The organism is Streptomyces xanthochromogenes (assembly GCF_014650455.1).
Lineage (GTDB): Bacteria > Actinomycetota > Actinomycetes > Streptomycetales > Streptomycetaceae > Streptomyces > Streptomyces xanthochromogenes.
On sequence record NZ_BMUZ01000009.1, the window covers coordinates 56,823 to 112,282 of the forward strand.

Sequence of the window (55,460 nt, forward strand, 5' to 3'; positions counted from 1 at the left end):
CCTTGACGAGGAATCCCGAGGCGCCGGCGCGGATCGCCTCGAAGACGTACTCGTCGAGCTCGAAGGTGGTGAGCATGACCACCTTGACCTCGCGGAGGCCGGGGTCGGAGGTGATGCCGCGGGTCGCGGCGAGACCGTCGGACCGGGGCATCCGGATGTCCATCAGGACGACGTCCGGGCGCAGTTCGCGCACCAGGACCAACGCCTGCTCGCCGTCGGCAGCTTCGCCCACCACCTCGATGTCGTCCTGGGCGTCCAGGAGCGCCCGGAACCCGGCGCGCACCAGGATCTGGTCATCGACGAGCAGTACGCGGATCACGAGGTCTCCTTGGGCGGGACGGTCAGCGGAAGCCGGGCCGTCACACGGAAGCCGCCGGACGGGACCGGCCCCGCGTCGATGGTGCCACCGAGTGCGGCGGCCCGCTCCCGCATGCCGATCAGCCCGTTTCCGCTGCCGCCCGCCGCGCCCGCGGACGGCGGCCCGTCGTCCTCGATCCGCAGCACGAGCGCGCCGGGTTCGTAGCCGACCGCGACCCGCGCGGTGCGCGCAGCGGAGTGGCGTACGACGTTGGTGAGGGCTTCCTGCACGATGCGGAACGCGGCCAGATCCGCGCCGGGCGGCAGCGCCGTGCGACGGCCGGTGGTCGTGGTCGCGACGGTGAGTCCGGCGCTCGCCGCCTGCTCGACGAGTTCCGGCAGCCGGTCGAGGCCGGGCGCCGGGGAGCGCGGCGCCTCACCCGGCGCTCGCAGCGTCTCCAGGACCTGGCGCACCTCGCCGAGCGCCTCCTTGCTCGCGGACTTGATGGTGGTCAGCGCGGTGCGGGCCTGCTCGGGGTCGGAGTCGAGCAGGGCGAGTCCCACGCCGGCCTGGACGTGGATGACGGAGATGCTGTGGGCGAGCACGTCGTGCAGTTCCCGGGCGATGCGCAGGCGCTCCTCGTCGGCCCGGCGTTTGGCCGCCGCGGCCCGCCCGGCCCGTTCCCTGGCCCACTGTTCCCGGCGTACGCGCACGAGTTCCGCGACCGCGACGATGGCCACCGCCCACGCGGCGATGCCCACCTCCTGGCCCCAGGGCGCGGCCGAGTCGCCCGCGGGCGGCAGCCACCGGTAGAGCCAGTGCGCCACGAGGAGGTGCCCGAGCCACAGCATGGCGACGGCGGCCCAGGCCTGGCGGCGGCAGCCCGCGACGACCGCGGTGAAGCAGCCGACCGCCACCGGCAGGAACACCGGGCCGTAGGGGTATCCGGCGCCGAGGTAGACCATGACCGCCGCCGAGGCGCCGAACACCGCGACGACGGGGTGCCGCAGCCGGATCAGCAGGACCGCGCACGCCGCGAACAGCAGCCCGTGGGCGAAGGCGTCGAGCGGGGCGCGGCCCGTCTGGGCGTGCCCGGCGAAGTGGGACCCGGCGAGCACCACCACGGTGAGCGCGGTCGTCGACGCCCACGGCAGCCGGGCGGTCCGCCCCTCCTCGCCGTCCGGGCCCCGCGCCCAGCGCCGCACCAGGGGCGGCGGCCCCGCCCCGCGCCGGGGTGGGCCGCCGCGGCCGGCGTCGCGCGGTGGCTGCTGCTCGTCCATACCGGCCACGCTAGACCGGGGCCGGGTGCCGGGGCGTCAGCCGGGCGAGGTGGGCGCGTGTACTACCCGGGGAGTACGGCGCCGGGCGGCGTGCCACATCGGCGGGTAGCGCGCCGCGCGGGGAGCGCGCCGCCACCCGGGGGCCGATGCCGGGCCGGGCACGGCGTACCGGGCTATGCGGGGAGCACCAGGCCCACCGAGCGGGCGAGCTGTTCGGCGGCCTGCGCGAAGAACGCATCGCGCTCCTCGACCACCCGGTGGAACTGGCCGAACGCCTCGAAGGAGATGAGCCCGAACAGCTGCGCCCAGGCGGCGACCAGGGCCACAACGACGGCCGGGGGCAGATCGGGCGCGAAGTCGGCCGCCATCCGTTCGCCGTCGACGAGCAGCCGCGCGGGGGGCTTCGGTGGTGCGACGCCCTTGCCGAGGTGGGCGTCGCGGGCGATGGAGATCAGGACGAGACCGACCCGGGAGGCGGGCACGTTGGTCGTCTCGGGCGCGGTGTAGCCGGGCACGGGCGAGCCGTAGATCAGGGCGTACTCATGGGGGTGGGCGAGCGCCCAGGCGCGTACCGCACGGCAGACGGCGATCCAGCGGGCCGTGGGCGACGCGGCCGTCCGCTGCTTGGCGAGGGCGTCCTCGGCGGCTTCGCCGACGGCGTCGTACGCATCGACGATCAGGGCGGTCAGCAGCTCGTCCCGGCTGGGGAAGTAGCGGTAGAGCGCCGAGGAGACCATGCCCAGCTCGCGGGCGACGGCACGCAGCGAGAGCTTGGCGGCCCCGTCCGCCGCGAGCTGCCTTCTGGCCTCGTCCTTGATGGCGGCGGTGACTTCGACACGTGCCCGTGCGCGGGCTCCCTGGACGGTGCTCATGGACGTCAGTCTGCCAGTAACGAGAGCAGTGGCCAAGAACGCGACCCCCGCACACAAATCGGAGCAGCGCACATTTAAGAGAGCACTGCTCTTGCTTTGGAGCGCTGGTTCGGTCCACACTTCTACTGAACAGAGAGCACCGCTCTCGCACTTCCAGGGAGACACACCATGTCCGCTTCCGTACACGTCCAGAAGCCCGGCTGGTTCACGGTCAACGTCTTCAACCGGGCCGTCGCCTGGATGACCCGCCGCGGCATCAGCGTCTGGGGCTCGCGCGTCCTCGCGGTCCGCGGCCGCAAGAGCGGTGAGTGGCGCCGGACCCCCGTCAACCTGCTGGCCTTCGAGGGCGAGCAGTACCTGGTCGCCCCACGCGGCCACGTCCAGTGGACGCACAACATGCGGGCGGCCGGCGGCGGTGAGCTGCACCTGGGCAAGAAGGCCGAGGCGTTCACCGCCGTCGAGGTCGCCGACGACGACAAGCCCGCCCTGCTGCGCGCCTACCTCAAGCGCTGGAAGGCGGAGGTCGGCGTCTTCTTCAACGGCGTCGGCCCCGACTCCAGCGATGCGGAACTGCGCCGCATCGCCCCCGACCACCCGGTCTTCCGGATCACCATCAGCCAGTGACCCGGCCCGACCCTCCGAGCAGCACCCTCAACTCCGGCTGGAGCCACGGCTCATGGGCCCGTACGAGGTCGTCGCACAGTTCCCAGATCCGCTCGACGGGCAGCGCCGCCGCAGTCGCGGGGTCGCACATGGCGGCGTGGCGGATGTGGCGCGGCTCCCCGAGCACCGCGGCCCGCACCACGAGGTCGGTGACCGAGAGGTACGCCCGGTTGAGCGCCGCGCACTGCGGCGGCAGGGCGCCGATCCGGGTGGGCTGCACCCCCAACCGGTCGACGAGACAAGGGACTTCGACGACCGAGTCGGCCGGCAGGTTGTCGATCAGGCCGTGGTTGGGGACGTTGCCGTAGACCCTGCGCGGAGTACCCGTCACGACGCTGTGGATGATCTGCGGGGCGTACTCCATGGTCCCCTCCACCGGCAGCGGACGTCCCGCGGCGAGCGCGTCGCGGGTGCGGGCGTAGGCGGCGAGGTTCTCCTCGGTCATGTCGAGGTAGGCGCCGACCGGCAGGCGCAGCCGGTCGACCTCCTCGTCGTGGTGCAGATACCAGGGCACGTACTCCGAGGAGTGCTCGCTGGTCTCGGTCGGATAGTGGCCCAGCCTGCGGTACATGTCGACGCGTACCCGGCGCAGCAGTTCGGGGTCCTTGGCGATGGTCTCGTCCAGGAGCGGATAGAGGTCCTGGCCGGCCCGCTCGAAACGCAGCACCCAGGACTGGTGGTTGACCCCGGCCGCGAGGTAGGAGACCTCCTCGAAGGGCGTGCCGATCAAAGCGGACAGGTCGTGCATCGTCCAGTGGATCGAGTGGCACAGGCCGACGGCGCGCAGCGACGGCGCCACCCGGTGCAGGTAGAGCAGGTTCATCGCCATCGGGTTGGTGTAGTTCAACAGGGTGGCGTCCGGGCAGAGTTGGGCCATGTCGGTGGCGAGCGCGCGCAGCAGGGGGAAGGTGCGCAGGGCGCGGAAGATGCCGCCGATGCCGAGCGTGTCCGCGATGGTCTGGCGCAGCCCGTAGCGGGCGGGAACCGTGAAGTCGGTGCGGGTCGCCCCGCTCATGCCGATCTGGACGGTGTTGATGACGAAGTCGGCGCCCTCCAGGGCCGCGCGCCGCTCGGGATGCGCGCTGAGCCGCGGCTCGGCGCCGCGCTCGGCCGCGATGTGGCGGGCGGCGGCCTCGCTGGTGGCGAGGCGTTCGGGGTCGATGTCGTGGAGCGCGACGCGGGCGCGGGCGAACTCGGGGAAGGCGAACAGGTCGGCGAGCAGGCCCTGGGTGAACTCCACACTGCCCGCGCCGATGAAGGCGATCTTGGTCTCGGTCATGCGTGCCCTTTCGGACGACTCGGAAGACTCGGACGACGGCGACCGCGGGCGCGCGGCCGCCGGACCTGCGGCACCGCGGCCGTCAGCCCTTGAGGCCGCTCCTCGTCAGCGACTGGATGAAGGTCTTCTGCGCGCACAGGAACGCGAGCAGCACCGGAAGGACCGTGATGACATTGCCCGCCATCACCGCCGACCACCTCGTGTGGTGCTGGCCCTGGAACGTGGTCAGGCCCAGTTGCAGGGTGAACCGCGCGTCGTGGTTGATGGCGATGAGCGGCCAGGAGAGGTCGTTCCAGGTGGCGAGGAAGGTGAGGACCGCGACCGTGGCGAGCGCCGGGCGGGCGAGCGGTGCCACGATCGAGACCAGGACCCGCAGCCGCGAACAGCCGTCGATCCAGGCGGCCTCCTCCAGCTCCCTCGGCAGCGAGAGGAAGAACTGCCGGAAGAGGAACACCGCGAACGGGGTGACCAGGGACGGCACGATGAGCGCGCCGAGGGTGTCGATGAGCCCGAGCCACTTCATCACCAGGAACGTGGGGATCATGGTCAGCTGGAACGGCACCGCCATCGTCGCGAGCATCAGGGCGAGCAGCAGGCGCGACCCGGCGAACCGCATCCGCGCGAAGGCATAACCCCCGAGCGCGCCGAGCACGAGGTTCGAGGCGACGGCGACGCCCGCGACGACGCAGGAGTTCAGGAACCAGCGGGGGAACATCGCGTTGCCGAGGACGTAGCGGTAGCCACCGAGGTCGAAGCCGTGCGGCCACAGCGCGGGCGGGAAGCGGTTGATCTCGGCGTCGCTCATCACGGAGCTGACGATCAGCCACACGAGCGGCAGCGCGAAGCCGGCCGAGAGCGGCGCGAGGAGGAGGTGCCACGGGCTGAACGGCAGCCGTCGCCGGCGCCCGGTTCTTCGACCGGACGCGTTCACGGCGTCGGCCGTCGCCGACGTGGCCATGGCGGACGCGCTCATCGGCTCGCTCCCTCAAAGGGCCCAACACCCTTGCCATCGACCGGACTTGGGCCCGTGCGTCGACGATGGCGCTGATAGACGCGCAGTACGACGGCCGCCGCGATCAGCCCGACCGCGAGGACGTAGGCCGCGGCGGCGCCGTATCCGGCGGTGAAGTTCTGGAAGGCCTGCTCCCAGACGAAGTAGACGATGACGGTGGTCGCGCCGAGGGGGCCGCCCTTGGTGGTGACGTAGACGAGGTCGAAGACCTGGAGAGCGGTGATGAACTGCCACAGGACCAGGAAGACGGTGACCGGCGTGAGCGAGGGAAGGGTGACGTGGCGGAGCACCTGGCGCGGGTTCGCCCCGTCGAGCCGGGCCGATTCGACGAGTTCGGCGGGTACGTCCTGGAGCGCGGCGAGGTAGACGATGACGCAGAAGCCGATGCCGCTCCACAGGGAGATGAGCAGCAGGACGGCGAGGGCCTGGCCCGGGTCGTCGAGGAAGCCCTGCGGGGAGATCCCGATGTGGTGCAGGAGCGCGTTCGCGACGCCGAAGTCGGGGTCGAAGATGAAGGCGAACAGCACGCCCTGCGCGGTGGCGGACACCACGAACGGGACGAAGACCAGCGTGCGGTAGAGCCCGACGAGACGGATGCGCCGGTTCAGCGCGAGGGCGAGCCCGAGACCCGCGGCCAGACTCACCGGGACGTAGACGCCCGCGTAGATCAGGGTGTTCCTCACGGCGGTGCGGAACGCCGGGTCCTCGCCGAGGGCGCGGTAGTTGTCGAGCCCGACCCAGCGGCCCGGGGTGACCAGGTCGTCCGCGCGGAACGACAGCAGCAGGGACCACAGCAGCGGTACGACGCCGAGGCCGATGATCACCAGGACGGCCGGGCCGATGAACGCCCAGGCGGTGACGGCCTCGCCGCGCGCCCGGCGCCGCCTGGCGGCGCGGACGGCCCGGTCGCGGTCGAGCGTCCGGTCCGGGTCGAGGGTGAGCGGCCGTGGGGTGCGCGGGCGCGGGGTGCGCGGCCCAGTGGTTCGCATCTCGGGGACCCTTCCGGTCAGGGGGTCGGCTTCAGCGCGGGATCAGCAGGGCGGCGTCGGCCTTCTCCGCGCAGTCGCGCATGACCCGCTCCGGGGTCGAACGCCCGAGCAGTACCGTCACCACGGCCTCGCCGACCGCCTGCGAGATCGCCGGGTAGGCCGGGTGCACCGGGCGGACCCGGGCCGACTCCAGGGCCTTGGTGAACGCCGGGAGGCCCACGGTCCGGGCGGAGTGGTCGAGCCACTCGGGGCGGTGCGCGCTCTGCGCGCTGAGCGGCAGGCTGCCGGCGCCGATGTCCCAAGTGACGTCCTGGTCGGGCGCGTTGAGCCAGCGTACGAATGCGACGGCGGCCGCGGAGCGTGCGGTTCCGTTGTCGAACACCGTCCAGGTGTCGGGGCCCGAGATGGTGACCGGGCGGCCGCTGTAGGAGGGCAGGGGCACGACGGTGTAGTCCGTCTTCGCGGCGATGACGTCCGGCAGTGACCAGGGCCCGCCGAGCACCATGCCCATGCGTCCGGACAGGAAGACCTGGTACATCTGGGCGCTGCCCGGCTTGGGGTCGACATAGACGCTGTCGCCGGTGGCGAGCGACGCCACCGTCTCCAGGGCCCTGGGCCCCTGTTCGGCGAAGCCGATGCTCTTGCCGTCCGGCGCGATGATCTCGCCGCCGAGGTCCCACACCATCGGCCAGAGCCGCCAGGTGGTGTCCTCGTCGCCGACGCCGGGCCAGCCGGTACCGAAGACGCCCTTGGAGGGGTCGGTGAGCCGATGCGCGGTGTCGACGAACTCGGCCCAGGACCAGCCCGGTTGGGGCAGTGCGAGACCGGCGCGCTGGAACAGGCGGGTGTTGCAGATGACCGCGAGGGAATCGACGAGGGCGGGCGCGGCACGCACCCTGCCGTTGATGGTGACGGCCTCGCGCAGCGAGGGCCAGTAGTCGTTCCAGGGCACGGGCCCGGGGGCGCGCAGCGCGCTCGTGAGGTCGAGGACACGGGGGCTGCGGGCGATGCTCGCGATGTCCGAGCCGAAGACGTAGGCGATGTCGGGGTAGGAGCCGGAGGCGAGCGCGGCGGTCACCTTCTGGAGCATCACGTCGGCCGTGGCGCCCCCACCGGCGTCGACGTGGATCGCGGGGTGGGCGCGGTTGAACTCGCCCACCAGGGCCTCGATGGCCTGCTTCAGGGTGTCGGTCTGCCCGTGCCACAGCTCGACGGTCACCTTGCCATCGGGCCCGACGCCCCCGCCGGAGGACCCGCAGGCCGTCAGGCCCGGTAACGCGACCGCGCCCAGCGCACCCCCGGCCCCGGCCCTCAGGAACGCACGGCGGCCGGGGCCCGGGTGGCGGGCCGGGCCGGCGGAGCGATCGATCGCCGGGCGGGGCGAAGCCTGGTCGGCGCAGGCCCGAGCCGGGACCGCGCGGGGTGAAGCGGCGGAGGCGCTCGGCGGGACCGTGCGGGGCGAAGCCGGGTCGGCGGGCATGGTCCGCTCCATCCCTCGCGGGTACGTCCCCGCCTCGGGCCCGGCGTCCGGTCCCTGGCGACTCGGGCCGGCCCGGGACCCCGGTCGGGGCCTTGCCGGCTGGGCGCACCTCTGGCGGCGGAACCGCACCGCGGTCCGGGCCACTGTGGGATGAAAGCGCCCCGCGCGGCCGGACGTCAAGGGTCGCGCACCCGTCCGCGGAACCCCGCGGGCGACGACGCGGGGCGGGACCGGACCGGCTCCGGCCCCGCCCGTGCGGGTCAGCGGTCGACGGCGTCCAGGGCGCGCCGCGCCATCGGGTGGCTGCGCACCAGGCCGGCCAGGGTGGTGGCGCCGCGGGTGATGTCCGCGAAGGCCTTCCACGCCGGGCGGAAGCCGGTGATCGCGGCGTGCAGCAGCAGCGGGCGCTTCTCGAAGAGGGTCAGCATCCGCCGGCCCACCCCCATTTCGACGCCGAGCCCCGCCTTGATGGCGAACGCGTAGTTCAGCGCCTGGCGGCGGGCGTCCACCGCGTCCTGCGACTCGGCGATGCGCACCGCCCACTCGCCGGCGAGGCGCCCCGAGCGCAGCGCGAAGGAGATGCCCTCCCGCGTCCACGGCTCCAGGAGGCCCGCCGCGTCACCGCAGACCAGGACCCGGCCGCGGGACAGCGGCGAGTCGTCGCTGCGGCAGCGCGTCAAGTGGCCGGAGGAGATGGCCGGTTCGAACCCGGCGAGGCCGAGCCGGGCGATGAAGTCCTCCAGGTAGCGCTTGGTGGCGGCGCCCTCGCCGCGCGTCGAGATCACGCCGACGGTCAGGGTGTCGCCCTTGGGGAACACCCAGCCGTAGCTGCCGGGCATGGGGCCCCAGTCGATGAGCACCCGGCCCTTCCAGTCCTCGGCGACGCTCGGCGGTACCGGGATCTCGGCCTCCAGGCCCAGGTCGACCTGCTCGGTCTTCACGCCGACGTGGGCCCCTATGCGGCTGGCGCTGCCGTCGGCACCGACGACGGCCCGCGCGAGGACGGTCTCGCCGTCGTTGAGGACCACGGCGACCGTGCGCCGGTCGGGGACGGCCGAGCCGTGCTGCTCGACCTTGGAGACGGTGGCGCCCGTGCGGATCACCGCGCCCGCCTTCTCGGCGACGGCCACCAGTCCGGCGTCGAACTCCGGCCGGTTGATCAGGCCGAACAGCATCGTCCTGGACCGGCGGGTGCGCGTCAGCTTCCCGTTGAGGGAGAAGGTGACCGCGTGCACCCGGTCCTGGAGCGGCAGTTCGAAGCCGGGCGGCAGGGCGTCGCGCGAGGGGCCGATGATGCCGCCGCCGCACGTCTTGTAGCGGGGCAGCTCGGCCTTCTCCAGGAGCAGCACCGTGCGCCCCGCGACGGCCGCCGCGTACGCGGCCGAGGCTCCGGCGGGTCCGGCGCCGACCACGACGACATCCCAGACGGGCCCCTCACCGGGCCCGGTCACCGATTCGGCGGCGGGCTCGCCCTGGTTCTCCTCCAGCGGTCCGTCCGTCCCGGCGTCTGTGTTCTCGCTGCTCACGATGTGCCTTTGCTCCCCGTCCGACCAGTGGCCCGTATTGACGACCGCATCCTACGGGGCAGTAGCCCCGCCCTCCCGTCCTGGCCCGCTGTGGGAGGATCGGCCTCATCTCCGTCGTACACACACGCACACCAGCGCGTGTCCGTACTTACAACGTCGCACCCACGAGGAGCGTGCCCATGACCGCACATCCGATCGCCGAGTCCGTCGCATCGCTGATGCCCCGTGCCAAGGCGGAGCTGACGGAGCTGGTCGCGTTCCAGTCGGTGGCGGACGAGGCCGTGGCACCCAGGAGCGAGTGCGAGGCCGCCGCGAACTGGGTGGCCGAAGCACTGCGCACCGAGGGCTTCCAGGACGTGGCCCTGCTCGACACCCCCGACGGCTCGCAGTCGGTCTACGGCCTGCTGCCCGGTCCCGAGGGCGCGCCCACCGTGCTCCTGTACGCGCACTACGACGTGCAGCCGAAGCTGGACGAGTCGGCATGGCTGACCCCGCCGTTCGAGCTGACCGAGCGTGACGGCCGCTGGTACGGCCGCGGCGCGGCGGACTGCAAGGGCGGGTTCATCATGCACCTGCTCGCGCTGCGCGCCCTCAAGGCCAACGGCGGTGTCCCGGTCTCCGTCAAGGTGATCGTGGAGGGCTCGGAGGAGCAGGGCACGGGCGGCCTCGAACAGTACGCAGAGGCGCACCCCGAACTGCTCGCGGCGGACGCGATCGTGATCGGCGACACCGGCAACTTCCGGGTCGGCCTGCCCACGGTGACGGCGACGCTGCGCGGCATGACGATGATCCGCGTACGCATCGACACCCTCGCGGGCAACCTCCACTCGGGCCAGTTCGGCGGCGCGGCCCCGGACGCGCTCGCCGCGCTGATCCGCGTCCTGGACTCGCTGCGCGACGAGCACGGCCAGACGGCCGTCGAGGGCCTGCCGTCCGACTCCGCGTGGGACGGGCTCCAGTACCCGCAGGAGGAGTTCCGGCAGGACGCGAAGGTCCTCGACGGGGTGGCGCTGCCCGGCACCGGCACCGTCGCCGACCGCATCTGGGCCCGCCCGGCCGTCACGGTCGTCGGCATCGACTGCCACCCGGTCGCCGGTGCGACGCCGTCCATCCCGGCCACCGCCCGCGCGCAGATCAGCCTGCGGGTACCGCCCGGTCAGGACGCGGCCGAGGCGACCGAGCTGCTGTACGCGCACATCGAGAAGCACGTGCCGTGGAACGCCCGCGTCTCCTTCGAGCAGGTCGGCCAGGGCCAGCCGTTCCGCGCGGACACCAGCAGCCCGGCGTACACCTCGATGGCCGAGGCGATGGCGGTGGCCTACCCGGGCGAGGAGATGCAGACCTCCGGCATGGGCGGCTCGATCCCGCTGTGCAACACGCTGGCCGCGCTCTACCCGCAGGCCGAGATCCTGCTGATCGGGCTCAGCGACCCCGAGGCACAGATCCACGCCGTGAACGAGAGCGTGTCCCCCGAGGAGCTGGAGCGCCTGTCGGTCGCGGAGGCGCACTTCCTGGTCAACTACGCGGATTCCAAGCGGAGTTGATCCCTTCCCGATGACGGGGCCGGGCGATGTCGGGGCGGGCCGAGTGTTCAGCGCTCGGCGGACATCGCCCAGAGCGTAGATCCGTGCGGCCGGCTTCGTCACGGCCGTACGTTCGCCGCATGGATACGGTACAAGTCCTCCCCCGCCTGCACATGTTCCGCTTCCCCGTCGGCCAGGCGTATCTGTGGCGCGACCGGGACGGGCTCACGCTCGTCGACGCGGGTGCCGCGGACGCCGCCGCGCCCATCGAGCAGGCGATCCGCGAGCTCGGGCTCGACCCGGCCGCGATCCGCCGGATCGTGATCACGCACGGACATCGCGACCACTTCGGCGCGGCCGGCGAGCTCGCCGACCGGTACGACGCCGAGGTGATCGCGCACCGCCTCGACGCCCCGGTGATCAGGGGCGAGGCGCCGCTGGCCGAGCCGGTGCTCCTGGACTGGGAAGTGCCGCTGTACGAGCGGGGGTTGACGCTTCCCGAGGCGCCGCCGACCCGGGTGGACCGCGAGGTCGGCGACGGCGACGCGCTGGGCTTCGGTGACGGCGCGGTCGCCGTCCACTGCCCCGGTCACACCGACGGCTCGATCGCGGTCCATCTGCCGCGCCACGGCGTCCTGTTCACGGGCGACAGCGTGGCCGGGGTCGGGCGGGTGATGCTGGGTGTCTTCAACACCGACCGGGAGCGGGCGCTCGCCTCGTTCCGCCGTCTCGCCGCGCTCGGCGCCGACACCGTCTGCTTCGGGCACGGCGAGCCGCTGACCGAGAAGGCCCAGGAGGTGCTGCGGGCCTCAGCCGACCGGGACTCCGGCCTCCAGGTTGAGCACGGTTGACCGCTCCCGGGCCCGCAGCGCCCAGCGCAGCCGCTCGAAGCGGACGGGCGGCAGCAGTTGGGCCGCCTCCTGTTCGCTGACGAAGCGCCAGCCGCGCAGTTCGGCGCCCGGCAGCAGGACCTCTCCGGCCCGTGCGCTCTCCAGGCGTCCGCCGTCGAACAGCAGCCGCAGGCCGCCGTATCCGGGCGGTCTGGGCGGTTCCCAGTCGACCACGAGGAGCCGTGGCACATGGCCGAGCCGGACGCCGAGTTCCTCCTCGACCTCGCGCACTCCGGCCCGGGCGGGCGCCTCACCGCGCTCGACGACGCCGCCCGGGAACTCCCAGCCCGGCTTGTAGGTGGGGTCGACGAGGAGCACCCGGTCCTCCTCGTCGAAGAGCAGCACCCCGGCGGCCAGCGTCTCGGCGGTCGGCTCGGGGGTCTGCACGATGTCGCAGGCGCGGGCCGCACCGGAGCGGACCGCGTCGGCTATGCGCTCGGCGGTCGCGCGCGGGGTGAGCGTGCCGTTGTCGACGGCGTAGGCGTCGGTGGCGAGCCACCCGAGCGCTTCCTTGAAGGGTTCGATGTGTTCGTAGGCCCAGGTGCGGACGCGCTGCTCGTCGGCCTCGGGATCGTCGGGACATTCCACGCGCGCCGCGATCCGCCCGCGCAGGATCGTTTCCTCCTGGGTGAGGAGCACATGCCGCACCGGAATCCGGCGGGCCGCGAGCCCCCCGAAGATCTCGTCCCGGTACTCCTGCCGCATCAGGGTCATCGGCACCACGAGTACGCCGCCGACCTCGGCGTGCAGGGCGGCCGCGCCGTCGACCACGAGCCGCCGCCAGATCGTCAGGTCCTGGTAGTCGCCGACCTGGTCGAGCAACTTCTGCGGCAGCAGATGCCGCAGCGCCCCGCCGATCACCTCGGGGTCGTAGAACGTGCTGTTCGGGATCAGGTCGATCAGCTCGCGCGCGGTGCTCGTCTTGCCCGCGCCGAACGCACCGTTGACCCAGACGATCACGGTTCCCCCTCTTCGTAGCCCCCAGTGGACTGCCCGCAACACCCTGCCACGGAAACCCCCCGAGAGGCTCCGGCCGTCCTTGATCGCGCATACAACTGTGGCCGGGCTGTTGCTTGCCGGGTGCCACCGTCGGGCCCCCAAAAGCGTCCTGATGTACGAGCACCGGCCACGGGGGGCCGTAACGCCGACGGTGGAAACGTCGTTGTGCGAGTGCCAAAAGAGACACAAGGGGGCGCGAAAAATGCGTCGGACAGTACTGGAACGTTTTCCCGCGGGCGGCCCGCGCGGCCACTGGCCTGCCGAGGAGTTCGCGCGGGACCGCAGGAACGAGGGGCTCGCGGCGGAGGTCGTGATGGACCTGGAGAGCGACGCCTTCCTGGTGGTCGTTCCGCGCCCCGCACCGGAGCCGGCCGTCTGACGCACGGGCGGCCGGTCCCCCCGGCCGCCGCAGGGCGACGTCCGATTTCCGCCGGTCGCGGCGGACGGCGGGCGCGACCCTCGATGTGCAGCACCACTCGGGCCCCGGGCCGTACGCCCGCCGCCCCGCACATCGGAGGGTCCCCATGTCCAGCACCCGCACGGCCGACCGCGTGAGCGCGGGCGACTGGCCGAGGATCGTCGAGGAACTCGACGCCCACGGCTGCGCGCCCACCCGGCGTCTCCTCACCCCGGCCCAGTGCCGGTCCCTGGCCGACACCTACGACCGCACCGAACGGTTCCGCTCGACCGTCGACATGGCCCGGCACCACTTCGGGTCCGGGCAGTACCGCTACTTCGCCGAGCCGCTGCCCGACCTGGTCCAGGAGCTGCGGGCCGCCTTCTACCCGTTGCTGCTTCCCGTCGCCCGCGACTGGGCCGCGCGCCTCGGACGGCCCGCTCCCTGGCCCGACACCCTGGAGGAGTGGCTGGCCCGCTGTCACGAGGCCGGGCAGGGCAAGGGCGCCCAGATCCTGCTGCGTTACGGGACCGGCGACTGGAACGCCCTGCACCGCGACCTGTTCGGCGAGGCGGTCTTCCCGCTCCAGGTCGTCATCGGCCTGGACGCGCCCGGCACCGACTACACGGGCGGCGAGTTCCTCCTCGTGGAGCAGCGGCCGCGCGCGCAGTCCCGGGGCACCGCGACCCTGGTGCCACAGGGCCACGGGCTGATCTTCACCACCCGGGACCGGCCGGTACCCTCCCGGCGCGGCTGGTCGGCCGCGCCGGTGCGGCACGGAGTCAGCGCCGTGCGCTCGGGCCGGCGGCACACCCTCGGCCTCGTCTTCCACGACGCGGCGTAGGACTGGCCCCTCGGGTCCGAACTCCCTCAGAAATCACCGTAGTTGACCTGCCAGGTGGGCAGGCCCAGGCGGCGCCACACGGCGACGACACGGTCACGGTCGTCGAGGCTGACGCGCACGGCGAACCGGTGGCGCACATGGGCGTCGAAGAGCTCCGCCTTCACCACGTCGTCGCGCCGCCCGTCACCGGCCGGCCGCATCCACAGCTCGTCGTACGGCACGTCGTGCGCGGCGAGCCACGCCCGGGTCTGCGGCCGGTACTCCTCGCCCCGCCCCGAGAGCAGCACGATCGTGTCCCCGTGCGCCTGCCGGAAGCCGATCAGGGCGTCCCGGACGGAGCCGTTGAGGCCGTCCTGCTCGCAGCGCGTGAAGTCGTACGGGTTCCGGTTGAGGTTGACCGCGAGCGTGCCGTCGATGTCGCACATCACCGCGCTGGGCAGGGACGTGTCCGGCACGTAGGGCACCAGCTCGGCGAGGACGACGGTGTCGTTCATCCAGGCGTCCGTCAGGCGCCAGCCGCCCCGCACCGCCTTGGCGTGCCGGTCCGCGAGCAGCCGGATGATCTCCTCGCCGACGGGGTTGGCACGGGCCGCGTCGCGGCGCAGGCACTCCTCGACGGGCACGTTGGTGAAGTCGTGCACGACGAACCGGGCCCGCCCGACCACGGCCGCCTTGAGGCGCTTGGGGATGTGCGAGGTGAGATGGGTGTTGTCGACGACGACGTCGAACCCGGCCGCGATCGTCTCGCGCACCGCGGCGTCCTGGACCGCAAGGACGCTCTGCTCGGCGGTGTGCGACCGCTCCCGCCGGTTGCCCGCGTCGTCGAACATGCCCCGCAGGTCGTCGAGGTTGACGCGCCGGCACCGGCCCTCGGACTCCGCGACGAGCTTGCGGGCGGCGGTGGTCTTGCCGGAGGCGGGCAGTCCGGTCATGACGTGCACGGTGGGCATGGCAGGAGTCAGCTTTCTTCGTCGTTCGTGAAAGGGTCGGCGGCCGTCGGCTTGACGGACCGCCAGATCATCAGGTCGATGTCCCGGCCGTCGAGCAGCTGGAACACGGCCGCCCGTACGGTACTGTCCGGGATCCGCTGGGCGGCGCGGGCGAACGCGCCCCGGTCCTGGGCGAGATGGGCGATCTCGCCGAACCGCTCGGCGGCCAGCCGGGCCGGCTCGGCGGCCTGCGCGTCCAGACGGGCCGCGACGCCCTTCACCCAGGTGTCGAACTCGTCCGGGACCTGCTGAAGCATAGCTTCCAGCGGGTCGGCGCCGTCCGCGGCGAGTTCGGCGATCTCGCCGGGGCCGCAGCCGAGCGTCTGCGCCACCCGCTTGGGGTCGCGTCCGGCGAACCGGCGGATGCCGAGGAAGCGCCAGATGTCGCGCTCGGTGATGCCGGTCAGCACCTTGTGCAGCCGCACGTACTCGCTGATCTTCGCCTTGACCCGGAGCCCGGACGCGTACCGGACGACGTAGCCCTCGGCGTCGGTGCCGGTGGCCTCGCGGCCGTCGGCGTGCGCGTTGGAGCCGGTGCGTTCGATGAGTTCCGCGAGCGCCATCGGGGGCCAGGCCCGGGCGACGGAGCCGACCGGCGCCCAGTCCTGCGCGGCCCGGGACAGCTCGATCTCCTCGCCCGTCGCCTCGTACGCGGCGAGCAGCACGAGGTCGCGCCGGCCCCCGTAGTCGACGACTATCCGGTTCTCCGGGTAGAGGATCTCCGCGAGGTACGTCACCCCCGGACGCAGCTTGCCCGTGTCCCGCGCGTCCAGCCAGGCGCTCGCCCAGGTGGCCTGCTCGGACGCGAAGGACCCCCGGGAGGCGGCGCGCCAGCGCCCGTCGTAGTGGAAGACGATCCCGAGCGAACCGTCGACCTTGTCGAACACCTCGAAGGGCTCGTCGGGCAGCGGGGGCGCGTAGGGCCGGCCGACGCCGTGCTCGCCCACGTTGAAGAACTTGGGCAGGCAGTGCGCGACGACCAATCCGCGCAGATCGTCCACGACGAGGCCGCGGCAGCGCGTGGTGACCTCGTCCCACGCCTGCTCGTACTGGCACGCCCTGCTGTACGAGTAGATGGAGAGCGGCAGTTCGGGATGCGCCTTGCGCACCACGTGCCCCGCGGCGACGGCGGAGGCCAGTCCCGCGGACGGAATGAGACGGTCGAGGTCGATCACTGCTGCTCCAGAATGGGTGGGCTGTCGACAGCAGCTTGACCGCGGGGCGGCGCATGGGCCACGCATTTTCGATCTGCGTCGCGCACCGCCCGCAACCCGGGCGATATCCCGTGGCCGAAGCGCCTGACCTGCGGCTACGGTCGACTCCCAGGACGGTCGGCACAGACCGTCGGCACAGGCCGTCGGCCGACCGAGAGAGGTCCCCATGACCAGCCCGCGAGCGACGACGACCCTGTGGCGCCCCACCGGCCCCCGGGAACTGGAGCTGGTCCGGGACCTCGATTTCCGCGCCTGGCCGCGCCGGCTGCCCGAGCAGCCGATCTTCTACCCCGTCCTCAACGAGGACTACGCCGTCACGATCGCGCGGGACTGGAACGTCCGCTTCGACGGGGCGGGCTTCGTCACCCGTTTCGAGGTCGACTCGGAGTTCGTGCGCCGCTACCCCGTCCGCCGGGCCGGCGGCCGGGACATCCTCGAACTGTGGGTGCCCGCCGAGGAGTTGGATGACTTCAACGCCCACATCGTCGGCCGGATCGAGGTCGTGCACGAGTTCCGCTGAGCCGGGTTTCCCCGGCGGCCGCGGGACTCACGCCGCGAGCGGGACGCAGGGCGCGAGCTGAACGCCGGGTGCGGGCGGGGTGCCGGGGACGAGCGGGATGCCGGGGGCGAGTTGGATGCTGGGCGCGATGAAGTAGCCGTCGCGGTCGTACCAGCGGATCTCGGTGATGCGGATGTCGCGGAACCCCTCGCGCCGGAAGATGGGGTCCACGAGTGCGGCACCCTCGGGCGCGTCGGGGGCCTCCAGGTCCACGATGGTGACCCTGGGGTCCAACGGGCTCGGCCTGCGGGCCACTTCACGGCCGGGCAGCGGGCTGCGCGCCGGGTCGAGGTCGTGCAGGAGAGCCGTGGCGACGTGCAGTTCGACGGTCATGGCGACCTCCGAGGTCGGGCTGCGACCGGCGCGGCCCGGCCTTGATCGAACCTCAAGTCCGGGCTGCCGCGGTCGAGCGTCTGCTTGAGACCGCAGACCATGTGGCGCCCACCTCGACTTTTGGTCGACGCCCGCTTGAGGCTGCCTGGACGCCTGCTCGCGGGGGCGCCGAGCGCGGCTCGTCTCCTCAACGAACCACGCCGGTGGGGAGGTTGAGGCACACCGGAAGCCTGTCCGCTTCATCCCCACCGGCGCGATCATGGTTGCGTCGTCGAGGACCAGGCGGAGCTTCGAGGATGCGCGGGGCCGTCAGCGGCCGATCATCGCGAAGACTCCCCAGCCGAGGTGCTCGCGCTGGTACCGCGCGCAGCGGGCGGGCTCTGCGGCGAGTTCGGCGCGTACGTCCTCGGCCGGCTCGTCGCCGGGGTTGCCGTCACCGAACCGCTCCATCAGCTCCGGCAGGGACCAGGTAATCGTCCGTGCGGTCGGCGCAGCAGCACTGAGGCGACCCGGTCCTCGACACCGAGTTCGGCGGCACGGGCGCGGGCGTTGCGGGTGAACACCGTGCTGATGTCCACCCCGGCCCCGCGACGCGGTGGCCGCGGGCCCAGGTGCACAGCAACTCGCCCGATCCGCCGGCGAGGTCGAGCACGCGCGTCCCCGGAGCCAGACGCAGCGCCCGGCCCAGGACGGCGAGCTTCTCGGGGGTGAACGGGGTTGTGGAGGCGGTGGCTACTTTCGCGCATGGTGAAGATGCGGGGCAGAGCCACGAGAGGGGTTCCTTCGGTGTGATGCGGTCAGGGCGTGTGCGCGGGACTCCCGGCCGGGGGCGGCAGTCGTTGCTCGGACCGTCATCAAAAACACCTCGTTCATACGGATGGATCTTCGACGCCGCACGGTAGGCCGTCCCGGACGGAGGCCTCCACCGAATTTCACGTTGCCCGGTACTGGTCCCGAAGCCGTCGCTTTTGTGGTTGCGTGCTGTGCGTAGTCGTTCCAGAGGGACGTGTGTGATGTCTTCCGATCCATATCCGGGTACTGCTGAGCGCGTCTGTGAGGTGGTGGCGGGAGGCCGCTTGCCGCCCGGCTCGTCGGTGGCGCAGCTGACGGTCCGCGGTGTGCCGGCGGTTCTGGCCTACCGGTTGAACGTCGCGGAGGCCGAGCGCCGCGCGCGGAAGGGCGTGGGACCGGTGCTGGACCCCGCCGAGTTGGAGGGACTGTCGCACATGCCTGTCGGCCTGCCCGTCGCCGCGGAGTCGTTGACGCCGAGGGAGCGGAGACTGATCCGCCGCTGCCCCCCTGACGTCGTGGAACGGCGAGGCAGCGAGTTCGTCCGCCGCCTGGCGGCCCCGCTAGAGGTCGACCTGGCGGTGGTGCGCGCCGTGCGGCCAAGTCGTGGAGCGCTGTTGCGGGCGGGCCGTTTCGGCGCGTACACGGTGTCGGCCGTATGGCTGGACGGCCCGGCCGCCGGTTCGGAGCTCCTGGTGATGGAGGCGGGATTGTACGGCCTGGGGGTGGCATGCGGGCACGGCGGTGCGGCGCCGGAGTTGCTGGTGGCGCCCCGGTCGTCATCACATTTCAGGCATACGACCGCCGGATGGCTGTTCGCGGAACAGGTCTACGGGGAGCTGACGGCGGCTAGGCGGATTCCCCGGCCCATGCCGTGAGCCAGCGGGGCGCCTCCAGGGCCCCCGGGTCGGCGAGTTCCTCGCGCAGGTCCTGGGCCGCGACGAGGGCGTCCCGGCACAGTTGTTGCCAGGCGTTACGTCGGGCGGCGCCCGGGGCCGTCCGCTGGAGTTCGTCGGCCCAGGGCCACCATGTGGCGATGTTGTGGCGGTTGGCCTCCTCCCGATCGCTGGCGCAGTGCTCGAAGCGCAAGAGGCTGCGGCCGTGGCAGACAGGGCAGTGGCACAGCGGAGAGGGGAGCCTGCCGTAGTGCTCCCGGAGTCTGTCGGCCTTGAAGTAGTCCATCAACTGCGGATGGAGAACCACCGTGGTGACGTTGCGGCCCTCGGGAAGCCGCGGCGGGACGCTTCCGGGCGGACTGACGTGCCGCATGGAGGTCTGCATGCCGATGGAGACGAAGAGGGCTCCGTGGGCATAGGCATCGAGCCCTGCGAGATCGGTGCGGACGAGCGCGATTCGGTCCACGCTTTTGATCAGGTGACGCAGTGCTGCGACGGCACCTCTGGTCGTCAGAGGATTCATCGCGGCTCCGAGGGCGACAGCCTTGACGTGGGGCAGGCCGGTGAGCGCCGTGATGAGGTGGTCGAGATCATCGGGTGCGCGCAACCACTTGTAGTCGAGTGGCAGGGTAAGGATGTTGCGATCGGGATCGAGATTCCTGGCGCCCTCGACGACCGCCGAAACGGCCTCGCGGTCGCCGCCCTCGATGTATCGCGTGGGCGTCAGACCGGCAACGGTCCCCCGGTGCAGCTGCGCGTTCACCGTCGTTCGGAGCAGGCTGAGCTCGTCCTCCCCGAACAGGGAGTCCTGCCCGAACAGGGGGTCCTGCCCAGGGCCGCGGTCGCGCCCCAACTGGTAGGGCTGTTCGGTTGTGGCGTTGCTGCCATAGGTGTCGGGGTCGACGAGTTGGAGCCGTCCGCCTTGCGTCCGGCGGTGCAGAATGCCGGCCGTCGGGAGCGCGGCTGCCCCGCAGAGCACGACGCCGTCGTGCGCGTCGGCCGCCAGAGCCGTGCCCATGCCCCCTCGGACACTGACCTTCGTGTGGACCAGGATCTTGTCTTCGAGCCTTTCCCATGCGGGCCGTGTTTGGCGTAAATGATCGCCGGGTCGTCCTGTCATCCGCCCCTCCCCCGTCACGGACTGCGAAGTTCCCACTTCACAGAGTGCAAGCGCCACAGAGAGGGGGCAAGAGGGCGTACCCGCCGCGTACCAACGCGACTCCGCCTACCCCTTGCTGGACCCCAGCGTGAGCCCCGCGATGAAGTGGCGTTGCAGGAGCAGGAACACGATCAGGGTGGGCAGGGCGACGATGACCGACCCGGCCGCCAGCAGGTTGTAGTCCGTGAAGAACTGGCCCCGCAGGTTGTTCAGGGCCGAGGTGATGGGGAGTTTGTCGCCGTCGGACATGAAGACCAGGGCCCACAGGAAGTCGTTGTACATCCAGGTGAACTGGAGCGTGGCCAGGGCTGCCAGGGCGGGGCGGCACAGCGGCAGGGTGATGCGCCAGTACTGGGTCCATACGCCGGCGCCGTCGACGATCGCCGCCTCCAGGATCTCCTGCGGCAGAGTCCGCATGAAGTTGGCGAGGACGAAGACGCAGAAGCCGATCTGGAAGCCCACCTGGACGACGATGACGGCCCAGTACGAGTCGAACATCGTCATCGAGTCGGACATCCCGTACGGCAGCGGGATGCGGTTGAACACCACGTACAGCGGAGTCACGATCACCTGCTGCGGGAGCAGGTTGCCGGCCGTGAACAGCATCAACAGGGCCATGGCACCGCGCAGTTTCAGGCGCGAGACGGCGAACGCCACGAACGCGGCGAGGAACAGGACGAGCACCACCCCCGGCACCGCGATGATCAGGGTGTTGACGAAGTACTTCGTCATGCCCGAGTCGCTGAACGCCTGCTTGTAGTAGGCGAAGGACAGATGCTTGGGGAGGGAGAAGTAGCCGTCGCGCGAGGTCTCCTCGTACGGGCGCAAGGACGCGTACACGGCGAGCAGCAGGGGGGCGAGGAAGGCGAGCGAGACCGCCATGAGGAACGCGTGCACGCCCAGGCGCCCCGGCCGCACCCGGCGTCGCGCGGCGCCAACAGGCTTGTTCTGTGCGGCGGTTGGGGTCACGGTGTGGGTGATGGTCATCGGTTCTTCTCCCCTCGGATCTCCTGGACCAGGTACGTGATGACGAACCCGAGGGAGACGGTCAGCAGCACCACCGCGATCGCCGAGCCGAACCCGATGCGGCTGGCCTCGCCGATGATGTTGTCGGTGACGAGCACCGACAGCACTTCGAGGCCGTTGCGCCCGTGGTTGACGGCGTAGACGATGTCGAAGGCGCGCAGCGATTCGATGACCGTGATCACCCCGACGATCACATTGACCGGGCGCAGCGTCGGGAGGACGACCCGGAAGAACGTCTGGCGCTCACTCGCGCCGTCGATGGCCGCGGCCTCCTTGAGCGAGGGGTCGACGGCCTTGAGGCCCGCCAGGTACAGGATCATCACGTACCCGGTGTGCCGCCAGGCCGCGGCCAGCAGGATCATCCAGATGTTGAGGTCCGGGTCGCCGAGCCAGTCGGTCGGGTCGGCCGTATGGCCGAGCAGCGCGTTCAGCGCCCCTTGGTCCCGGGAGAAGACGAGCTGCGCGATGAAGCCGACGACCGCGAGCGAGAGGACGACCGGCATGTACAGCGTCGACTGGTAGAAGCGGCTGAACCGCACGCCCCGGTCGATGAGCACGGCGAGCAGCAGCCCGAACGGCGTTGCCACGAAGCCCAGTACGCCCAGCCACATGAGGTTGTGCCGGACCGCCGGCCAGAACGGCGGGTAGTTGGTGAAGAGGTCGGTGTAGTTCCGCGTGCCGACCCATTTGACGGCGCCGACGCCGTCCCAGCTGGTGAAGGACAGGATGACGGAGGCCAGGGTCGGGCCCCACACGATGGCGATGTCGAGCAGTACGGGCAGGCCAAGCAGCACGCCGAGGACGACGAGATCACGGGCGGTGAACCGCCTGGGACCTCGTCGCCCTCCGCGCCGCGCGGTGATGAGCGCCACGGCTGAGTACTCCAAGTCGCAACGGAATTGGGCTGGTTGGAGGCAGGAGAGTGATGCGTCGAGCGGAAGAGGTGGGGCGCCGAGGGGAAGGGGTGGCGCGTCGGGAGGGCGCGGCGTCGGGCGCGGAGGGCGCTCTCAGCCCTCCGAGGCGAAGATGCTCTTGTTCTGGCGCTCGATGTCGTTCACGAGCCCGTCCACGTCCTTCGGGTTGCCGATGAACTTCTGGATGGCCGGGATCATCACCGTGGACGCGAAGTCGGGCCGGGTGTCGCGGTCCATGAACTGCGAGATCTGCTTGGCCCCGGAGACCAGCTCCACCGCCTTCTTCTGCAACTGGCTGTAAGCGGACGTGTCCGCCCCACTGTTGACCGCGATGTTGTTCGGGTCGCCCGCGAGGTACACGTCCTCCGCCTTGGGCGTGGCGAGCCAGGTGAGCAGGTCCTTGGCGCTCTGCATGGACTGCTTGTCCTTCAGCTCCTTGGCGTTCTTGGCGAGGAGGAACCCGTCGATGGGGGCCTCGACCGCGTCCTGCCCGTACTGCGGGTCTATCTCCGGGAAGGGGAAGAACGCGATGTCGCCCTGTTCGGCCTTCGGGAACTGCTGGCCCACGTGCGGCAGTCCGAACACGGCCATACCGGACTGCTTCTTCTGCAGGCTCTGGGCCGCCTCCTGCCAGGTGCGGCCGTTCGCACCCTGCTGGCAGTAAGGGAGAAGGCGGCGCCAGCTGTCGAAGACGTCCTTGACCCGCTTGTCGGTCCACGCCTCCTTGCCGGCCATCAGACTCTTGTGGAACTCATAGCCGTTGCTGCGCATGTTGAGGTAGTCGAAGGTGCCCATGGCGGGCCAGCCGTCCTTGTCGCAGAACGCGATGGGGTCGAGCTTGTCCTTCTGCATCTGCTTGGCCAGGTCCACGTACTGGTCGAAGGTCTTCGGCGCCGTGTAGCCGTGCTGGGTGAAGAGGCTCGCGCGGTGGAAGACCGCCCACGGGTAGTAGTAGTACGGCACGAAGTACTGCTTGCCGTCCGCGCCGGTCGACTGCGCCTTCAGCGCGTCGGAGAAGCCCTGGAAACCGGTCCAGAGGTCGCTGATGTCGTACAGCAGCCCCTTCTGCGCGAAGAACTGCATGCGGTAGCCCGCGAACCACATGAAGACGTCGTCCGGCTTGCCCTGGAGATAGCGGTTGATGTTCTCCTGGAAGGTGTTGTGGTCAACGGTGTTGACCTTGATCCTGCGGCCTTCCTTGGACTGCTTCTCGTACGCGGCGAACGCGTCGGCGAATGCCTTCTTGGGCACGGCGTCCGACGAATTCGAGCCCAGCCGGATGGTCTTGGCGTCGCCCCCGGGCCCGCTGCCACAGGCCGCGAGCAGCGAGGGCAGCGCGACCGCCCCGGCGCCGATCGCCGCACCCCGCAGGATATTTCGCCGAGACATCCGATGTCCCGGCACGCCATCGGCTGCTGTAGGACCGTTGAACGATGACTGCGCCATGTCCCCCTCCTCCGGGGTGCAACCCAACACAACCAAACGCGAGGCTTGGATAACACCCTCAAGTCGGAGTGCCGTCAAGGGTTTTGACGCAATGCCAGACAACCGTTACCGCTTCTCACCCAACAGACTCCAACAAGCCCCACCGGAAACGCTCGCCGCGGAGAGGCGGTTGGCAGGGGCATGATGTCGTCCTACCTTGTGGGGGCGGAGAGGCAGGTGTGACGGGACGTCAGGTGGCCGGTTCGGTGGTTCACGGCGGTGGCGGATCAGTGGTCGGAGCGCTGGAGCGGGGGTGCCGTGTGAGCACGTCGGCGCGTGAGCACGTCGGCGCGTGAGCACATCGGCGCACGAGCACGTCGGCGCACGAGCACGCCGGCGCGTGAGCACATCGGCGCATGACGATGGACGGATCGCAGCTGACCGACATCAACTTTCAGATTCTGTCCGTCACTTCAGCAGCGCCGCCTCCTCCGACCGCGTCCCCCACGCCGCGGCAGCAGCCCCCACCAGTCCCGCGTCCGTACCCATCAGGGCGGGCGCCACCGTCAGGTTCTGGACGAAGGACAGCGTCGCGTAGTCGCGCAGCGATCGGCGCAGGGGCGCGAAGAGCACGTCGCCCGCGCCGGCCACTCCCCCGCCTATGACCGCGATGTCGATCTCGACGAGGGTGGCGGTCGCCGCGATGCCGGCCGCCAGAGCCTGGGCCGCACGCGCGAAGGAGGCGACGGCCACCGGGTCGCCCGAGCGGGCGGCCGAGGCCACGGCGGCGGCCGAGGTGTCGCCGTCGGGGCCGGGGCGCCAGCCGTTGTCCAGGGCACGGCGGGCGATGTTGGGGCCGCTGGCGATCCGCTCGACGCATCCGCGCGCGCCGCACGGACAGGGGTCGCCGTCGAGGTCGACGCTGATGTGGCCGATGTGGCCCGCATTCCCGGTGGGGCCGGGGTGCAGTTTGCCGCCGAGGACCAGCCCGCCGCCGACGCCGGTCGACACGACCATGCACAGGGCGTTGTCGTGGCCGCGCGCCGCACCGAGCCAGTGTTCTGCCGCGGTCATCGCGACGCCGTCGCCGACGAGTTGGACGTCCAGGCCGCCGGTGGCCGCGCGCACCCGCTCGACCAGCGGGAAGCCGCGCCAGCCGGGGATGTTGACGGGGCTGACCGTGCCCGCCGAGGCGTCGACGGGCCCGGCGCTGCCGATGCCGACGGCTCCCGTACGCTCCCACAGCGGGGACGCGGTCAGCTCGGCGAGGACCGCCTCCGCCGCGCGCATCACCGTGTCGCCGTCCTCGTGGGCGGGAGTCGGCCGCTGGGCCCGCAGCAGAAGCCGGCCGTCGGCGTCCACCAGAGCTCCGGCGATCTTGGTGCCGCCGATGTCGAGCGCGGCCACGAAATCGGTGTGCATCGAGGTCGGATCTCCTGGTGAGGGACGGGTAACAGCAGGTCAAGATGAGAGTCTCCCTGCATGTGACAACGTTGTCCAGGGCCTATGCTCGACGCCACACAGACCGTTATGGCACCGGATCCCGCCGGACGCCTCCCGACGACGACAGGACAGCGCACTGTGGCCGATAACGCCCGCCACCCCGAGTCCCGCTACGGCAACCGCCCGACGATGAAGGATGTCGCCGCGCGCGCCGGTGTCGGCCTCAAGACGGTGTCCCGGGTGGTCAACGGCGAACCGGGGGTGACGCCGGACACCGAGCGGCGGGTGCAGGAGGCCATCGAGGCGCTGGGCTTCCGGCGCAATGACAGTGCCCGGGTGCTGCGCAAGGGCCGTACCGCGTCGATCGGTCTGGTCCTTGAGGACCTCGCCGACCCGTTCTACGGGCCGCTCAGCCGGGCGGTCGAGGAGGTGGCGCGGGAGCACGGGGCGCTGCTCATCAACGGTTCGAGCGCGGAGGACGCCGATCGTGAGCAGGAGCTGGTCCTTGCGTTCTGTGCGCGCCGGGTGGACGGTCTGATCGTGATTCCGGCCGGGTCGGACCACCGGTATCTGGAGCCGGAGATAAAGGCGGGCGTGGCCACGGTGTTCGTGGACCGCCCGGCCGGGCGGATCGACGCGGACGTGGTTCTGTCCGACAGTTTCGGCGGTGCCCGGGCGGGTGTTGCGCATCTGATCGCGCACGGGCACCGGCGGATCGGCTTCATCGGTGACCAGCCCCGCATCCACACGGCCACGGAGCGACTGCGGGGTTATCACGCGGCGATGGCGGACGCGGATCTGCCGGTCGACGAGGCGTGGGTGTCGCTCGGTTCGACGTCCCCGGAGCGGGTGCGGGTGGCGGCCGAGTCGATGCTGGCCGGGCCGGACGGGGTGACGGCGTTGTTCGCGGGCAACAACCGGGTGACGGTCACGGCGGTGCGTGTTCTCGCGGGGCGGGAGCGGCCGGTGGCGCTGGTGGGGTTCGACGACATCGAGCTCGCCGATCTGCTGGGCATCACGGTGATCTCGCAGGATGCGGCCGCCTTGGGCCGTACGGCCGCGGAGCTGCTCTTCCGGCGGCTCGACGGCGCGGACGGGACGCCGGCCCGGGTCGAGCTGCCTACCGCCCTGATCCAGCGCGGTTCGGGTGAGGTCCCGCCGCCCGCCGGCGGGTAGCCGGGGCGGGGCGGCAGGTTCACGGCGGCGGGCGGCCCGGTTCAGCAGGTCTTGAGTCCGGGGACGGGCTGGTTGTTGTCGCCGCCCTTGAGGTAGACGGCGCTGACGTAGACGTTGGTGTTGCCGCTGTCGTCGTCGGTCCTGGCCCACCAGGTGTTGGTCCACTTCCCGTAGGTCTCGCGGCGGCCCAGGTCGGTCTGGCAGTAGAAGTAGTTGGTGCCGCTGTTGAGTACGCCGGCGGCGGAGCCGTTCGGGCGGATGGATTTCGCGGCGCGCCAGACCTGGCAGTTGAACCTGCCGCCGGCGATGGGTGCGCAGCTGCCGGCCGGGGGTGCGCCGGTGCCTCCCGTGCCGCCTGTGCCGCCCGTGCCTGCGCCGGCGGGGGTGCTCGGGGTGTTCTTCTTCGGGTCGGGCGACGCGCCGGGCTTCTCTGCCTTCGCGGGGTCGTCCTTGGCGGGCGCCTTGGTGCTTGAACTGGCCCTGGGGGTGGGCGAGTTGGGGGTGTGCGGCGTGGTGGGGCGTGCCGTGCCGAGGCCGGCGGCGCCGACCTGGTCGTCCGCCGCGCCGGGGGCGGCGCTGTTGGTCGCTCCTGCCGCGTGCGGGCCGGCGGTGGTGTCGTCCTGGCCGAGGAGCGCGTAGGCGGCTCCCCCGCCGATGAGTACGACGGCGGTCACCGCGGCTGCGATCAGGGCCTTGCCGTGTCCGCGTGGGGCCGCTGCCGGCCGGTCGGGCTCCGCCGGGTGTGCGGCGGGGAGGTCGGTCACCAGGGGGCCGAAGCCTTCGGACCGGTGGGGCGCGGGGGGCTGGGGAGCGGGGGTGGCCGGCGGTCCGAATCCTTCGGGGCGGTGGGGTACGACGTCGCGTACGGTCGCGTCGCGCGGGGGCCGGGCGGGTTCGGCCCCGGCCCGTATGGGGGTGGTGCGTACGGCTGTTGGAGCGGTCGGCGGGGTGTCCGTGGCCGGTGCGGTCCTGGCGGCTTCGGCGACCTCGGCGAGGAGCCGGGCCGCGGTCGCGGCGTCGGGGCGGCGGGCCGGGTCCTTGTCCATGAGGCGCAGCAGTACGGGTCCGAGGGGGCCTGCTCGGCGTGCCGGGGGCGGGGGTTCGACGACGATGGCGTTGAGCGTGGACCAGGTGGAGGTGCGGCGGAAGGGGGCGGCGCCTTCTACGGCGGCGTAGAGGGTGGCGCCGAGTGCCCAGACGTCGGAGGCGGGGCCGGGTTGGTGGCCCTGGGCGCGCTCGGGTGCCAGGAAGTCGAGGGAGCCGACCAGTTCGCCGCTGCGGGTGAGGTGGGTGGCGGAGCCGTCGCCGGGGTCGTCCATGGCGGCGATGCCGAAGTCGGTGAGGACGACGCGGCCCGAGGCGTCGAGGAGGATGTTGCCGGGTTTCACGTCGCGGTGCAGGACGCCGGCCTGGTGGGCGGCGGCGAGTGCGCCGAGGACGTGGGCGCCGATGGCGGCGGCTTCGCCGGGTTCCAGGGGGCCGCGTTCGGTGAGGACGTCGTCGAGGGAGGGTCCGTCGACGAGTTCCATGACGATGACGGGGCGGCCGTCGTGTTCGGTGACGTCGTGGACGGCGACGACCGAGGGGTGGCGTACGCGGGCGGCGGCGCGGGCCTCGCGCTGCATGCGCAGCTTCAGGTCGCCCAGTTCGGGTGCGGAGGCGTCGGTGAAGGTGCGCAGTTCCTTGACGGCGACCTCACGGCCGAGGACTTCGTCGTGTGCGCGCCACACCACGCCCATGCCGCCGCGGCCGAGCCGCTCGACGACCCGGTACCGGCCGGCCAGTAGTTGGCTCTCCCCCGTGCTCACCGCTGCCCCGTCCCTGTGTGGCGATTGTGGTCGCGTACAGGGTACGGGGCAGGGGTGGCGGGCCTTGCGGGCGTGGGGTCCCGGTCCTGCTACGGGGCGGTGACGGTGAGGCTGCCGCGGCGGGGCGAGGCGAACGCGTCGAGGTCGGCGCGGGTGAGGCCGGTGAGGCGGGCGACCTCGGCGGTGTCGAGGGCGCCGCAGTCAAGGCCGCGCAGCAGGTAGCCGCTGAGCGCCTTGGCGGTGGCGGGCTCGTCCATGACGTCGCCTTCGGTCTTGGCGACGTAGGCGGCGAGGCGGCCTGCGGCCTGCTCCAGGCCTTCGCGGTAGAAGGCGTAGACGGCCGCGTAGCGGGTCGGCATGTGGCCGGGGTGCATGTCCCAGCCCTGGTAGTAGGCGCGGGCCAGGGCGCGGCGGGTGAGGCCGTAGTGGAGGCGCCAGGCTTCGTGGACGTGTTCGGTGGTGCCGATGGGCAGCACGTTGGTGGAGCCGTCGGAGACGCGTACGCCGGTGCCGGCGGCGGCGACCTGCATGACGGCCTTGGCGTGGTCGGCGGCGGGGTGGTCGCTGGCCTGGTAGGCGGCGGAGACGCCGACGCAGGCGCTGTAGTCGAAGGTGCCGTAGTGCAGTCCGGTGGCGCGGCCCTGGGCGGCGTCGATCATCTTGGCGACGGCGGCGGTGCCGTCGGCGGCCAGGATGGACTGGCTGGTCTCGATCTGGATCTCGAAGCCGAGCCGTCCTGCGGGCAGGCCGTGGGCCTTCTCGAAGGCGCTGAGCAGCCGGACGAAGGCGGTGACCTGCTCGGGGTAGGTGACCTTGGGCAGGGTGAGGACGAGGCCTTCGGGGAGGCCGCCGTTCTGCATGAGGGTGGTGAGGAAGACGTCGGTGGTGCGGATGCCGCGGTCGCGTACGGCTGCTTCCATGCACTTCATGCGGATGCCCATGTAGGGGGCGGCGGTGCCGTTCTTGAAGGCTTCGGCGATGAGGCGCGCGGCGCGGGCGGCGTCGGCGTCCTCCTCGGCGTCGGGGCGCGGGCCGTAGCCGTCCTCGAAGTCGACGCGGAGGTCTTCGATGGGCTCGCGGGTGAGCTTGGCGCGGACCCGGTCGTACACGGGGGCGGCGAGTTCGTCGGGGATGCCGAGGACCCGGGCGAAGGAGGCCGCGTCGGGGGCGTGCTCGTCGAGCGCGGCCAGGGCCTGGTCGCCCCAGGTGCGGATGGTGTCCGCGGTGAAGGCGTCGCCGGGTACGTAGACGGTGTGTACGGGCTGGCGGGTGCCGGGGTCGCCCGGGTATCGGCGGGCGAGTTCCTCGTCCACGGCGACGAGCGAGGCACTGATCTCCTCGCTGACGACGCCGGCGAGGCTCGTTGCCACCTGCTCCTGCTGACCCATCCTGCACCCTCCACACGGTCGAAACTTTTCCGCTTCACGGAATCAACAATCCGTATAGCGAAGTTAATGGGCTGGTCCTTCTGCGTCAATGGTTGTCCGAAACGACCCGGGGCCGCGCGGTGAAGATCACCACGCGGCCCCGGGACCGGATTGAACTCGCAGGTCAGCCCTTGCGCGAGGTGACCTCTTCGGTCAGCTGCGGGACGACCTGGAACAGGTCGCCGACGACGCCGTAGTCGACGAGGTCGAAGATCGGGGCCTCGGCGTCCTTGTTGACGGCCACGATGGTCTTCGAGGTCTGCATGCCGGCCCGGTGCTGGATGGCGCCGGAGATGCCGTTGGCGATGTAGAGCTGCGGCGAGACGGACTTGCCGGTCTGGCCGACCTGGTTGGAGTGCGGGTACCAGCCGGCGTCCACCGCGGCGCGCGAGGCGCCGACGGCCGCACCGAGCGAGTCGGCGAGGGCCTCGATGACCGAGAAGTTCTCGGCGCCGTTGACGCCGCGGCCGCCGGAGACGACGATCGCGGCCTCGGTCAGCTCGGGGCGGCCGGTCGACTCGCGCGGGGTGCGCGAGGTGACCTTGGTGCCGGTGGCGAGGGCGGAGAAGGTGACGGACAGCGCCTCGACGGCGCCCGCGGCCGGGGCGGCCTCCACGGCGGCCGAGTTCGGCTTGACCGTGATGACCGGGGTGCCCTTGGAGACGCGGGACTTGGTGGTGAAGGAGGCGGCGAACGCGGACTGCGTGGCCACCGGGCCCTCGTCGCCGGCTTCGAGGTCGACGGCGTCGGTGATGATGCCGGAGCCGATGCGGACCGCGAGGCGGGCCGCGATCTCCTTGCCCTCGGCGGAGGAGGGGACGAGCACGGCGGCCGGGGAGACGGCCTCGTACGCGGCCTGGAGCGCGTCCACCTTCGGTACGACGAGGTAGTCGGCGAACTCGGGGGCATCCGCCGTGAGGACCTTGACCGCACCGTGCTCGGCGAGGGCCGCGGCGGTGTTCTCGGCACCGGCGCCGAGGGCGACGGCGACGGGGTCGCCGATGCGGCGGGCCAGCGTCAGCAGTTCGAGGGTGGGCTTGCGGACGGCGCCGTCCACGTGGTCGACGTAGACCAGAACTTCAGCCATGGGACTTCAATCTCCTGCAAGTGCGAAGAAAAGGCGGGCAGTTGAGGGGCTCGGCGAGCCCTAAATGCGCGGTCGGCCGGGAAGGTTCCCGGGCCGGCGCCGCACTTAGATGAACTTCTGGCTCGCGAGGAACTCGGCGAGCTGCTTGCCGCCCTCGCCCTCGTCCTTGACGATCGTGCCGGCGGTGCGGGCCGGACGCTGGGCCGCGGAGTCCACCGCGGTCCAGGCGCCCTCCAGGCCGACCTCGTCGGCCTCCAGGTCCAGGTCGCCCAGGTCCAGGGACTCCACCGGCTTCTTCTTGGCGGCCATGATGCCCTTGAAGGACGGGTAGCGGGCCTCGCCCGACTGGTCCGTCACGGACACGACGGCCGGCAGGGACGCCTCAAGCTGCTCGGAGGCGGTGTCGCCGTCGCGGCGGCCCTTGACGACGCCGTCCTCGACCGAGACCTCGGAGAGCAGCGTGACCTGCGGGACGCCGAGGCGCTCCGCGAGCAGCGCCGGAAGGACGCCCATGGTGCCGTCGGTCGAGGCCATGCCGCAGATGACCAGGTCGTAGCCGGTCTTCTCGACGGCCTTGGCCAGGACCAGCGAGGTGCCGATCACGTCGGTGCCGTGCAGATCGTCGTCCTCGACGTGGACGGCCTTGTCGGCACCCATGGAGAGCGCCTTGCGCAGCGCGTCCTTGGCGTCCTCGGGGCCGACGGTCAGCACGGTGATCTCCGCGTCGTCCGCCTCGTCGGCGATCTGCAGTGCCTGCTCGACCGCGTACTCGTCGAGCTCCGAAAGGAGGCCGTCGACGTCGTCGCGGTCGACGGTCAGGTCATCGGCGAAGTGCCGGTCGCCGGTGGCGTCGGGCACGTACTTCACACAGACAACGATCCTCAAGCTCACGCCGGCTCTCCTACTGCATCGTCATTTCTGGGCTGCCTTGTTGCACGCAGCATAGGCGCCTGATGGGGCGGTTTCCGGTCGGGGCGACCGGCGCTCCGAACGAAATATTACTCGTCAGTACACCCAGCTTGTGCCCACTGAGCAAGCGCTTTGAACTGTGACGTTGCCAACGGTGAGTAATCGACGTGATCAGGGAACTTTCAGTCGCGCAGCGCGTTGAAGCGGCCCTGGTGGTAGAGGAGGGGACGGCCGGCTCCGGCCGGGTCTCCGAGGACCGCCTGGCCGAGCACGATGCGGTGGTCACCGGCCGGGATGCGGGCCACGACCTTGCACACCAGCCAAGCCAGCACGCCGTCCAGGACGGGCACGCCCTCGGGGCCTGCGCGCCAGGCGGTGTCGGGGCCGAACCGGTCGGCGCCACTGCGGGCGAAGGTGGCGGCCAGGTCCTGCTGGTGCTCGCCCAGTATGTGCACGCCGATGTGGTCGGCCTCGGCGACCACGGGCCAGCTGGAGGAACCGGTGCCGATCCCGAAGGAGAGCAACGGGGGTTCGGCGGCGACGGAGTTGAGGGAGGTGGCGGTGAAGCCGACGGGCCGGCCGGCGCGCTGGGCGGTGATCACCGCGACACCGGCGGCGTGCTGGCGGAAGACCGACCTGAGCAGTTCGGGAGAGGCGGTCTGGGCGGTACCGAGCTCGGGCGAAGCCGTCATGGAATTGTCCTTCTGCAAGAGGTGCGACAAGGGCTGCGGGTGATCAGCAGCCCGGACAGCGCGCGCTCGCGTTACGGGCGAGGTCCACATGGGCGCGTCCATAGAGAAGGAGGTCTGTCGGCACATCGTCAGACTGACGATTGAGCGCGCTCGCAGTCAAGTGCCTTCCGGGATGTGGGAGATCCCTCACTGCGCCTCCGAGGGCGTGTCCCGCACGGCCCGGCCGAGCGCGGCGATGACGTCCGCCCGGCGCGGCTGTCCGGCGGCGCGGCGCACGATGCGGCCCGCGGCGTCGAGCACGAGCACCGTCGGGGTGCGCTCGATGCCCAGGTCCCGCACGAGAACGAGCCGTTCCTCGGCGTCGATCTCCACATGGGTGACGCCGTCCACCATGGCGGCGACCTCCGCCAGGGTGCGCCGGGTCGCCCGGCAGGGCTGGCAGAAAGCGCTCGAGAACTGCACCAGCGTGGCCCGCCGGCCGAGGCCCGCACCCAACTCGCCCTCGTCGAGCCTGCGCCCGCCGTCATCACCCACGCGCCCTGCCTCCGCCCGCTCGACCGCGTCTTCACACGGCCACTACCTGCGCTCACGTACGGTTGCAGCACGCAGCGGCCCGCAATGATTCCCCCTGGGCTCCGACCTGCGAAGACGTGACGAGAATCTCCCCTGTGCACAGCGCCAGGACTGGCCAGCTCGGCTCGTATCGGGCACCATCTGCCCAAAGCCCGAAACCTACGGGCGCGTAACTTATGACTCCGGGAGCACCCTCCCCGGGCACACGAAGGGTCTCCCCTCTGATGGCAGAACTCGTCTATCGGCCGGTCATCGGCGCCGCACGCACGATGTTCAAGGCGCTCGACCTGAAGATCGACACCCAGGGTTCGGAGAACATCCCGCGCACCGGCGGGGCGGTGCTCGTCAGCAATCACATCAGCTATCTGGACTTCATCTTCACCGGGCTCGCGGCGCTGCCGCAGAAGCGCCTGGTGCGCTTCATGGCCAAGGAGTCGGTGTTCCGGCACAAGATCTCCGGGCCGCTGATGCGCGGCATGAAGCACATCCCGGTCGACCGCAAGCAGGGCGAGGACGCCTATCAGCACGCGCTGGCCTCGCTGCGCTCCGGCGAGGTGATCGGGGTGTTCCCGGAGGCGACGATCTCGCAGTCGTTCACGCTGAAGAGCTTCAAGTCGGGGGCGGCGCGCCTCGCCCAGGAGGCCGGGGTGCCGCTGATCCCGATGGCCCTGTGGGGAACGCAGCGGGTGTGGACCAAGGGGCGGCCGCGCAACTTCAAGCGCAGTCACATCCCGGTCACCATTCGCGTCGGTGAGCCCGTGGAGGCGCCCGCGGACCAGTACGCGGGCGCCATCACCCGGCGGCTGCGCGAGCGCTGCCAGGAGCTCCTGGAGGCCGCGCAGCGCGCCTACCCCGTACGCCCCAAGGACGCGAGCGACACCTGGTGGGTGCCGGCGCACCTGGGCGGCACCGCGCCGACGGCCGAGCAGGTGAAGGCCGCCGAGGCGGCCGGCTGAATCGTCACTCCTGCACGGAGGGCGCGGAGGGCGTGAGGGGTGCAGAGGCGCCGACCGGCGGGTGGACGGTGATCCGCGCCCCCGGGCTGAACTTCTCCAGGAGTTCGGCCAGTTCGGCGCCGGCCGCGACCAGGTCGCAGTGCGGGGCCATGCCCTCCAGGAGGAAGAGCGCGTCGGCCGACTGTTCGGTGAGCCGGGTGCGCACCCCCTGGCGCCAGTTCCAGCGGCGGCACGTGACGCCCTCGTCGTCGCGCCACACCACTTCGCCCGCGTCCGGGTGCTCGACGACGGGCTCGCCGCCCGCGACGGTGTGGAACAGCTCCTCGCCGCTCGCCCGCACCAGGCGCATCGAGCCCACGATGTGCCCGGTGTCCTCGCCGCCGACCGGCACGAGGTGGGCGACGCTGATCGCGTTGTACACGTCGACGAGCCGGTTGACGCGCGGCAGGCCGCCGTCGGCCAGGGCCCGCTTGGCGAGCGCCTCGGCCGAGTTGCGGGTGCGGTTGGGCTTGGAGCCGAAGGCGGTGTAGACCGCGCGCCAGGCCGCCATGTGCGGGTCCTCGTGCGGGGCCCGGCCCGCGAGGTGCTGCGCGAGGCGGCGTGCGGCGTCGTCGAGCAGGGCCGAACTCGCCGCGTCGCTGGGCGCGTTGACGAGTCCGGTGGCCTCGACGGCGACGTGGGTGAAGGCCGGTGCGAGCGTCCGGACCTCGTCGGACACGGTGAGTGCGAGCGTCATGATCGGTGGTGCCTCACAGTTCGGTCGGATAGATCGGCCACAGCGACGGCCGGTCGGGCGCGGCCTTGAGCGCGGCGACCACCGCCGGATGCGGTTCATCAAAGAGTACTGGATAGTCCACTTCGCTGAACTCTGGACGGACGGGCCAGGCGAGCCGCTCCCGATCGAGGGAGAACTGGGCGTCCACGCCGGGCGGCACGTTCCCGCGAGGGTCCTGCCGCGCCCAGGCATCGGCGCCGGGCAGCTTGAGGGCGATGAGGCCGTGCAGGGCGGGGGCGGCGCCGTCCTCGGTCAGGCGCTGGTAGCAGAACGCGGTCGGGATGCGCTCGGCGCGCAGCAGCGCGGCCAGGGCGTGCGCCTTGGCCGAGCAGATCCCGGTGCGCCGCGCGAGCACGTCGGAGGCGCGCCAGGTCACCCGGAGATCGCCCGAGTCGCTGGAGTGCGGGATCTCGTCCCGCACGTACTCGAAGGCCGCCTTGGCGTATGCGTATGCGTCGGCCTTGGCGCCCTTGAGGCGGGCTGCCGCGTTCCGCACCGTGGGGTGTTCATGGTCGACGGTCTCGTCCGCGACGAGATAGGCGGCGAGTTGGGGGTGGCGCTGGATGAGCTGCATGGCTCGCGAGCGTACGAAGGCGACCGGCCACAAGTCAATGACTTTGCGGCCGGTCGCATATGTATTCAGTCGTGGCGGCTATCGTGCCATTTCTTCCTTCAGGGCCACGAGGAAGCCGTCGACGTCGTCCTCGGTGGTGTCGAAGGAGCACATCCAGCGGACGTCGCCGGCGTTCTCGTCCCAGAAGTAGAAGCGGTAGCGCTTCTGGAGCCGCTCGCTGACGTCGTGCGGCAGGCGCGCGAACACCGCGTTGGCCTGGACCTCGTGGAGGATCTCCACGCCGTCGACCTGGCGCACGCCCTCGGCGAGGCGCTGGGCCATCGCGTTGGAGTGGCGGGCGTTGCGCAGCCACAGGTCCTTGGCGAGCAGGGCCTCCAACTGCACCGATACGAAGCGCATCTTGGAGGCGAGCTGCATGGACATCTTGCGGATGTGGTTCATCCGGCGGACCGCGTCCGGGTTGAGGACGACGATCGCCTCGCCGAACAGCATCCCGTTCTTGGTGCCGCCGAACGACAGGACGTCCACACCGGCCACGCTGGTGAACGTGCGCATCGGCACGTCGAGGGAGGCGGCCGCGTTGGATATGCGGGCCCCGTCGAGATGGACCTTCATGCCGCGCTCGTGGGCGTGGTCACAGATCGCCCGGATCTCGTCGGGCGTGTAGACCGTGCCCAGCTCGGTGTTCTGGGTGATCGAGACGACCTGCGGCATCGCACGGTGCTCGTCCTCCCAGCCCCAGGCCTGCCGGTCGATGAGCTCGGGCGTCAGCTTGCCGTCGGGCGTCGCCACGGTGAGCAGCTTGAGCCCGGCCATGCGCTCGGGTGCGCCGCCCTCGTCCACGTTGATGTGCGCGCTCTCGGCGCACACCACCGCGCCCCAGCGGTCCGTCAGCGCCTGGAGCGCGGTGACGTTGGCCCCGGTCCCGTTGAACACGGGGTAGGCCTGCGCGCCGGCGCCGAAGTGGCTGTGGATGACGCGTTGGAGGTGGTCGGTGTAGTCGTCCTCGCCGTAGGCGATCTGGTGACCGCCGTTGGCGAGGGTGAGGGCCGCGAGGATCTCGGGGTGCGCGCCGGCGTAGTTGTCGCTGGCGAAGCCGCGCACCGCCGGGTCGTGGTGCGCTCGCGCGTCCGTCCTCACGGCTTGGGGGTCAGCCACAGGCGCTGTCCGTTCACTTCCTGGGCGGGCTTGTCCCACACTCCGGCGATGGCGTCGGCCAGCTCGGTGACGTCGGTGAAGCCCGCGAACTTCGCATGGGGTCGCTCGGCGCGCATCGCGTCGTGCACCAATGCCTTGATCACCAGGATCGCAGCAGCGGCCTGCGGACCGTCGGCGCCCTCGGTGATCCCTGCCTTGCGGAACGCGTCGCCGAGGGCCAGCGTCCACGCCTCGGCGGCGGCCTTGCCCGCGTTGTAGGCGGCGTTGTTCGCGGTGGGCTTGTGCGCACCGGACTGGCTGACCAGGACGAACCGCCCCCGGTCGCTGCGCAGCAGCCCGTCGTGGAAGGCGAGCGAGGTGTGCTGCACGGTCTTGATCAGGAGCTTCTCCAGAAGGTCCCAGTCGGCGAGGTCGGTCTCGGGGAAGGAGGTGGCGCCGCGCCAGCCGCCGACGAGGTGGACGAGGCCGTCGATCCGCCCGAAGTCCTTCTGGATGCGGTCGGCCCAGTCGCGGGTTGCCTGCAGGTCGAGGAGGTCGACGGTGTCGCCGGTGACGGTGGCCCCGCCGTGCGCGTACCGCGCGGCGTCCACGGCCGAGGCCAGGCGCTCGACGTCGGCGTCGGCGCCCACGACGACCGCGCCCGCCTCGGCGAGCCGGAGCAGGGCGGCCCGGCCGGCGGGTCCCGCCGCGCCGGCCACGGCGACGACGGCGCCGTTGAGAGGTCCGTTGTTCATCTTCCTCGCCCCTTCCGAGCCTTCCGAGCCTTTGGTACGAGGGCTCACGCGGCGGCCCCGGCCGGGGCGGAAGCGGCGGTGATCCCCTTGGTGGAGGCGATCACGTTCTTCAGCTTCTTGGAGAGCGCCTCATAGAACATGCTGAGCGGAAACTCGTCCGGAAGCACGTCGTCGACGAGCTTGCGCGGCGGCTGCGTCAGGTCCAGGGCGTCGGGGCCCTTGGCCCAGCGCGATCCGGGGTGCGGGGCGAGGTAGGTGGAGACCAGCTCGTACGCGGCGAACCAGTGGACCAGCTTGGGGCGGTCGATGCCGTCGCGGTACAGCTTCTCGATCTCGGCGCACAGCTGGTTGGTGACCTGCGGGGCGCGGTCCCAGTCGATGTGCAGCTTGTTGTCGGTCCAGCGCACCACGTCGTGCTTGTGCAGGTAGGCGAAGAGGAGCTGCCCGCCGAGCCCGTCGTAATTGCGCACGCGGTCGCCGGAGACCGGGAAGCGGAACATCCGGTCGAAGAGCACGGCGTACTGGACGTCACGGCCGTGCTGGTTGCCCTCGGCCTCCAGCTTCACCGCCTCCTTGAAGGCGGTGAGGTCGCAGCGCAGCTCTTCGAGGCCGTACATCCAGAACGGCTGACGCTGCTTGATCATGAAGGGGTCGAACGGCAGGTCGCCGTGGCTGTGGGTGCGGTCGTGCACCATGTCCCACAGCACGAAGGCCTTCTCGCAGCGCTCCTGGTCGGACACCAACTCCCGGATGTCGGCGGGGAGTTCGAGACCGAGGATGTCGACGGACGCCTCGGTGACGGCGCGGAAGCGGGCCGCCTCGCGGTCGCAGAAGATGCCGCCCCAGGTGAAGCGCTCGGGGGCCTCGCGCACGGCGATGGTCTCGGGGAAGAGGACCGCGGAGTGGGTGTCGTAGCCCGCGGTGAAGTCCTCGAAGGTGATGCCGCAGAACAGCGGGTTGTCGTAGCGGGTGGCCTCCAGGTCGGCGAGCCACTCGGGCCAGACCATGCGCAGGACGACCGCTTCGAGGTTGCGGTCGGGGTTGCCGTTCTGGGTGTACATGGGGAAGAGGACCAGACGCTGGAGCCCGTCGGCACGGTCGGCCGCCGGGTGGAAGCGCATCAGCGAGTCCAGGAAGTCCGGCACGTCGAAGGCGCTGTCGGACCACTTGCGCAGGTCGTCGACGAGCGCGCGGTGGTACTCGGCGTCGTGCGGGAGCAGCGGGGAGAGCTGCTCCACGGCGGCTATCACCTGGTCGAGGGTCGCGTCGACGACCGCGCGGGACGGGGCACCCTCGGCGTCGAAGTCGATCGAGCCGTCCTTGGACTGCCAGGGCCGGATCTCCTCGACGGCATTCTTGAGCGCGGGCCATGCGGGGTGGTCGACCACCCGCAGGTCGGCTGTTGCGCCCCCCACGGCCGGGTCCTGCACAAGAATTTCCGTCATGTCACTTCCTCCACAGGAGAACCTAGCGTCAAGACACCGTATCCGCGTTCGGTTCTTCCCCTCAAGAGGAAGCACAATAAATTATCCTGCGATCTTTCAGTTGCGCCGCTCTTCTTCCTGTGTCAGGGCAATGGCACGGATATGGCTGCGGCGAGCCGGGTGAGTGCGGCCCGGCCCTCGGGGAGCACGTCGGCCAGGCCGACGAAGCCGTGGAACATCCCCGGGCAGTGGTCGTCGACGGCGGCGACCCCCGCGGCGCGCAGGGCCCGTACGTAGGCCCGCCCTTCGTCGCACAGCGGGTCGCAGCCCGCCGTGACGACGTAGGCAGGCGCCAGGCCCGCGAGGCCGGCCCGCAGCGGGGAGGCGAGCGGATGGCCGCCGTCGCCGCCCGGGCCGAGGTACTGCGCCCAGAACCAGCGCAGGTGCGCGGCGGTCAGGTAGTAGCCGTGCGCGTTGTCGTGGTACGAGGCGGTGTCACGGGAGGCGTCGAGCGCCGGGTAGAGCAGCGCCTGGAGGGCGAGCGGCGGCCCGTGGCGGTCGCGGGCGAGCAGGGCTGCCGCCGCGGCCAGGTTGCCGCCGGCGCTGTCGCCCGCCACGACGAGCGGGCCCGCCGCGCCGCCGAGGTCCCTAAGGTGCCGCCCGGCCCAGACGAGCGCCGCGTACGCGTCCTCGACGGGGGCCGGGAAGCGGGCCTCGGGCGCGAGGCGGTAGTCGACGGAGACCACGACCGCGCCCGAGGCCCGGCACAGCGCCCGGCAGGTGCGGTCGTACAGGTCGAGGCCGCCCAGGACCCAGCCCCCGCCGTGCAGGTGGACCACGGTGGGGGCGGGCCCGGACGGAGCGGGCCGGTAGACGCGGACGGGGATGTCGGGGGCGGCCTCCGGTCCCGGCACCGGGTGGTCGGCGACCGCGCCGACCGGGGGCGGCCCGCCCGGCGGGAGGGCCGCCCGGGCGAGGATGCGACGGGCCTCGGCGGCGTCGGTGACCGTGCCGCCCACGTCGGGGAAGACCGCGGCGAGCACATCGGCCCAGCGGCGGGCCGCGGGCGCGAGACGGTCGACTCCCTTGCCGTGCGGCCCCGTTACGGGCGGGGGTACGTCAGACACGGCGAGCGTCCGTCGAGAAGTGCGGGATGACCTTCTCGCCCCACTGCCGCAGCGTCTCCATGCACGCTTCCTGCGGCACGGTCCCCATCTGGATCAGGCACATGACCTCGTCCGCGCCGGCGTCCCTGAGCCGTTCCACAGAGGAGATCGCGTCGTCGGCGGTGCCGTAGGCGTGGTCGGCGTTGAAGGTGGCGGTGGAGGTGGGGCGTACCGGGATGTGCTGCTCGTGCAGGCGGGCGACGACCTGTTCGGCGGCGACGCGCATCGCGGCGGCCTCGTCCGAGCCCTCGACGACGGCCTCGTCGGGGATGCCCGCGCCGCCGTACCAGTGTCCGATGGACTGGGCGAAGAAGCGCTGGCCGCGGATGCCGATGCGGCGGGCCCGCTCGCGGTCGTCCGAGACGATGGTCGGGCAGAGCACCGCGAAGTGGTCGTTGACGGCGGTCGAGACGAACCCTTCGCCGGTGCGGGCCGCGATCGCGCCGTCGTAGGCGCGGCGCATCGCGGCGATGGAGTCCGGCCCGGCGAAGCCCATCACCAGGGCGCCGACGCCGAGTTCGGCCGCGCGGGTCAGGGTGTCGGCGCGGCTGCACGCCAGGAACAGGGGCGGGTGGGGGGTCTGCGCGGGCCGGGGCAGGATGGGGTGCGGGGCGATGTCGATCAGCTCGCCGTGGTATTCGAGCTCCTCCTTCTGCCAGGCCGCGCCGATGATGCGCAGCGCCTCCTCCACCTCCCGCGTCGTGCGGTCCCGGTCGACGCCGCACAGCGAGGTCTCCTGCTCGGTGCCGCCGCGCCCCGCGCCGAGGTCGAGCCGGCCGCCCGAGAGCAGGTCGAGGGTGGCGGCGCGTTCGGCGACGCGGACGGGGTGGTTGAAGTTGAACGGCATGCAGACCACGCCGTGCCCGATCCGGATGGTGGAGGTGCGGGCGGCGACCCAGGTCAGGAAGATCTCCGGGGCGCTCATGTGCGCGTACCATTTCAGCGCGTGGTGCTCGACCGCCCATATGCGGTCGAAGCCCATCCGCTCGGCGTACACGGCCTGTTGAACACAGTCGTGGAACAGCCGGTGCTCGCGCTCGACGGTGGGATCCGCCAACTGCGCCTCGAAGATCACGGAGAATTTCACGGGCCCTCCAGGGGTTGTGTCCGTGTGTCCCGGTTACTTCAATTCGCCATATGACTAGTCGTCAGTTCTCCAACAAGCAAGACACGGAACGCCAGTTGCCGCCGACGGCATGGGCGGTGCTCGGGCTGCTCTCGTTTCCCGGCGAGCGGACCGGCTACGAGCTCAAGAAGTGGGCCGACGCCTCGCTGCGGTTCTTCTACTGGTCGCCCGCGATCAGCCAGATCTACGCCGAGCTGCGCCGCCTGGAGGCGCTCGGGTACGCCACCTCACGGCGCTCGGGGCCCGAGGAGCCGCGCACCAAGCGGCGGTACGCGATCAGCGAGGCGGGCCGCGACGCGCTCGCCGGGTGGGCGGACTCCCCCGAGGCGGCCGGCCCCGCGGTCCTCAAGCATCCGCTGGTGCTGCGGATCTGGCTCGGTCACCTGGCCGCGCCGGAGCGGCTGCGCGCCCTGGTCGAGGAGCATCTGGCGCGCACCGAGGTCCAGTTGGGCCAGGTCAGGGCCGCGCTCGCGCAGGCCGCGGACAACGCCGAGTGGGCACATCCACGGATCGCGCTGCGCTGGAGCGAGCTGCGCGAGCTGGCCGAGCTGGAGCTGGCCCGGGCGATGCTCGCGGACCTGGACCGCCTGACCCCGCCGCGGGAGGGAGATCCGGACAATCACGACGGCTGGCCCGGCCCGGGATGAGCCGTTGCCGCGGGGGCGTCAAGGGCTGCAGGACTCGCCCACGGGCGGGTGACGCGCGTTGGCCCGTGACGGGTGCGCACAGGTAGGACGGAGTCCCCCCGCCTCTCGTCCGCACCCCGGAGCCGCCCCCATGAGCACCCGTGCCGTCCTTGTCGCAGCCCTGATCACCGGCCTCGTCCTCGGGATCGCGTCAACCCGGGCGGACGACTCCGATGCGCCCCGCGAGCCGGGGTCCGTTGCGGTGGCGGGCCGTTAGGCTGCGGCTGCCGCGTGCGCACGGGACTGCATCGCGCGCCAATAGCGCCGTCGACGGAAGCGAGGCCTGTCTTGACGTTCCTCACCATCGGTCATCGCGGGGTCATGGGTGTCGAGCCGGAGAACACCCTGCGTTCCTTCGTCCACGCCGAACGCGTGGGCATGGACGTCATCGAACTCGATCTGCACCTGAGCAAGGACGGCGCCCTCGTCGTCATGCACGACGCCGAGGTCGACCGCACCACGGACGGGGAGGGCCCCATCGGCCAGCTGACCCTCGCCGAGCTGCGGGAGCTGGACGCGGGCCAGGGCGAACGCGTCCCCGTGTTCGAGGAAGTCCTCGACGCGGTGAAGACGCCGATCCAGGCGGAGATCAAGGACACGGCCGCGGCCCGCGCGCTCGCCGAGGTGATGCTGCGGCGGGACCTGGTGGGCCGGGTGGAGGTCCTGTCGTTCCACGACGCGGCGCTCGCCGAGATCGCCTCGCTGGTGCCGGGCGTGCGCACCGCGCTCGTCGACGACGACTGGGGCCCCGATCTCGTCGAGCGGGCCACGGCCGTCGGCGCGAAGAGCCTGGTCCTGGACATCAACCGGCTCAACCTGGCCACGGTCGCGCAGGCCCGTGCCGCCGGCCTCAAGGTGATCGGCTGGACCGTGAACACCCAGGACCATCTGCGTCTGGTGCGCGCCCTGCAGCTGGACGGCGCGACGACCGACTATCCGGAGATCCGCCGCACCGGCCGCTTCACCGCGTAGTGCGGGCCGGGCCGATTCAGCCCAACTCCTTGATGAGCAGCTCGAATTCGAGGTCGTCGCGCTGCGGCAGGCCGAAGCGCTCGTCGCCGTACGGGAAGGGCGTCATCCTTCCCGTACGGCGGTAGCCGCGCCGCTCGTAGAAGGCGATCAGCTCGTCGCGCACCGAGATCACGGTCATGTGCATCTCGGTGACACCCCACTCGGCGCGGACGATGCGCTCGGCCTCGGCGATGATCTGCTTGCCGAGACCGGCGCCCTGGAGCGCGGGAGAGACCGCGAACATGCCGAAGTAGGCGGCGTCACCGCGGTGTTCGAGCTGGCAGCAGGCGACGATCGCGCCGTCGCGCTCGACGGTGAGCAGCTTGCTGCCGGGCGTGGTGATGACCGCGCGCACGCCCTCGGGGTCGGTGCGCTGCCCTTGCAGGATGTCGGCCTCGGTGGTCCAGCCGGCGCGGCTGGAGTCCCCGCGGTAGGCCGATTCGACGAGTGGCACCAGCGCCTCGACGTCGGCTTCGGTGGCGTCCCGGTAGCTCAGCTCTCCGGCGGCGCGCCTTGCGGTGTCCATCGTTCGCTCTCCCTGCTCGTCGATTGCGCTGCGGCGGCCTCCCGAGCCTAACCCGGCCCGTTAGGGTCGCCTGTCATGGTGCATGTACTGAGCAGCCGGACCCTTCTGCGCCCCACCGACCCCGAGCGTTCGCGCGCCTTCTACGGCGAGGGCCTCGGCCTTCCCGTCTACCGCGAGTTCGGTACCGGGCCCGAACGCGGCACGGTGTACTTCCTCGGCGGCGGCTTCCTGGAGGTGTCCGGCCGCGCCGAGCGGCCGCCCGCACCGGGGCTCCAGCTGTGGCTCCAGGTCGCGGACGCGGCCGAGGCGCACGAGGAGCTGGTGGCGCGCGGGGTCGCGATCGCACGGCCGCCGGTGCGCGAGCCCTGGGGGCTGATCGAGATGTGGATCGAGGACCCGGACGGCGTGCGCATCGTCGTCGTGGAGGTCCCCGCCGACCATCCCCTGCGCTACCGCCCCTGACGCCACCGGCCCGCCGCCCTCAGCGACCCCGCCCGCACCCGCCCGACCGGCGAAGACCTCCCGCGCGCTCCCCCCGTGTGTCCCTGCGCCCGCGTATGCGGCCCCGTGCCTGGGCATCGACCTGTCGGCAGGGCGTCACACAGAGCGGGGAGGTACGCCGTGCACGGTCCGGTGCTGCCCGGATGGCTGCTCGTCGCGCTGTGCGCGGCGACGGGCTCGTACTGTCTGCTGCGGATGCGCAGCGGTTCCGCGCGGGCCCGCAGGGCGGCGGGCGGTGAGGCGGTGATGGGTTTCGGGATGGCCGCGATGGCCGTGCCGGCCGCGTTCCTCGCGCCGCCGCCGTGGATGATCGCCGGGTACGCGGTGGTGTTCGGCGGCGCCGCGCTGCGGGCGCTGTGGCTGGCCCGGGGCGGGGCACACCATCTGCACCACGTGGTGGGCTCGCTCGCGATGGTCTACATGGCGCTGGCGATGGCGCCGGCCGGCGGGGGCGGGGCGCACGCCGGGCACGCGGGCCACACGGCGGGCGGGGTGCCGGTGCTGACCGGGGTGCTGCTCCTGTACTTCGCGGGGTACGTCCTGTCGACGGGGGTGCGGTTGCTGCCCGGGGCGGCCGCAGGCGCGCCGACGGCGGCCGTGGCGTGGGGCGCGCGGCCCGAACTGGCGCTGGCCTGCCGCCTGTCGATGGGGATCGCCATGCTGGCGATGCTGATCACCGTCTGAGCGGACCCGGACACAGGGACGGGCGGGCCGGCCGTGGCGTGCGTCACTTGACGCCCTCGGACATACCTATGACGGCGGCCCCGCTCATAGGCTGAGACCATGACGGTCTCCCTCGCGTTGCTGCTGCTCGGCCTGGTGTCCGCCGTCGTCGCCCCGCGACTGCTCGCCCGCGCCGACTGGGTCGAGCGCGAGCCGGTGGTGGCGCTGTGGGTGTGGCAGTGCGTGGTGGCGGCGGTGCTGCTCTGCTTCGGGCTCGCGATGGTGTTCAGTGCCGCGTCCGCCTGGCAGACCGTCCGTGGCCAGGTGTTCGCGCCCGCGCCCCGCGCGGTCGTCGAGGCCTACGCGCTCGGACCGTACGGGCCGTGGTCGGCGGCGCTCGCCGTGGTGCTGTTCCTGGGCGGCGCCTGGACCGGGGCGATGCTCACCCGGGAGGTCCGGGAGAGTTGGGCGCGTCGGCACCGGCGCCGGGCGGACCTTCGGCTGCGCTCGCCGCTCCTGCCCGGCGAGGAGCCCTCGGGCGAGCGTCTCGTGGTCCTGGAGGCGGCCCGGCCGGATGCCTGGTGGCTGCCGGGCCAAACGCCTCAACTGGTCATCACCACGGCGGCACTTCAGCGCCTGAAAGGCCGTCAGCTCGATGCGGTGCTCGCCCATGAGCTCGGTCACGCACGGGCCCGGCACGACTGGTTGCTGCACTGTTCGGGCGCGCTCGCGCGGGGGTTCCCGCAGGTGCCGGTGTTCGCCGCGTTCCGCGACGAGATGCACCGCCTGGTGGAGCTGGCCGCCGACGACGTGGCGTCCCGGCGCTTCGGGCGCCTCACGATCGCGCTCGCGCTGGTCGAACTCAACGAGCACCGCGGGGTGTTCGGCCCCTGTCCCGCACCGGACGGCCAGCTCCCCCAGCGGGTGCACCGCCTCCTGTCGGCGGCCCCCCGCCTCCCCGCGAGCCACCGCCTGCGTCTGACGGCGTACGCGGCGCTCGTCCCGGCCGTCCCCCTGATCGTGGCCCTGGTGCCGGGTCTGCACGCGCTGGGCTAGAGCCCGCCGGCCAGGGGCGCTGGCCGTGGCGCCCCGCATCGGCTTGGATCTTCCCCATGCTCCTCACCGCCCCCGGAACCCGCACCCGCCCGTCCCTGCCACTGCGCGCGGGGATCGTCTGCGCCCTGTTCGCCGCGGCGCTGCTCGCACTGGTGGTGGCCCGGTGGGGTCCGCTGATGTGGTTGGACCGGTCGATCGCCGAGGGGCTGCACCGGCGGGCGGTCGCCGATGCCGGGCTGACCCACGCCAACCGGATCCTGACCGACTGGGTGTGGGACCCGTGGGCGATGCGCGCCCTGCTGGCGGTGGTCGTCGGGGTGCTGCTGTGGCGTGGCGAACGGCTGCTCGCGCTGTGGGTGGCGGCGACGAGCGGTCTCGGCACGGCGGTGCAGCAGGGCCTGAAGGCGGCCGTCGGGCGGGACCGGCCGCAGTGGCCGGACCCGGTGGACTCGGCCGGTTTTGCCGCGTTCCCGTCCGGCCACGCCATCGGCGTGACCGTGGCCTTCGGGCTGCTCGTGTGGGTCCTCGCGCTGCGGGGGGCGGGGCGGGGCCCGCGTACGGCGGTCCTCGTGGTGGGGGTGGTCTCCGCGCTCGGCGTGGGGTTCACCCGGCTGTTCCTGGGCGTGCACTGGTTCTCGGACGTGGTGGGCGGCTGGCTGATCGGCGTGGCCGTCGTCACCCTCAGCGCCGCGGCCCACCGCCGCTGGGCCCCGAACGGACGGGCCCTGGACCGGCGGGCCTGAGCACGCGAGGATCACGGGCATGACGATCAAGGGCGTTCTCTTCGACTTCTCCGGCACCCTCTTCCGCATCGAGCCGGTCGGCGACTGGCTCTCCGCCGTGCTCGACGCCGCCGGTATCACCCTGGACGACTCCGAACTCGCCCGCTGCGCGCGGGAGTTGGAGGAGGCCGGCGCGCTGCCGGGCGGCGCCAACCCGCTGCGGACACCGGAGCACCTGACGGAGCTGTGGGCCGAGCGCGACACGAGCGGTGAGCTGCACCGCCGGACGTACACCGGTCTCGCCCGCGAGGTGGCGCTGCCCGACGACCGCCTGTACGACCTGCTCTACGACCGCCACAAGACCCCGGCGGCCTGGCGCCCCTACCCCGACACCGAGGCGGTGCTGGCCGGGCTGCGCGAGCGCGGCATCGGGATCGGCGTGGTGAGCAACATCGGCTGGGACCTGCGGCCGGTCTTCCGGGAGCACGGCCTGGACGACTTCGTGGACACGTATGCGCTGTCCTTCGAGCACGGGGTGCAGAAGCCCGACGCGCGGCTCTTCCGGGCGGCCTGCGAAGGGCTCGGCCAGGATCCCGCCGACGTCCTGATGGTGGGTGACGACCGGCGGGCGGACGGGGGCGCGGCGGCGCTGGGATGTGCGGTGCACTTCGTGGACCATCTGCCGGCCGATCGGCGTCCGGCGGGTCTCCTGCCGGTCCTCGCGCTGGCCGGGGAAGGCCGCTGAGCCGACGAGAAGGGCTTGAAAGGGGCTACCCGTCCGAGGTGATCCCCCGCGTCACCCCGAACGAGCAGCCCACGCCCAGGTCGGGCCCCGGCAAAGGGGTACCGCCCTGCGACGGCCTGAGTATATTGGCTCCGAGCCAGTCAACGCAGGAGTTACAGCATGTCCCCGCGCAGCGCATCGGTCAATGAAGAATTGCGCAGACGTTCTCGCGAGCGGCTGCTGCAAGCCACCGTGGAGCTGGTGGCGGAACGCGGCTACGAATCGACGACTCTCGGCGACATCGCGGACCGGGCGGGCTCCGCCCGAGGGCTGGTGTCGTACTACTTCCCGGGCAAGCGCCAGCTCCTGCAGTCGGCGGTGCACCGCCTCATGCATCTGACCCTGGAGGAGGGCCTGGAGCGCGAGCCGCGGACCGCCGACGGACGCGAGCGCCTGGCCCGGGCGATCGACGCGATCCTCGGCCTCACCCATGCGCAGCCGGTTCTCATGCGGGCCCACATGGCGGGAATCCTCCAGGCGCAGGGCTTCGTGCAGTGCCCCGAGCAGCAGCGCCTGGCCGCCCTGCTGCGCGACACCGTCGAGCGGTACGGCAGCCGGGACGTGGACACCGAGTACCCGCTGTTGCGCGCCAACCTGATGGGGGCGGTGTTCGCCGCACTGCTGCCGGGCGCCCCGATGGACGCGGCCAAGCTGCGGGCCGAGCTGTTCCAGCGGTACGGGCTCGACTGGGAGCTGGGCGTTCCGCCGAAGCCCGCCCCCTGACCCGAGAAGCCCGCCCCCCTGACCCGCCGAAGCCCCGGCCGCCAAAGCCCAGTCCGGCGAAACCCGTCCCCCGACCGGCGGCGCACCCCTACCCGTCGTACGCGAGGCGGTGCCATCCTTGAAGTTCCTGCGGTCTTCCGCGGTTCTCTCCAAGGAGCGCCCGCCATGCTGCGCATCGCCGTCGTCGGGTCCGGGCCGAGCGGTGTCTACACCGCCCAGAGCCTGGTGGAGCAGAGTGCGGCCGACGAGATCCGGGTGGATGTCCTGGACCGGCTGCCGTGCCCCTACGGTCTGGTCCGCTACGGGGTGGCCCCAGACCACGAGAAGATCAAATCCCTGCAGAACAACCTGCGTGCGGTCCTGGAGGACGGCCGGATCCGCTTCCTCGGCCATGTCGAGGTGGGCCCCCGTGGTGTCCCGTCCGACGTGCTGCGGCGGCTCTACCACGCCGTGGTGTACTGCGTCGGCGCCAAGTCCGACCGGCATCTGGGCATCCCGGGCGAGGAGTTGCCGGGCAGTTTCTCGGCCACCGAGTTCGTGTCCTGGTACAGCGCGCATCCCGACAGCGACCCGGGCGCCTTCGTCCTGGGCGCCCGTTCGGCCGTCGTGATCGGCGCCGGAAACGTGGCGGTCGACGTGGCGCGCATGCTGGCCCGCGGCGCGGACGAGCTGCGGCCGACCGACGTGCCGCAGTCCGCGCTCGGCGCGCTCGCCGTCAGCCAGGTCCGCGAGGTCCACATGGCGGCCCGGCGGGGCCCCTCGCAGGCCCGCTTCACCACGAAGGAGCTGCGCGAGCTGGGCTCGCTGCCGGGTGCCGATGTCACGGTGGCCGTGGACGAGTTGGCCCGCGACCCGGACTTCGTCGACCCGGCCGCGCTGCCCGGGCCGGTGCGCCGCAATGTGGCGGTGCTGCGCGGCTGGGTCGGGCAGCCCGTGCGGCCCGGCGCCCGACGTCTGAACCTGCGGTTCTACCTGCGGCCCGTGGAGATCCTGGAGCGGGACGGCAGGGTGGGCGCGGTGCGCTTCGAGCGGACGGCACCGGACGGGAGCGGCGCGGTGCTCGGCACCGGGACGTACGAGGACATCGAGGCACATCTGGTGCTGCGGGCGGTCGGCTATCTCGGAGTGCCGCCGCAGGGCCTGCCGTTCGACCCGGTGACCGGGACGGTCCCGCACGCGGCGGGCCGGGTACTGCGCGCGGGGAAGCCGTCGCCGGGCGAGTACGTGGCCGGCTGGATCAAGCGCGGCCCGACGGGCGTGATCGGCTCCAACCGCTCCTGCGCGAAGGAGACGGTGACCTCCCTGCTGGCCGATGCCCCGCTTCTGGCCGGGCGGCCGGCGGCGGCCGAACCCCTGGACGCACTGCGGGAGTTGGGGCTGCGCCCGGTGACCTGGCAGGGCTGGCTGGCGATCGAGCGGGCCGAGGCGGAGCTCGGCCGCTCGCTCGGGCGGCGCTCGGTGAAGATCCCCGACTGGGACGGGCTCCTCGCGGCCGGGCTCGACGGGAGCTGAGTGCCGCACCCCGCGGACCCGCCGGACAGCGGGGCACGCGGTCGGACACGGCCGGCCCGGCGGCCCCGCACACGGTCGGACACGGCCGGCCCGGCGGCCCCGCCCGCGGTCAGGCCTCGTCGCCGAGGCGTTCGGCCTCACGGGCGGCCGCGTCCAGGATGCCGTCGAGCAGACCGGGGAAGAGGGCGTCGAGGTCGGCCCGGCGCAGGCCGTTCATCTTGGCGGTGCCCCGGTAGACCTGCTGGATCACACCGCTCTCGCGCAGCACGCGGAAGTGGTGGGTGGTCGTGGACTTGGTGACGGGCAGCACGAAGTACGAGCAGGAGAGCTCGTCCTCGGTGGTGGCGAGCGCCCGCACGACCCGCATCCGCATCGGGTCGGAGAGCGCGTGCAGGATGCCCTCCAGGCGGATCTCCTCGCGCGCCGGGTGGGCGAGTTCACGGGTGTTCGTCACGGTGGTCACCCGCATCATTGTACGAGAATCGTCGTAGTTTGACATCCACCGTACTACGAGAGTTATCGTACGAAGCGATCCCGGCACCGCACCGGTGCCCCGGGCCGTTTCGAGTGGAGATGCCGTGTCTGCTGCGAGTGCCCTTTTCGAGCCCTACACCCTGCGGTCCCTGACCGTCCCGAACCGGGTCTGGATGGCGCCTATGTGCCAGTACTCGGCCGAGGTCTTCGGCCCGAACGCGGGCGTGGTCAACGACTGGCACTTCGCCCACTACACGGCCCGCGCCACCGGCGGGACGGGCCTGATCCTGGTGGAGGCGACCGCCGTCAGCCCCGAGGGCCGGATCTCCCCCGCCGACCTGGGCATCTGGAACGACACCCAGGTCGCGGCGCTGCGCCGGATCACCGCGTTCCTGGAGAGCCAGGGCACCGTGCCCGGCATCCAGATCGCGCACGCCGGGCGCAAGGCGTCCACGGACCGCCCCTGGCTCGGCGGCGCGCCGCTGAAGCCGGACAGCGAGGAGGGCTGGCAGCCGCTCGCCCCGAGCCCGGTGGCCTGGGACGAGAAGCACACCGTGCCGACCGAGCTGACGATTGATCAGATCCGGGAGATCGTCGGCCAGTTCGCGGCGGCGGCCCGGCGGGCCCTGGACGCCGGATTCAAGGTCGTCGAGATCCACGGCGCGCACGGGTACCTGATCGGCCAGTTCCTCTCCCCGCACTCCAACAGGCGCACCGACGAGTACGGCGGCTCCTTCGAGAACCGCGTCCGCTTCGCCCTCGAAGTCACCGACGCGGTACGGGCGGTGTGGCCCGATGAGCTGCCGTTGTTCTTCCGCATCTCCGCCACGGACTGGCTGGAGGACGGCGGCTGGACCGCCGACGAGACGGTCCGCCTCGCCGCCCTGCTCAAGGAGCACGGCGTGGACCTGCTCGACGTGTCGACCGGCGGCAACGCCTCCGGCGTTCGCATCCCGACCGGCCCCGGCTACCAGGTGCCGTTCGCCGCGAGGGTGCACGACGAGAGCCCCCTCGCCGTCGCCGCCGTCGGCATGATCACCGAGCCGGAGCAGGCCGAGAAGATCCTCGCGAACGGCGAGGCGGACGCCGTCCTGCTGGGCCGCGAGCTCCTGCGCGATCCGTCCTGGGCCCGCCGGGCCGCCCGCGAACTCGGCGGCGAGGTGCACGTCCCGGACCAGTACCACCGCTCGGTCTGACCTGTCCGGGTCGGGCGAGACGCGTCGACTCCCTTGCGGATCACCGCACTTCGAAGGGCTCGCTCACTCCGGTGAACGGGCTCTTCGGCGTGCTGTGGCCGTGGTAGGAGATGCGGTACGTCCCCGGCCCGGCACCCTCGGGGATGTTCCAGACGACCGTGGCGACCGACGTCGCGGCGCCCGAACGGGCCCAGCGCAACACCGTCGACCAGTCGCCGTCGTCCGCCACCCGGGTCCACGACCCGCCGTCGTCCAGGCGCTCCACGAACAGGTAACTCCCGCCCCGGCGAAGGTTGTTGGAGGGGTGGGCGGCCACGAAGGAGACGGTGGCGCGGCGGCCGATCAGCGAGAAGTCCAGTACGTCGCCGAAGCATCGGCCCGGGTGCGGCGCGTCGGCGGCACGACGCCGGCGCCTCGCGCGCACCGGCACCGCGGGTTCGGGGACGCCCGGCGCCACCGGCACCCCGTCGCGCATCGCGGTGGCGAGGCCGGCCACGGTCTGGCAGAGCGCGGGCAGTTCCCAGCGTCCGAACAGGGTGCTGCCGCCCTCGTACTCCTGCGCGTCGTACTCCTCGGGCGTGGTCACGTAGTGGATGTATCCGTTGCTGTACCCGGCCACCAGGACGTCGGACAGCTCGGCGCCGACGATCGCCGCCACCGTGCGCCGCAGCCGCAGACCGGCGACGATGGTGACCTCGCCGGGGATGCCGATGAGGAACAGCGCCCCGATGCGCAGGAGTTGGACGGGCGCACGCTCCTGGATCATCGGCACGACGCGGTTGACCGGGCCTGCCGGGAGAACGAGCGCCTTGGGGTACTGGGCGTCACGCAGTGCGGGCGCGATGCGGTAGACGAGCCGCCGCGAGAGCGCGTCCCAGAGCGGGTTGGCGCCCGGCCGGAAGCCTTTGAAGCCGGGGCCGTCGACCCACGCCCCGGCGAAGGCGGCGGCCCCGCCGACGGGCGGGGACGTGCGGTGGGCGCGCCCGTCGCCGGTGAATTCGGGGCGTACGTCGACGGCTGAGAGGTGGAGGTGGGTGGCACGGAAGTCGAGCCCGCCGGACATCTCCCGGCCGCCGGACGTCCCCGTGCCGCCGGGGGTCTCCTTGTCGCCGATGAGGGTGGCCGCGGCCTCGTACTGGCGCAGGCCGATGAGGCGGGTGTTCTCGAACTGGTCGCCGGTCGGGCCGGTTCCGGGGGCCAGGCCCAGGTTCGGCGACATGTCACCGGCGTTGGTCTGCGCGAAGGCGGTCACCAACTCCGGTGCGGACGGGGCGAGATGGTCCACTCCGGCGACGGCCCGCTCCCAGTGCAGCGCCGCGTAGCCCTTGTTGTCGGAGCTGACCAGGCGGTTGCGGTTGGTCATGCTGGTGTTGTGGGTGGCGAACCAGTTCACGGCGGCGCGGAGCCGTCCGTCGCGCTCGACGGTGAGCAGGGTGGTCTCCGGGTCGACGGCGTCCGGGAAGTGGGCACGGTCGGCAGCCGGGTTGCGGTCGAAGGCGCGGCGCGAGCGGTTGACGCTGGCGTTCCTCAACTCACCCCGGGTGAGCGTCAGTCGAGCGGGGGCGAGATCGGCGATCGCCGCTCGGGCGGCCTCCGTGATGCCGTCGGTGATGGCGCGGAAGGTCTGTTCGCGGAAGCCTCCGGTGGTGCCGTTGTACAGCCGGTGGTGGAAGTAGCCGCCGGGCCCGCAGTGGGTGTGGGTGGCGGTCAGCATCACGTTGGCGGCGCCGTAGCCCTCGGGCAGCCGCCCCAGCACCTCGCGTACGACGGCGTCCGACATGAGCGGCAGTTCGCACACGACCAGGAGGAGCCGCGCCCCGCCCTCCTCGAAGGCGAAGGCGCGGGCCCGTTGGCGGGTGTGCAGACCCGCGCTCTGCTGGTCCGCCTTGCCGTAGCCGAGCAGGCCGCACTCGGCGGTCTCCCCGGTGATGTCGGCGATGCCGCGTCCGGCCCTGAATCCCATGCCGGACAGGCCTAGTTGACGTGGTCGGGGTCGGAGTCGGCGATCTGCTCGTAGAGCGGCTGGGCCTGGAACCAGCCCGCGAAGTGGCCGCCGAGCTGACCGCGGGTGTGCAGGGCCGTCTCGCGGTCGATGTGCCGGGGAGTGCCGGCGGCCATGGCGAGGAGCTGGGCCTGGCAGGAGCGTTCCATCGTGATGAACCACCACACCGCCTCGGCGACCGACCGGCCGACGGTCAGCAGCCCGTGGTTCTGCAGGATCACCGCCTTGTACGCGCCGAGCGCCGCCGCGATGCGCTTGCCCTCCTCGGCGTCGCTGACGACCCCCCGGTAGTCGCTGTAGAGGCCGTGGTCCTCGAAGAAGGCGCAGGCGTCCTGGGTGATCGGATCGAGCGGGACACCGAGCGAGGAGAACGCCTTGCCGTGCAGGGAGTGCGAGTGGGCGGCGGCCAGGGCGTCGGGGCGCGCCTGGTGCACCGCGGCGTGGATGACGAACGCGGCGCGGTTCACCGGGCGGCTGCCGTGCAGGAGGTTGCCCTCGTGGTCGACGAGGATCAGGTCGGAGGCCTTGATCCGGCTGAAGGCCATGCCGAACGGGTTCACCCAGAACCGGTCGGGGTGCTCCGGGTCGCGGACGGTGATGTGCCCCGCCACCCCCTCGGAGAAGCCGAAACGGCCGAACAGGCGGAATCCGGCGGCGAGTTGTTCCTTGCGGTAGCGCCGCTCGTCCTCGATGTCGTCGAAGACGGGCGGCATCGGCACGGTCACCCCTTCGGGCAGGGGGCCCGCCGCGTCCGCGATGACCTCGGCGGGGGCCGGGGCCGTGACGTCGTCGCTCATGCGCGTTCCTCCTGGAGTCGCCGGTCGCTGAGGGGCCGCAATCGGATACATTCACGTATCCGATACGCGCCTGGATGCTTTCCGAGGGCGTACGCGCTGTCAAGGGTCCGGGAGGCGGACGTGCCCAGGGGAACGACGAAACGGCGGCCGCAGACGCTGGCCCGGCTGCTCGAAGCCGCCCTTGAGGTGTTCGCGGAGTCGGGGTTCGGGGCGGCCAGGATCGAGGACGTGTGCCGGCGCGCGGGCTACACGCGGGGCGCCTTCTACTCCAACTTCTCCTCCAAGGAGGAGCTGTTCTTCGCGCTCTTCGACGCGCATGCGGCGCGCGAGCTGGAGCGGATCGCCCAACTGGCCGCGGACACGGACGACCGGGACCTGTCGGTGGCCCGGATCGCGGGGCTGCTCGCGCACATCGGTCCGAACGAGCGCGTCTGGTTCCTGGTGACCACCGAGTTCACCCTGTACGCGATCCGCAATCCGGGGGCGGCGGCCCGGCTCGCCGACCACGACGCCCGGCTGCGCGAGGAGGCCGCGGCCCTGCTCGCCGCCCTGCTGACCCGGGCCGGCCTGCGGCCGTGCGGGGATCTGACCGAACTCGTGCGGGCGGTGGTCGCGCTGCGTGAGGGTGCGCTCGGGCAGAGCTATGTGGAGCCGGACGTCCTGGCCCCCGGCGCGCTGGCCGAGCGGTTCCTTCCCTTCCTCGTCGAAGCCGTGACCGAGCCTCTGCCGAAACCGCTCTGAGCTGGCACTTTCCTGGATGTGGAGGCCGTTGTCAGTGGCTGGGTGCACACTGGCCACCATCCGGAACAACGGCGTTTTGGAGGGCTCGGCATGACTGAGGTATTGCTCACCGTGGGTACGCGCAAGGGGCTCTTTCTCGGCCGCAGACGTGGTGGCGGCGCCTGGGCCTTCGACGGGCCGCACTTCAACGCCCAGGCGGTGTACTCCGTCGCGATCGACACCCGGCACGGCCCCTCGCCCCGGCTCCTGGTCGGCGGGGACAGCACGCATTGGGGGCCGTCGGTGTTCCACTCCGACGACCTCGGCCGCAGCTGGACCGAGCCGAAGCGGCCGGCCGTGAAGTTCCCCGAGTTCACGGGCACGTCCCTGGAACGGGTGTGGCAGCTGCGCCCGGCGGGGCCCGAGGCACCGGGCGTGGTGTACGCGGGGACGGAGCCCGCCGCGCTGTTCCGCTCCGAGGACGGCGGCGAGAGCTTCGAGCTGGTACGCCCCCTGTGGGAGCATCCGACGCGCTCGCGCTGGGTCCCCGGCGGCGGTGGCGAGGGCCTGCACACCATCGTGACCGACCCGCGCGACCCCCGGGTCCTCACCGTCGCCGTGTCCACGGCGGGGGTGTTCCGCACCCAGGACGGCGGGGCGAGCTGGGCGCCCGCCAACAACGGGGTGGCGGCGGTCTTCCTGCCGGATCCGAACCCGGAGTTCGGCCAGTGCGTCCACAAGATCGCCCAGGACCCGGCCGACCCGGACCGCCTCTATCTGCAGAACCACTGGGGCGTCTACCGCAGCGACAACGCCGGGCAGCAGTGGACGGACATCGGCGCCGGGCTGCCCTCCACCTTCGGCTTCGCGGCCGCCACCCACCCCCGCCGTGCGGGTACGGCCTATGTCTTCCCGATCACCGCGGACTCCGACCGGGTCCCGGCGGAGAACAAGTGCCGGGTCTTCCGCACCGAGGACGCGGGCCGGAACTGGGAGCCGCTCTCGGCGGGCCTGCCGCGGGAGGCCCACTACGGCACGGTGCTGCGCGACGCGCTGTGCACCGACGACGCCGACCCGGCGGGCGTCTACTTCGGCAACCGCAACGGCGAGGTCCATGCCAGCGCCGACGACGGCGACACCTGGCGGCTGCTCGCCTCGCACCTGCCGGACGTGCTGTGTGTGCGGGCGGCGGTGATCGGTTGACCGGGGCGGCGAGGCTCGGGTGGCTGCGCCAGTAGAGTGACGGCCGTGGCAGCACGACCGTTGAAAGAGATCGTCGAGCCCGGCTGGGCGGACGCACTGGAACCCGTGGCCGGAAGGGTCGCCGCGATGGGCGACTTCCTCCGTGAGGAGATCGCGGCAGGACGTACTTACCTGCCGTCAGGAGCCCATGTCCTGCGGGCGTTTCAGCAGCCCTTCCACGAGGTGCGGGTACTGATCGTCGGCCAGGACCCGTATCCGACACCGGGCCACGCCGTGGGCCTGTCGTTCTCGGTGGCGCCCGAGGTACGGCCGCTGCCCGGCAGCCTGGAGAACATCTTCCGCGAGCTGAACTCGGACCTGGAACTGCCCAGGCCCTCCAACGGCGATCTGACGCCGTGGACGAGGCAGGGAGTGCTGTTGCTCAACAGGGCGCTGACCACGGCGCCCCGCAAGCCCGCGGCCCATCGGGGCAAGGGCTGGGAAGAGGTCACCGAGCAGGC

57 protein-coding genes and 1 pseudogene (2 of these 58 cut by a window edge) are annotated in these 55,460 nt (G+C 71.9%); 23 read left to right on the forward strand and 35 right to left on the reverse strand.

The window, feature by feature from the left end; all coding sequences use genetic code 11:
- The 3 genes from IE267_RS23005 to IE267_RS23015 form a co-directional block, all read right to left on the reverse strand.
- Positions 1–319, reverse strand: partial view of a response regulator gene (locus IE267_RS23005; RefSeq protein WP_189764525.1) — the 5' portion only. It extends 347 nt beyond the left edge of the window; only the first 319 of its 666 coding nucleotides appear in the window; its start codon is at positions 317–319; the stop codon falls past the left edge of the window.
- Positions 316–1,578 carry a sensor histidine kinase gene (locus IE267_RS23010; protein ID WP_189764526.1) on the reverse strand — a complete coding sequence of 421 codons (1,263 nt, stop codon included), beginning with the start codon at positions 1,576–1,578 and terminating at the stop codon, positions 316–318. The genes IE267_RS23005 and IE267_RS23010 overlap by 4 nt, the downstream gene beginning before the upstream one ends.
- A 173-nt stretch (positions 1,579–1,751) precedes the next feature.
- Positions 1,752–2,450, reverse strand: coding sequence for a TetR/AcrR family transcriptional regulator (locus IE267_RS23015; protein WP_161247649.1), 699 nt, complete (start codon positions 2,448–2,450; stop codon positions 1,752–1,754).
- A 168-nt stretch (positions 2,451–2,618) separates the two neighbouring features.
- Here IE267_RS23015 and IE267_RS23020 point away from each other — a divergent pair, with 168 nt between their 5' ends.
- Positions 2,619–3,074 carry a nitroreductase family deazaflavin-dependent oxidoreductase gene (locus tag IE267_RS23020; RefSeq protein WP_189764527.1) on the forward strand — a complete coding sequence of 152 codons (456 nt, stop codon included), beginning with the start codon at positions 2,619–2,621 and terminating at the stop codon, positions 3,072–3,074.
- Here IE267_RS23020 and IE267_RS23025 read toward each other — a convergent pair.
- From IE267_RS23025 to IE267_RS23045, 5 genes are all read right to left on the reverse strand, one after another.
- Positions 3,064–4,392, reverse strand: coding sequence for an alpha-glucosidase/alpha-galactosidase (locus IE267_RS23025; RefSeq protein ID WP_189764528.1), 1,329 nt, complete (start codon positions 4,390–4,392; stop codon positions 3,064–3,066). The genes IE267_RS23020 and IE267_RS23025 overlap by 11 nt on opposite strands.
- 82 nt (positions 4,393–4,474) lie before the next feature.
- On the reverse strand, positions 4,475–5,350 hold the full coding sequence (locus IE267_RS23030) for a carbohydrate ABC transporter permease (RefSeq protein ID WP_229861396.1): 876 nt from the start codon (positions 5,348–5,350) through the stop codon (positions 4,475–4,477).
- Between the two features lie 11 nt (positions 5,351–5,361).
- On the reverse strand, positions 5,362–6,393 hold the full coding sequence (locus IE267_RS23035) for a carbohydrate ABC transporter permease (protein ID WP_189764529.1): 1,032 nt from the start codon (positions 6,391–6,393) through the stop codon (positions 5,362–5,364).
- A gap of 31 nt (positions 6,394–6,424) precedes the next feature.
- Positions 6,425–7,708: an ABC transporter substrate-binding protein gene (locus IE267_RS23040; protein WP_229861397.1), complete on the reverse strand. Its 1,284-nt coding sequence runs from the start codon at positions 7,706–7,708 to the stop codon at positions 6,425–6,427.
- Positions 7,709–8,133: 425 nt separating this feature from the next.
- Positions 8,134–9,360, reverse strand: a complete 1,227-nt coding sequence (locus IE267_RS23045; RefSeq protein ID WP_506417450.1) for a geranylgeranyl reductase family protein — start codon at positions 9,358–9,360, stop codon at positions 8,134–8,136.
- A gap of 218 nt (positions 9,361–9,578) precedes the next feature.
- Here IE267_RS23045 and IE267_RS23050 point away from each other — a divergent pair, with 218 nt between their 5' ends.
- Together IE267_RS23050 and IE267_RS23055 are read left to right on the forward strand one after the other, a co-directional pair.
- Positions 9,579–10,943 carry a dipeptidase gene (locus IE267_RS23050; protein WP_189764531.1) on the forward strand — a complete coding sequence of 455 codons (1,365 nt, stop codon included), beginning with the start codon at positions 9,579–9,581 and terminating at the stop codon, positions 10,941–10,943.
- 119 nt (positions 10,944–11,062) lie between these two features.
- Complete coding sequence (locus IE267_RS23055) at positions 11,063–11,773, forward strand: MBL fold metallo-hydrolase (protein WP_189764532.1); 711 nt, start codon at positions 11,063–11,065, stop codon at positions 11,771–11,773.
- Here the strand turns inward: IE267_RS23055 and IE267_RS23060 are convergent.
- Positions 11,732–12,772: an NUDIX domain-containing protein gene (locus IE267_RS23060; protein ID WP_167155610.1), complete on the reverse strand. Its 1,041-nt coding sequence runs from the start codon at positions 12,770–12,772 to the stop codon at positions 11,732–11,734. The genes IE267_RS23055 and IE267_RS23060 overlap by 42 nt on opposite strands.
- Before the next feature lie 241 nt (positions 12,773–13,013).
- On the opposite strand from IE267_RS23060, the gene IE267_RS23065 reads away from it, so the two are divergent.
- Together IE267_RS23065 and IE267_RS23070 are read left to right on the forward strand one after the other, a co-directional pair.
- Positions 13,014–13,190: a DUF8839 family protein gene (locus IE267_RS23065; protein WP_167155607.1), complete on the forward strand. Its 177-nt coding sequence runs from the start codon at positions 13,014–13,016 to the stop codon at positions 13,188–13,190.
- A 145-nt stretch (positions 13,191–13,335) separates the two neighbouring features.
- The gene (locus IE267_RS23070) at positions 13,336–14,052 is read left to right on the forward strand and encodes a 2OG-Fe(II) oxygenase (protein WP_189764533.1); all 717 of its coding nucleotides are present in this window, start codon (positions 13,336–13,338) and stop codon (positions 14,050–14,052) included.
- A 26-nt stretch (positions 14,053–14,078) separates the two neighbouring features.
- On the opposite strand, the gene IE267_RS23075 is transcribed toward IE267_RS23070, so the two are convergent.
- Both IE267_RS23075 and IE267_RS23080 read right to left on the reverse strand, forming a co-directional pair.
- On the reverse strand, positions 14,079–15,002 hold the full coding sequence (locus IE267_RS23075) for a phosphatase domain-containing protein (RefSeq protein WP_189764534.1): 924 nt from the start codon (positions 15,000–15,002) through the stop codon (positions 14,079–14,081).
- Between the two features lie 8 nt (positions 15,003–15,010).
- Positions 15,011–16,216, reverse strand: coding sequence for an RNA ligase (locus tag IE267_RS23080; protein ID WP_229861383.1), 1,206 nt, complete (start codon positions 16,214–16,216; stop codon positions 15,011–15,013).
- Between the two features lie 205 nt (positions 16,217–16,421).
- Here IE267_RS23080 and IE267_RS23085 point away from each other — a divergent pair, with 205 nt between their 5' ends.
- A complete protein-coding gene (locus IE267_RS23085) occupies positions 16,422–16,775 on the forward strand; it encodes a hypothetical protein (RefSeq protein ID WP_189764536.1) in 354 nt (117 codons plus the stop codon).
- Between the two features lie 27 nt (positions 16,776–16,802).
- On the opposite strand, the gene IE267_RS23090 is transcribed toward IE267_RS23085, so the two are convergent.
- Positions 16,803–17,147: a hypothetical protein gene (locus IE267_RS23090; RefSeq protein WP_189764537.1), complete on the reverse strand. Its 345-nt coding sequence runs from the start codon at positions 17,145–17,147 to the stop codon at positions 16,803–16,805.
- A 309-nt stretch (positions 17,148–17,456) separates the two neighbouring features.
- Positions 17,457–17,893, reverse strand: a pseudogene (locus IE267_RS23095) (SAM-dependent methyltransferase).
- A gap of 372 nt (positions 17,894–18,265) precedes the next feature.
- On the opposite strand from IE267_RS23095, the gene IE267_RS23100 reads away from it, so the two are divergent.
- Positions 18,266–18,814 (forward strand): hypothetical protein, encoded by a 549-nt coding sequence (locus IE267_RS23100; RefSeq protein ID WP_189764538.1) that lies wholly within the window; start codon positions 18,266–18,268, stop codon positions 18,812–18,814.
- Here the strand turns inward: IE267_RS23100 and IE267_RS23105 are convergent.
- The 5 genes from IE267_RS23105 to IE267_RS23125 form a co-directional block, all read right to left on the reverse strand.
- Entirely contained in the window at positions 18,786–19,850 is a 1,065-nt protein-coding gene (locus IE267_RS23105) for a hypothetical protein (protein WP_189764539.1), read from the reverse strand. The two genes, IE267_RS23100 and IE267_RS23105, sit on opposite strands and share 29 nt — an antisense overlap.
- A gap of 207 nt (positions 19,851–20,057) precedes the next feature.
- Entirely contained in the window at positions 20,058–20,978 is a 921-nt protein-coding gene (locus IE267_RS23110; RefSeq protein WP_189764540.1) for a carbohydrate ABC transporter permease, read from the reverse strand.
- Positions 20,975–21,889, reverse strand: coding sequence for a carbohydrate ABC transporter permease (locus IE267_RS23115; RefSeq protein ID WP_189764763.1), 915 nt, complete (start codon positions 21,887–21,889; stop codon positions 20,975–20,977). Before IE267_RS23115 ends, IE267_RS23110 begins: the two co-directional genes overlap by 4 nt.
- Positions 21,890–22,024: 135 nt before the next feature.
- Positions 22,025–23,320: an ABC transporter substrate-binding protein gene (locus tag IE267_RS23120; protein ID WP_189764541.1), complete on the reverse strand. Its 1,296-nt coding sequence runs from the start codon at positions 23,318–23,320 to the stop codon at positions 22,025–22,027.
- A 504-nt stretch (positions 23,321–23,824) separates the two neighbouring features.
- Positions 23,825–24,778 carry an ROK family protein gene (locus tag IE267_RS23125; protein ID WP_189764542.1) on the reverse strand — a complete coding sequence of 318 codons (954 nt, stop codon included), beginning with the start codon at positions 24,776–24,778 and terminating at the stop codon, positions 23,825–23,827.
- A 159-nt stretch (positions 24,779–24,937) separates the two neighbouring features.
- Here IE267_RS23125 and IE267_RS23130 point away from each other — a divergent pair, with 159 nt between their 5' ends.
- On the forward strand, positions 24,938–25,975 hold the full coding sequence (locus tag IE267_RS23130) for a LacI family DNA-binding transcriptional regulator (RefSeq protein ID WP_161248305.1): 1,038 nt from the start codon (positions 24,938–24,940) through the stop codon (positions 25,973–25,975).
- A gap of 41 nt (positions 25,976–26,016) precedes the next feature.
- Here IE267_RS23130 and IE267_RS23135 read toward each other — a convergent pair whose 3' ends face one another.
- The 6 genes from IE267_RS23135 to IE267_RS23160 all read right to left on the reverse strand — a co-directional run bounded on the left by IE267_RS23135 (position 26,017) and on the right by IE267_RS23160 (position 32,432).
- Positions 26,017–27,783, reverse strand: a complete 1,767-nt coding sequence (locus IE267_RS23135; protein WP_189764544.1) for a serine/threonine-protein kinase — start codon at positions 27,781–27,783, stop codon at positions 26,017–26,019.
- Between the two features lie 89 nt (positions 27,784–27,872).
- On the reverse strand, positions 27,873–29,171 hold the full coding sequence (locus tag IE267_RS23140; protein WP_189764545.1) for a DUF6986 family protein: 1,299 nt from the start codon (positions 29,169–29,171) through the stop codon (positions 27,873–27,875).
- 163 nt (positions 29,172–29,334) lie between these two features.
- Positions 29,335–30,297, reverse strand: a complete 963-nt coding sequence (locus IE267_RS23145) for an electron transfer flavoprotein subunit alpha/FixB family protein (RefSeq protein ID WP_189764546.1) — start codon at positions 30,295–30,297, stop codon at positions 29,335–29,337.
- A 105-nt stretch (positions 30,298–30,402) separates the two neighbouring features.
- On the reverse strand, positions 30,403–31,188 hold the full coding sequence (locus IE267_RS23150; RefSeq protein ID WP_161245271.1) for an electron transfer flavoprotein subunit beta/FixA family protein: 786 nt from the start codon (positions 31,186–31,188) through the stop codon (positions 30,403–30,405).
- Between the two features lie 200 nt (positions 31,189–31,388).
- Positions 31,389–31,898, reverse strand: a complete 510-nt coding sequence (locus IE267_RS23155) for a flavin reductase family protein (RefSeq protein WP_161245270.1) — start codon at positions 31,896–31,898, stop codon at positions 31,389–31,391.
- A 186-nt stretch (positions 31,899–32,084) separates the two neighbouring features.
- Positions 32,085–32,432 carry a TlpA family protein disulfide reductase gene (locus tag IE267_RS23160; RefSeq protein WP_167155564.1) on the reverse strand — a complete coding sequence of 116 codons (348 nt, stop codon included), beginning with the start codon at positions 32,430–32,432 and terminating at the stop codon, positions 32,085–32,087.
- 263 nt (positions 32,433–32,695) lie between these two features.
- On the opposite strand from IE267_RS23160, the gene IE267_RS23165 reads away from it, so the two are divergent.
- Positions 32,696–33,427, forward strand: coding sequence for a lysophospholipid acyltransferase family protein (locus IE267_RS23165; protein WP_161245268.1), 732 nt, complete (start codon positions 32,696–32,698; stop codon positions 33,425–33,427).
- A 4-nt stretch (positions 33,428–33,431) separates the two neighbouring features.
- On the opposite strand, the gene IE267_RS23170 is transcribed toward IE267_RS23165, so the two are convergent.
- The 7 genes from IE267_RS23170 to IE267_RS23200 form a co-directional block, all read right to left on the reverse strand.
- Positions 33,432–34,163, reverse strand: coding sequence for a B3/B4 domain-containing protein (locus IE267_RS23170; RefSeq protein WP_189764547.1), 732 nt, complete (start codon positions 34,161–34,163; stop codon positions 33,432–33,434).
- A 13-nt stretch (positions 34,164–34,176) separates the two neighbouring features.
- The gene (locus tag IE267_RS23175; protein WP_189764548.1) at positions 34,177–34,776 is read right to left on the reverse strand and encodes a transglutaminase domain-containing protein; all 600 of its coding nucleotides are present in this window, start codon (positions 34,774–34,776) and stop codon (positions 34,177–34,179) included.
- A gap of 78 nt (positions 34,777–34,854) precedes the next feature.
- Positions 34,855–35,916, reverse strand: coding sequence for a threonine aldolase family protein (locus tag IE267_RS23180; protein WP_189764764.1), 1,062 nt, complete (start codon positions 35,914–35,916; stop codon positions 34,855–34,857).
- Positions 35,913–36,668: an SDR family NAD(P)-dependent oxidoreductase gene (locus IE267_RS23185; protein WP_167155552.1), complete on the reverse strand. Its 756-nt coding sequence runs from the start codon at positions 36,666–36,668 to the stop codon at positions 35,913–35,915. Before IE267_RS23185 ends, IE267_RS23180 begins: the two co-directional genes overlap by 4 nt.
- Before the next feature lie 44 nt (positions 36,669–36,712).
- Positions 36,713–38,113 carry a DUF6421 family protein gene (locus IE267_RS23190; RefSeq protein WP_189764549.1) on the reverse strand — a complete coding sequence of 467 codons (1,401 nt, stop codon included), beginning with the start codon at positions 38,111–38,113 and terminating at the stop codon, positions 36,713–36,715.
- A gap of 122 nt (positions 38,114–38,235) precedes the next feature.
- The gene (locus tag IE267_RS23195) at positions 38,236–39,219 is read right to left on the reverse strand and encodes an alpha/beta hydrolase (protein ID WP_189764550.1); all 984 of its coding nucleotides are present in this window, start codon (positions 39,217–39,219) and stop codon (positions 38,236–38,238) included.
- A complete protein-coding gene (locus tag IE267_RS23200; protein ID WP_189764551.1) occupies positions 39,212–40,345 on the reverse strand; it encodes an LLM class flavin-dependent oxidoreductase in 1,134 nt (377 codons plus the stop codon). Before IE267_RS23200 ends, IE267_RS23195 begins: the two co-directional genes overlap by 8 nt.
- 50 nt (positions 40,346–40,395) lie before the next feature.
- Between IE267_RS23200 and IE267_RS23205 the strand changes: the two genes are divergently transcribed.
- The 3 genes from IE267_RS23205 (at position 40,396) to IE267_RS23210 (ending at position 42,042) form a co-directional block, all read left to right on the forward strand.
- Positions 40,396–41,031, forward strand: a complete 636-nt coding sequence (locus IE267_RS23205; protein WP_167155542.1) for a PadR family transcriptional regulator — start codon at positions 40,396–40,398, stop codon at positions 41,029–41,031.
- 130 nt (positions 41,032–41,161) lie between these two features.
- Positions 41,162–41,287, forward strand: a complete 126-nt coding sequence (locus IE267_RS40180) for a hypothetical protein (protein ID WP_268251568.1) — start codon at positions 41,162–41,164, stop codon at positions 41,285–41,287.
- 71 nt (positions 41,288–41,358) lie between these two features.
- Entirely contained in the window at positions 41,359–42,042 is a 684-nt protein-coding gene (locus tag IE267_RS23210; protein WP_167155539.1) for a glycerophosphodiester phosphodiesterase, read from the forward strand.
- A gap of 16 nt (positions 42,043–42,058) precedes the next feature.
- Here IE267_RS23210 and IE267_RS23215 read toward each other — a convergent pair whose 3' ends face one another.
- Positions 42,059–42,607, reverse strand: a complete 549-nt coding sequence (locus IE267_RS23215; protein ID WP_189764552.1) for a GNAT family N-acetyltransferase — start codon at positions 42,605–42,607, stop codon at positions 42,059–42,061.
- Positions 42,608–42,682: 75 nt separating this feature from the next.
- Between IE267_RS23215 and IE267_RS23220 the strand changes: the two genes are divergently transcribed.
- From IE267_RS23220 to IE267_RS23250, 7 genes are all read left to right on the forward strand, one after another.
- Entirely contained in the window at positions 42,683–43,069 is a 387-nt protein-coding gene (locus tag IE267_RS23220; protein ID WP_189764553.1) for a VOC family protein, read from the forward strand.
- A 159-nt stretch (positions 43,070–43,228) separates the two neighbouring features.
- Positions 43,229–43,792: a DUF5134 domain-containing protein gene (locus IE267_RS23225; RefSeq protein WP_167155530.1), complete on the forward strand. Its 564-nt coding sequence runs from the start codon at positions 43,229–43,231 to the stop codon at positions 43,790–43,792.
- A gap of 99 nt (positions 43,793–43,891) precedes the next feature.
- Positions 43,892–44,827: a M56 family metallopeptidase gene (locus IE267_RS23230; protein ID WP_189764554.1), complete on the forward strand. Its 936-nt coding sequence runs from the start codon at positions 43,892–43,894 to the stop codon at positions 44,825–44,827.
- Between the two features lie 56 nt (positions 44,828–44,883).
- Positions 44,884–45,570 (forward strand): phosphatase PAP2 family protein, encoded by a 687-nt coding sequence (locus tag IE267_RS23235; protein WP_167155524.1) that lies wholly within the window; start codon positions 44,884–44,886, stop codon positions 45,568–45,570.
- 19 nt (positions 45,571–45,589) lie between these two features.
- Positions 45,590–46,294, forward strand: coding sequence for an HAD family hydrolase (locus IE267_RS23240; protein WP_167155521.1), 705 nt, complete (start codon positions 45,590–45,592; stop codon positions 46,292–46,294).
- 159 nt (positions 46,295–46,453) lie between these two features.
- The gene (locus tag IE267_RS23245) at positions 46,454–47,056 is read left to right on the forward strand and encodes a TetR/AcrR family transcriptional regulator (protein ID WP_161247597.1); all 603 of its coding nucleotides are present in this window, start codon (positions 46,454–46,456) and stop codon (positions 47,054–47,056) included.
- Between the two features lie 165 nt (positions 47,057–47,221).
- Entirely contained in the window at positions 47,222–48,568 is a 1,347-nt protein-coding gene (locus IE267_RS23250) for an FAD-dependent oxidoreductase (RefSeq protein WP_189764555.1), read from the forward strand.
- A gap of 109 nt (positions 48,569–48,677) precedes the next feature.
- Here IE267_RS23250 and IE267_RS23255 read toward each other — a convergent pair whose 3' ends face one another.
- The gene (locus IE267_RS23255) at positions 48,678–49,040 is read right to left on the reverse strand and encodes an ArsR/SmtB family transcription factor (RefSeq protein WP_373304585.1); all 363 of its coding nucleotides are present in this window, start codon (positions 49,038–49,040) and stop codon (positions 48,678–48,680) included.
- 106 nt (positions 49,041–49,146) lie between these two features.
- On the opposite strand from IE267_RS23255, the gene IE267_RS23260 reads away from it, so the two are divergent.
- Positions 49,147–50,238, forward strand: coding sequence for an NADH:flavin oxidoreductase/NADH oxidase (locus IE267_RS23260; RefSeq protein ID WP_189764556.1), 1,092 nt, complete (start codon positions 49,147–49,149; stop codon positions 50,236–50,238).
- A gap of 40 nt (positions 50,239–50,278) precedes the next feature.
- Here the strand turns inward: IE267_RS23260 and IE267_RS23265 are convergent, their stop codons facing one another.
- Positions 50,279–52,201 carry a neutral/alkaline non-lysosomal ceramidase N-terminal domain-containing protein gene (locus IE267_RS23265; RefSeq protein WP_189764557.1) on the reverse strand — a complete coding sequence of 641 codons (1,923 nt, stop codon included), beginning with the start codon at positions 52,199–52,201 and terminating at the stop codon, positions 50,279–50,281.
- 11 nt (positions 52,202–52,212) lie between these two features.
- A complete protein-coding gene (locus tag IE267_RS23270) occupies positions 52,213–53,037 on the reverse strand; it encodes a class II aldolase/adducin family protein (protein ID WP_161247605.1) in 825 nt (274 codons plus the stop codon).
- Between the two features lie 120 nt (positions 53,038–53,157).
- On the opposite strand from IE267_RS23270, the gene IE267_RS23275 reads away from it, so the two are divergent.
- The 3 genes from IE267_RS23275 to IE267_RS23285 all read left to right on the forward strand — a co-directional run.
- Positions 53,158–53,778: a TetR/AcrR family transcriptional regulator gene (locus IE267_RS23275; RefSeq protein ID WP_189764558.1), complete on the forward strand. Its 621-nt coding sequence runs from the start codon at positions 53,158–53,160 to the stop codon at positions 53,776–53,778.
- A 90-nt stretch (positions 53,779–53,868) separates the two neighbouring features.
- The gene (locus tag IE267_RS23280) at positions 53,869–54,960 is read left to right on the forward strand and encodes a WD40/YVTN/BNR-like repeat-containing protein (RefSeq protein WP_189764559.1); all 1,092 of its coding nucleotides are present in this window, start codon (positions 53,869–53,871) and stop codon (positions 54,958–54,960) included.
- A 45-nt stretch (positions 54,961–55,005) separates the two neighbouring features.
- Positions 55,006–55,460, forward strand: partial view of a uracil-DNA glycosylase gene (locus tag IE267_RS23285; RefSeq protein WP_167155496.1) — the 5' portion only. It continues 223 nt past the right edge of the window; the window shows 455 of its 678 coding nt (coding positions 1–455); it begins with the start codon at positions 55,006–55,008; the stop codon falls past the right edge of the window.

Coding starts and splice junctions, on each gene's coding strand:
- IE267_RS23010 (WP_189764526.1), bottom strand. CDS start 1,578: ATGGACGAGCAGCAGCCACCGCGCGACGCCGGCCGCGGCGGCCCACCC.
- IE267_RS23015 (WP_161247649.1), bottom strand. CDS start 2,450: ATGAGCACCGTCCAGGGAGCCCGCGCACGGGCACGTGTCGAAGTCACC.
- IE267_RS23020 (WP_189764527.1), top strand. CDS start 2,619: ATGTCCGCTTCCGTACACGTCCAGAAGCCCGGCTGGTTCACGGTCAAC.
- IE267_RS23025 (WP_189764528.1), bottom strand. CDS start 4,392: ATGACCGAGACCAAGATCGCCTTCATCGGCGCGGGCAGTGTGGAGTTC.
- IE267_RS23030 (WP_229861396.1), bottom strand. CDS start 5,350: ATGGCCACGTCGGCGACGGCCGACGCCGTGAACGCGTCCGGTCGAAGA.
- IE267_RS23035 (WP_189764529.1), bottom strand. CDS start 6,393: ATGCGAACCACTGGGCCGCGCACCCCGCGCCCGCGCACCCCACGGCCG.
- IE267_RS23050 (WP_189764531.1), top strand. CDS start 9,579: ATGACCGCACATCCGATCGCCGAGTCCGTCGCATCGCTGATGCCCCGT.
- IE267_RS23055 (WP_189764532.1), top strand. CDS start 11,063: ATGGATACGGTACAAGTCCTCCCCCGCCTGCACATGTTCCGCTTCCCC.
- IE267_RS23065 (WP_167155607.1), top strand. CDS start 13,014: ATGCGTCGGACAGTACTGGAACGTTTTCCCGCGGGCGGCCCGCGCGGC.
- IE267_RS23070 (WP_189764533.1), top strand. CDS start 13,336: ATGTCCAGCACCCGCACGGCCGACCGCGTGAGCGCGGGCGACTGGCCG.
- IE267_RS23075 (WP_189764534.1), bottom strand. CDS start 15,002: ATGCCCACCGTGCACGTCATGACCGGACTGCCCGCCTCCGGCAAGACC.
- IE267_RS23085 (WP_189764536.1), top strand. CDS start 16,422: ATGACCAGCCCGCGAGCGACGACGACCCTGTGGCGCCCCACCGGCCCC.
- IE267_RS23090 (WP_189764537.1), bottom strand. CDS start 17,147: ATGACCGTCGAACTGCACGTCGCCACGGCTCTCCTGCACGACCTCGAC.
- IE267_RS23105 (WP_189764539.1), bottom strand. CDS start 19,850: ATGGGCACGGCTCTGGCGGCCGACGCGCACGACGGCGTCGTGCTCTGC.
- IE267_RS23110 (WP_189764540.1), bottom strand. CDS start 20,978: ATGACCATCACCCACACCGTGACCCCAACCGCCGCACAGAACAAGCCT.
- IE267_RS23120 (WP_189764541.1), bottom strand. CDS start 23,320: ATGTCTCGGCGAAATATCCTGCGGGGTGCGGCGATCGGCGCCGGGGCG.
- IE267_RS23125 (WP_189764542.1), bottom strand. CDS start 24,778: ATGCACACCGATTTCGTGGCCGCGCTCGACATCGGCGGCACCAAGATC.
- IE267_RS23140 (WP_189764545.1), bottom strand. CDS start 29,171: ATGGGTCAGCAGGAGCAGGTGGCAACGAGCCTCGCCGGCGTCGTCAGC.
- IE267_RS23145 (WP_189764546.1), bottom strand. CDS start 30,297: ATGGCTGAAGTTCTGGTCTACGTCGACCACGTGGACGGCGCCGTCCGC.
- IE267_RS23155 (WP_161245270.1), bottom strand. CDS start 31,898: ATGACGGCTTCGCCCGAGCTCGGTACCGCCCAGACCGCCTCTCCCGAA.
- IE267_RS23165 (WP_161245268.1), top strand. CDS start 32,696: ATGGCAGAACTCGTCTATCGGCCGGTCATCGGCGCCGCACGCACGATG.
- IE267_RS23170 (WP_189764547.1), bottom strand. CDS start 34,163: ATGACGCTCGCACTCACCGTGTCCGACGAGGTCCGGACGCTCGCACCG.
- IE267_RS23175 (WP_189764548.1), bottom strand. CDS start 34,776: ATGCAGCTCATCCAGCGCCACCCCCAACTCGCCGCCTATCTCGTCGCG.
- IE267_RS23185 (WP_167155552.1), bottom strand. CDS start 36,668: ATGAACAACGGACCTCTCAACGGCGCCGTCGTCGCCGTGGCCGGCGCG.
- IE267_RS23190 (WP_189764549.1), bottom strand. CDS start 38,113: ATGACGGAAATTCTTGTGCAGGACCCGGCCGTGGGGGGCGCAACAGCC.
- IE267_RS23205 (WP_167155542.1), top strand. CDS start 40,396: ATGACTAGTCGTCAGTTCTCCAACAAGCAAGACACGGAACGCCAGTTG.
- IE267_RS40180 (WP_268251568.1), top strand. CDS start 41,162: ATGAGCACCCGTGCCGTCCTTGTCGCAGCCCTGATCACCGGCCTCGTC.
- IE267_RS23215 (WP_189764552.1), bottom strand. CDS start 42,607: ATGGACACCGCAAGGCGCGCCGCCGGAGAGCTGAGCTACCGGGACGCC.
- IE267_RS23220 (WP_189764553.1), top strand. CDS start 42,683: ATGGTGCATGTACTGAGCAGCCGGACCCTTCTGCGCCCCACCGACCCC.
- IE267_RS23230 (WP_189764554.1), top strand. CDS start 43,892: ATGACGGTCTCCCTCGCGTTGCTGCTGCTCGGCCTGGTGTCCGCCGTC.
- IE267_RS23235 (WP_167155524.1), top strand. CDS start 44,884: ATGCTCCTCACCGCCCCCGGAACCCGCACCCGCCCGTCCCTGCCACTG.
- IE267_RS23240 (WP_167155521.1), top strand. CDS start 45,590: ATGACGATCAAGGGCGTTCTCTTCGACTTCTCCGGCACCCTCTTCCGC.
- IE267_RS23245 (WP_161247597.1), top strand. CDS start 46,454: ATGTCCCCGCGCAGCGCATCGGTCAATGAAGAATTGCGCAGACGTTCT.
- IE267_RS23250 (WP_189764555.1), top strand. CDS start 47,222: ATGCTGCGCATCGCCGTCGTCGGGTCCGGGCCGAGCGGTGTCTACACC.
- IE267_RS23255 (WP_373304585.1), bottom strand. CDS start 49,040: ATGATGCGGGTGACCACCGTGACGAACACCCGTGAACTCGCCCACCCG.
- IE267_RS23265 (WP_189764557.1), bottom strand. CDS start 52,201: ATGGGATTCAGGGCCGGACGCGGCATCGCCGACATCACCGGGGAGACC.
- IE267_RS23270 (WP_161247605.1), bottom strand. CDS start 53,037: ATGAGCGACGACGTCACGGCCCCGGCCCCCGCCGAGGTCATCGCGGAC.
- IE267_RS23280 (WP_189764559.1), top strand. CDS start 53,869: ATGACTGAGGTATTGCTCACCGTGGGTACGCGCAAGGGGCTCTTTCTC.